This window comes from Paraburkholderia sediminicola, assembly GCF_046027825.1.
GTDB lineage: Bacteria > Pseudomonadota > Gammaproteobacteria > Burkholderiales > Burkholderiaceae > Paraburkholderia > Paraburkholderia sediminicola_D.
In genome coordinates this window covers 1-56,789 of record NZ_JAQQDU010000042.1, presented here as the reverse complement: position 1 = coordinate 56,789, position 56,789 = coordinate 1, and the positions used below count along the sequence as shown (strand labels likewise).

The window sequence follows — 56,789 nt, the reverse complement described above, 5'->3', positions numbered from 1 at the left end:
GCTATCGCGGCGAAACGCTCATCCTTGAAACTGATTTCGAAACGCCCGAAGGCGCGGTCACGCTGATCGATTTCATGCCGCCGGGCAACGGCTGGTCGGAGATGGTGCGGATCGTCGTCGGCAAACGCGGCACGGTGCGTATGCAGATGGAACTGGTGCTGCGCTTCGATTACGGGTTTTCGATTCCGTGGGTCGATCGCCTGAAGCACGACAGCGGCATCAAGGCGATCGTCGGCCCGGACACTGCGGTGCTGCGCACGCCGGTCGAGTTGCGCGGCGAGAACATGAAGACCGTCGCCGAGTTCACCGTGAGCGAAGGTGAGCGTGTGCCGTTTTCGCTGGCCTACGCGGCCTCGCATCTGCGCATTCCGCCGGGGCGTGATCCGCACACGTCGCTCGCCCGCACGGAGAACCATTGGCTCGAATGGTCGGCGCGCAGCACCGTCGAAGGCAAATGGGCCGCGCAGATCCGCCGTTCCCTGATTACGCTGAAGGCGCTGGCGTACGAGCCGACCGGCGGCATCGTCGCGGCACCCACCACGTCGCTTCCGGAACAGTTGGGCGGCACGCGCAACTGGGACTACCGTTACTGCTGGCTGCGCGACGCCACGATCACGCTGCTGGCGATGATGCGCGGCGGCTATTACGACGAAGCGCGTGCGTGGCGCACCTGGCTCGGCCGCGTGATGGCCGGCGCGCCGGATCAGTTGCAGATCATGTACGGGATCGCCGGCGAGCGGCGCCTGCCCGAGTTCGAAATCGACTGGCTGCCGGGCTATCAGGATGCCAAACCCGTACGGATCGGCAACAACGCGGTCGGCCAGCGCCAGCTCGACGTCTATGGCGAAGTGATGAACGCGCTGCATCTCGCGCGCGTCGGCGGCCTGCAGGCGGACGACACCGCGTGGAACGTGCAGCGCGCGTTGCTCGGCCACCTCGACACGATCTGGCAAGAGCCGGACGAAGGCATCTGGGAAACGCGCGGCGGCCGCCAGCACTTCACCTTCTCGAAGGTGATGGCGTGGGTCGCCTACGACCGCGCCATCCGGTCGGCCGACATGTTCAAGCTGGAGGGCCCGCTCGATGAATGGCGCGCCACCCGCGCGACAATCCACGCGGAAGTCTGCGCCAAGGCATGGAATCCCGCGCTCAACGCGTTCTCCCAGTCCTACGGCAGCGACCAGCTGGATGCGAGCGTGCTGCTGATACCGCTGGTCGGCTTTCTCCCACCGACGGATCCGCGCGTCAAGGGCACGGTGGCGGCAATCGAAAAGGACCTGATGCACGACGGTTTCGTGATGCGCTACCGCACCACAGAATATGACGACGGCCTGCCGCCTGGCGAGGGCACCTTCCTCGCGTGCTCGTTCTGGATGGTGGACAACCTGGCATTGCAGGGCCGCATGGATGAAGCCATCGCCATGTACGAACGGCTGCTCGGCCTCTGCAATGACGTCGGTCTGCTCGCGGAAGAGTACGACCCGGCCGCCAAGCGCCTGGTCGGCAACTTCCCGCAGGCGTTTTCACATGTGGCGCTGGTGCACACCGGTCTGAACCTGATGAAGCACGAACAGGCGATGGCCCAGGCAACCGGACAGCCGCCGCATAACGGCACCGCGGCACAAGAACTTGATGCTGCGGCAACCCCTGATAGCGGCACGGCAACATCGCCAGTACCATGATTTGATGACAGTTTGCGCGCAGCCCGCACGCAAATTGCTGCATTGCACAAGTACGCTTTGTTCAGTATGATCGAGCAGACTGTTGGCCGAAAATCAATGTGCCCACAACCAATACGGCCTGCCGCAACGCCACACGCGTGTTTGCCAAGCCCCATGCGAACCGCTTAAACGGAGCACCCATGCTCTACCAACTGCACGAATTCCAGCGGGCGATGTTGAGCCCCCTCACCGCCTGGGCCCAGGCCGCGTCGAAATCTTTCGCGAATCCCGCCAGCCCTTTGGCCTATGTGCCCGGTGCCACGCGCCTTTCAGCCGGTTACGAACTGCTCTACCGGCTCGGCAAAGATTACGAAAAGCCTGAGTTCAACCTTCATCAGATTGTCAAAGACGGTCATAACATTCCGATCATCGAACAAACGATTGTCGAGAAACCGTTTTGCCGCCTGATGCGCTTCAAGCGATTCGCCGACGACAGCGACGCTGTCACCCAATTGAAAGATGAGCCGATCGTGCTGGTGTGCGCGCCGTTGTCAGGCCACCACGCCACGCTGCTGCGCGATACCGTGCGCACGTTGCTGCAAGACCACAAGGTCTACCTGACCGACTGGATCGACGCACGCATGGTGCCGCTCGAAGCCGGCGAGTTTCATCTTGACGATTACATCGCCTACATCCAGGAATTCATCCGCCACATCGGCGCGAAGAATCTGCACGTGATCTCGGTATGCCAGCCCACCGTCCCGGTGCTCGCCGCCATTTCGCTGATGGCGAGCCGCGGCGAAGACACGCCGCGCACCATGACGATGATGGGCGGCCCGATCGACGCGCGCAAGAGTCCGACCTCGGTCAACTCGCTCGCCACGCAGCACTCGTATGAGTGGTTCGAAAATAACGTGATCTTCACGGTACCGCCGAACTATCCGGGCGTGGGCCGTAAGGTTTACCCGGGCTTCCTGCAACACACCGGCTTCGTCGCGATGAATCCGGAGCGGCACGCAGCCTCGCACTGGGACTACTACCAGAGCCTCCTGCGCGGTGACGAAGACGACGCGGAAGCCCATCGCCGCTTCTACGACGAGTACAACGCCGTGCTCGACATGGACGCGGACTATTACCTCGACACGATTCGCGTCGTGTTCCAGGAATTCCGTCTGGCCGAAGGCACGTGGGACGTCGCCGGCGAACGGGTGCGTCCGCAGGACATCAGGAAGACCGCGCTCTTCACGATCGAAGGCGAGCTGGACGATATCTCCGGCGACGGGCAGACGTTCGCTGCGCAAGAGTTGTGCAGCGGCATTCCGGAAGAGAACAAGCGCCACTTCACCGCGGAAAAATGCGGCCACTATGGCATTTTCTCGGGCCGCCGCTGGCGCACTATCATCTATCCGCAGCTGCGCGACTTCATCCTCGAGCACAATAAGGCGCCGAAGGTAACGAAGGAAAAAGTCGAAGCCTAAGCACCGCGCGCACAGATATATACAACGGCCTCTTCTTCAGAGGCCGTTGTCGTTTCTGACGCGTCTTATGACGCTTCGTATGCCGTAGAAGCGCTGCCGCCTACTTCCGCAACAGATACGCAAGCAGCAACTCGGTGTTCATCTGAATGACCTCGCTGCGCTCGCTCGCACTGCTGAAATCGCGACCGAGTGTCGCTTCAAGCGTGAAGCGGTTCGACACGATGTAGTAGCCCATGCCGGACAGCGTCACGTAAAAGCGCAGCGGATCGATGTTGGTGCGGAACAGCCCCGCGCGTTGACCCCGCTCAAGAATGCTGCCGAGTGTGGCAACGATCGGCGAGATCATTTCGCGGATGCGCGTCGACTTCTGCATGTAGCGTGCCTCATGCAGATTCTCGTTGTTAATGAGACGCAGCAACTCGGGATGATCGCGGTAGTAATCCCAAACAAAATGCGCGAGACGTGTCACCGCCTCGACCGGCGCAATGCCGTTCAGTTCGAGTGCGCGTTCCGCTTCATTGAGCGCGCTGAATGCGTGCTCGAGTACCGCAGTGAAAAGCTGCTCCTTGCTACCGAAGTAGTAATAGAGCATGCGTTCATTCGTCTCCGCGCGGCGGGCGATCTGATCGACGCGCGCGCCGAACAACCCTCCATTTGCAAACTCTTCGGCCGCCGCAAGCAGAATGCGGCGCCGCGTGCCTTCAGGATCTCTTTTGATTTTCGGCTGATTCATGGTGGCATCGTCTTCGTGAGCCGCGTTATCCGGATCGCGCCGCCGGCCTCTCCTCGGGCCTTGCACCGACAGCACTGAACGGGCTGGTTGGGGGAACACCCTTCTGCGGTCTTTCGAAAAAGCGCTTCGATTATGGCACATGGATTGCGGATGGCAATTGGGGAAATCGGCGATAATGTGCTATTTAGTTCAAGCTCAGCGCTTGCGCTTAGTTGCCGCCATTCACGCCTCTATTCGTGTCTGTATTTGCCTATATTGGCGCGTGTTTGCGTGCTTTCGCAGCGCTTTTGTGTTGCCCCGGCCTGCCGCGTGTTTTCCCTAGTCCACGCTCGGCAAGCTGTGCGGCCACGAGGCAAGCCCCAACGTCGTGACCGTGACCGATTCCAGAACACTCGCAGATCGCATCGAAGATCTGCTGCCCCAGACGCAATGCACGAAGTGCGGCTATCCCGCATGCCGTCCGTACGCCGAAGCCGTTGCCCTTGGCGAAGCGAACTACAACCAGTGCCCGCCGGGTGGTGCCGAAGGCATCGCGCGTCTCGCCGCCCTGCTCGGCAACCCGGTGATTCCGCTCAATTCCGCCAACGGGGTCGAACGGCCGCGCCCGTTGGCGGTTATCGACGAACAAGTTTGCATCGGCTGCACGTTGTGCATGCAAGCTTGTCCAGTCGATGCAATAGTTGGTGCACCGAAACAGATGCATACGGTCATCGTCGAGCTCTGTACCGGTTGCGAGCTGTGTGTGCCTCCCTGCCCGGTCGACTGCATCGCGATGCCCCCGCTCACGGGTGAAGCAACCGGTTGGGACGCGTGGAGCCAAAGCCAGGCCGACGCCGCGCGCGAGCGCCACAGCCGGCGTGAGGCCCGTCTCGCACGCGAACGCGAAGCTGCCGAGGCACGTGCTGCAGCGCGGCGAGCGGTCGGCAGCACGCCCGCGCAGGTGACAGAGATCGATGCCGCGGCAACCGTCACCGCGCCCGCGGCGGATGACGCCGAAGCGAAAAAACGCGCCATCATCCAGGCCGCGCTCGAGCGTGCCCGCCAGAAGAAAGAAGAGTTGACCGCCAAAGGCCAGGGTCCGCAGAACACCGAGCGCGTCAGCGCCGACGTGCAGGCGCAGATCGACGCCGCCGAAGCACGCCGCCGCCGTCTCGGGCTCGCCGCGGACAACACCGCGGGTAAAACTGATATTCCGCCAACGAAGCGCTAACCCTTAACTTTACGCTGCGCATGAACGCGAACAAACGCCGCGCCATCTACGAGACGCTTCAGAGTCTCAACCCGCATCCCACAACCGAGCTCGAGTACACCACTCCGTTCGAACTGCTGATTGCCGTGCTGCTGTCGGCACAAGCCACCGACGTGTCGGTGAACAAGGCGATGCGCAAGATGTTCCCGGTCGCGAACACGCCGCAGAAGGTGTTCGATCTCGGCGAAGAAGGGGTTGCCGGCTACATCAAGACGATTGGCCTGTATCGGACCAAGGCGAAGAATGTGATCGCAACCTGCCGCATTCTGCTCGACCAGTACGGCGGCGAAGTGCCGGAGGATCGCGAAGCGCTTGAAAGCTTGCCAGGGGTCGGCCGTAAAACGGCGAACGTGATCCTGAACACGGCGTTCGGTCATCCGACCATCGCCGTCGATACGCACATCTTTCGGGTTGCGAATCGAACCGGGCTCGCACCCGGCAAAGACGTCCGCGCGGTCGAAGCGGCGCTGGAGAAATTCACGCCCGCCGAGTTCAAGCAGGACGCGCACCACTGGCTGATCCTGCACGGCCGCTATGTCTGCAAAGCACGCCGGCCGGAATGCTGGCATTGCGTGATCGAGCCACTGTGCGAATTCCGGCCCAAGACGCCGCCACCAGATCTTTGAGGGTGGCGCGCCGCCAGCACGCTACGTGACCCCGGCGTAAAATGACGCCCTGCACGCACGCCTCAAGCGCCCCACACTAACCGCACCGTTCCCACGATGTTCAATCCTAGCCGCGACGAAGTCCGCCAATTTTTCACCGACACCTGGCGCAAGCAGCGTCAAGGCGAGATTCTGACGCCGCTCGAAGCGATCGCGGCCGACTGGATCGTCGAGCATCCGGAATATCACGCCGACCTGACCAACACGGAAGCCGCCCAGACTCAGGACTACTCGCCCGAACGTGGCCAGACCAACCCGTTCCTGCATCTGTCGATGCATCTGGCGATCACCGAACAGTTGTCGATCGATCAGCCACCGGGCATCCGCGCGGCGCATGAGCGGCTTGCCGCCCGGCTCGGCTCGACCCATGAGGCGCAGCACGCAATCATGGACTGCCTTGGCGAAACCATCTGGGAAGCGCAGCGCACCGGCACGCCGCCGGACACTGATGCCTATTTGCAGCGCATCGAGCAACGCGCCACCCGGGACTGAAAACACAACACCCCGCCGGAGCGGGGTGTTGTTCAATCTGAAAGCATCGTAAAAACAGCGCGACGCGATTACTTCTTCTGCACCAGCGCGCCGTCCAGCGATTCGATGTAGGCCGCGATGTCTTTCATATCGCTTGGCGACAGGCTTTGCACCTGCGCCTGCATGATCGCGTTGTTGCGACCGAGGTGCGGGTTGCCGTTGCCCATCTGATACTGGCGCAGCGCCCAGTAGACGTAGTCGGAATGCTGACCCGCGAGCTTCGGATATTCCGGGCTCACCGGATTATTCAGGTTGGCGCCGTGGCAAGCCGCGCAGTTGTGGTTGCTGGCCAGCACCTTGCCGTTGCCTGCGTCAGCGGCGTGCGCGACGTTCGCTGCAACCAGACCGATGACTGCCGCCGACGCGCATGCAGCCTTGAACACCGTGTGGAGTGCCTGTTGGGGCTTATTCATGAATTCTCCTATCCCGCGAATTTATTTAGCCGAGTGACCGGTTGGGTGACCGCAGCCGATCACTTGTCGGGATTGCTCTTCGAAGCGGCATTTTGCGCTGCGTAGTAGGCAGCGATATCGGCGATGTCCTGATCCGACAGCGACGCGGTGATCGCGCGCATCGTTTCGAAATGGCGGTCGCCCTTCTTGTAGGCATGCAAGGCGTTCTCGAGGTACGCCTGATTCTGGCCGCCGAGCATGGGCACGCGGTAGACCTCAGGGTAAGCCGTACGGTATTCAGGGATGCCGTGGCAGCCAATACACATCGCGACCTTGCCTTGGCCCGCCTTCGCGTTGCCGACGACATCCGCTGCCTGCGCACTGGCCGCATAGCCCGCTAGCACCGACAGCGCTGCGATCACGACGTGTTTGCTGACGAATTTATTCATAGCATGTAACCTGGCTTGAGGGGAAACGGGCGCCCGGAAAGGCAACGGCCCGCGCCGTTATTCTTATAGGGTAGCCACGCAGGCCAAAAAAATCGGGCTAATTGTACCGCGACGCCGCGCCGAACGTCCACCGACCGGGCCCAGCGGCGCATCCGGCCACCGCAAAGCCACGGCTAACGCCATTTTGCTCCACCGCGCCTGCTCCGCGGGTGACACCTTACGCGAGCCCGTTTCAGCGCAACAGGCCTTCTGACTTATACTGAGTTTTTTCCCAAAAAAGAGCATCTCGCCATGCGTTTTGAAGGCTCATCGCAGTACGTCGCCACTGACGACCTCAAGCTCGCGGTCAACGCCGCGATGACGCTGAAGCGCCCGTTGCTGATCAAGGGCGAACCCGGCACCGGCAAAACGATGCTCGCCGAAGAAGTCGCCGCCGCGCTCGGCATGCCGCTGTTGCAGTGGCACATCAAGTCCACCACCAAGGCCCAGCAAGGCCTGTACGAGTACGACGCGGTGTCGCGCCTGCGCGACTCGCAACTTGGCGACGAGCGCGTCAAGGACATTCGCAACTACATCGTGAAGGGCGTGTTGTGGCAGGCGTTCGAGTCGGAGGAGCAAACCGTGCTCCTGATCGACGAAATCGACAAGGCCGACATCGAATTCCCGAACGACCTGCTGCGCGAACTCGACCGCATGGAGTTCTACGTGTACGAGACCCACGAGCTGATCCGCGCCAAGAAACGCCCGCTCGTGATCATCACGTCGAACAATGAGAAGGAGTTGCCTGACGCATTCCTGCGCCGCTGCTTTTTCCACTACATCAAGTTCCCCGATCCGGTGACGATGCAGCAGATCGTCGAGGTGCACTACCCCGGCATCAAGAAAGAGCTGCTCGCCGCGGCGATGCAGAGCTTTTTCGAGCTGCGTAACGTCGCCGGCCTGAAGAAGAAGCCGTCCACGTCGGAACTGCTCGACTGGCTGAAGCTGCTGCTCGCCGAAGACATCCCGCCCGAAGCGCTGCGCTCGTCCGACCAGAAGCAGATCATCCCGCCGCTGCACGGCGCGCTTCTGAAGAACGAACAGGACGTGAGCCTGTTCGAGCGGCTGATCTTCATGAACCGCAACAACCGCTGATCGACCACTGAATAATCGCTAACACCCGTTGATGAAGGCGCCGCGCCGCACCCCCGCCGCCGAGGACACAGCATGCTGATCGACTTCTTCTACTCGCTGCGCGCCGCCAAACTGCCGGTGTCGGTGAAGGAATACCTGACGCTGCTCGAGGCGCTGAAAGCCAATGTGATCGCACCGTCGCTCGACGAGTTCTACTATCTCGCGCGCATCACGCTGGTCAAGGACGAGCAGTATTTCGACAAGTTCGACCAGGCGTTCGGCGCGTATTTCAACGGCGTCGCGCAAGCCTCGGAGTTGGCTTTCGACGTCCCGCTCGACTGGCTGAAGAAGAAGCTGCAGCGCGATCTCTCGCCGGAAGAAAAGGCACAGATCGAAGCGATGGGCGGCATCGACAAGCTGATGGAGCGCCTGAAAGAACTGTTCGACGAACAGAAAGAGCGCCACGAAGGCGGCAACAAATGGATCGGCACGGGCGGCACCTCGCCGTTCGGCAACGGCGGTTATAACCCTGAGGGCGTGCGCATCGGCGGCGACGCGGCGGGCAATCGCACCGCCGTGAAGGTGTGGGAAGCGCGCGCCTATCGCGATTACGACGACCAGGTCGAAATCGGCACGCGCAACATCAAGATCGCACTGCGCCGCTTGCGCCGTTTCGCTCGCGAAGGCGCCGCCGAAGAACTCGATCTGCCCGACACCATCCGCAGCACCGCCGCGAATGCCGGCTGGCTCGACCTGAAGATGGTGCCGGAGCGCCACAACAAGGTGAAAGTGCTGATGCTGCTCGACGTGGGCGGCTCGATGGACGATCACATCAAACGCACCGAAGAGCTCTTTTCCGCCGCCAAGGCCGAGTTCAAGCACCTCGAGTTTTATTACTTCCACAACTGCGTGTACGACTTCCTGTGGAAGAACAATCGCCGCCGTCATGCCGAGCGCATGCCGACGTGGGACCTGCTGCACAAGTTCACGCCCGACTACAAGCTGATCTTTGTCGGCGATGCGACCATGAGCCCGTACGAAGTACTGCAACCGGGCGGTTCGGTCGAATACAACAACGCCGAAGCCGGCGCCGTGTGGCTGCGGCGCCTCGCCGATCATTTCCCGCACTATGCGTGGCTGAATCCGGAGCCGGAGGGTTTGTGGGCCTACCGGCAGTCGGTCAGCGCGATCCGGGAAGTGCTCGGTCACCGCATGTATCCGCTCACCCTCGCCGGACTCGAAACGGCGATGCGCATGTTGAGCAAATAGTCAGCTCGCGTTTTCACTCCAACGATAAGAAAGTTTTCGCATGAATCCGTCTTCGTCGCCCGATTTGTCCCCTGCCAACGTACCCGCCGGGCGTCTCAGACCGTTTGCCGATACGTCGTTGTCCGCCGTCGTCGCCGGCTTCGTCGCGATGATGACGGGCTATACCAGCTCGCTCGTGCTGATGTTCCAGGCAGGCCAGGCCGCGCATCTCAGCGATGCGCAGATTTCGTCCTGGATCTGGGCGCTGTCGATCGGCATGGCCGTCTGCACGATCGGTCTCTCGCTGCGCTTTCGCGCGCCGATCGTGATTGCCTGGTCGACGCCCGGCGCGGCGCTGCTGGTCTCGTCGCTGCCGCATGTGGCTTATCCCGAGGCGATTGGCGCGTTTATCGTCTGTGCCGTGTTGCTGACGGTGGTCGGCCTGACCGGCTGGTTCGACACGCTGATGAAGAAAATCCCGGCAGGCATCGCCTCGGCCTTGCTGGCGGGCATTCTGTTCGAGATCGGCATCGAGATTTTCCGCGCCGCGCAGTTCCAGACCGCGCTCGTGCTGACGATGTTCTGCACCTATCTGATCGTCAAACGCCTCGCGCCGCGCTATGCGATCGTGACGACGCTGATCGTCGGCACGGCTGCCGCCGGCGGCCTCGGACTGCTCGACTTCAGTCGCTTTCACGTCGCGCTCGCGCATCCGGTGTTCACGATGCCGGCGTTTTCGGTTGCGGCGAGCATCAGCATCGGCATTCCCTTGTTTGTCGTCGCGATGGCCTCGCAGAACGTGCCGGGGATCGCCGTACTGCGCGCGGACGGCTACACCACGCCCTCCGCGCCGCTGATTTCGACGACCGGCATCGCCTCGCTGCTGCTCGCGCCGTTCGGCTCGCACGGCATCAATCTTGCGGCGATCACGGCGGCGATCTGTACCGGCCCCGAAGCGCACGAAAACCGCGACAAGCGCTACACCGCAGCGGTCTGGTGCGGCATTTTTTATCTGATCGCCGGGATCTTCGGTGCAACCATCGCGGCGCTGTTCGCCGCCTTGCCGAAGGCGCTGGTGGTCTCCGTCGCGGCGCTCGCGCTGTTCGGCTCGATCATGAGCGGCCTTGCCAACGCGATGCAGGACCTGAAACAGCGCGAGGCGGCCCTGGTCACGTTCATGGTGACGGCCTCGGGCCTCACCCTGCTGTCGATCGGCTCGGCGTTCTGGGGGCTGGTGGCGGGCGTGCTGACGCAACTGGTGCTGAACGCCCGGCGCGCCTGAATCGTCAGCGATAATTTGTAGGCGGCAATTCGTCGGCAGCAAGCCGGCACCGGCAGTCGGGGCCAGAGGCCGGCGCCGAAAATTGGCCAAAAAATCAGTCGCCCAAAATCCCCGTGAACGGATCGCCGGGGGCAAGTGTCAATACTGCATCAGGCGATCCGCCATAGAATAGAAGCATCCGGCAGCGCTTTCCGTCAAAATTCCCCGGCAACATGGCGGGCAGATGCTGCAGCGTGACCCGCGGCCACCGGAACTGTTTTGCCTGTTCCGTCCGGTGGCGACCTCATTTCTCCTGAACCACGGCGCACGCGCGCCATGAAGGCTCGAACATGACAACCGCACTCGACCAACTCAAGCAATACACCACTGTCGTGGCCGATACCGGCGACTTCCAGCAGCTTGCCCAGTACAAGCCGCAGGACGCGACCACCAATCCGTCGCTGATTCTGAAGGCTGTCCAGAAAGACGATTACAAGCCGCTGCTCGAGAAGACCGTGAAAGCCCACGCGTCGAAGCCGGTTGGCGCCATCATCGACCAGTTGCTGATCGCCTTCGGCACCGAAATTCTCAAGATCATCCCGGGTCGCGTGTCGACCGAAGTGGACGCGCGCCTGTCGTTCGACACCGAGGCGTCGATCGCCAAGGGCCGTGAACTGATCGCGCTGTACAAGGACCATGGCATCGGCCGCGAACGCGTGCTGATCAAGCTGGCCTCCACATGGGAAGGCGTCCGTGCTGCCGAAGTGCTGCAGAAGGAAGGCATCCACTGCAACATGACGCTGCTGTTTTCGCTCGCGCAGGCCGCTGCCTGTGCCGAAGCGGGTGCGCAACTGATCTCGCCGTTCGTCGGCCGGATCTACGACTGGTACAAGAAGAACGCCGGCAGCGCGTGGGACGAAGCGAAAGACGGCGGCGCCAACGATCCGGGCGTCAAATCGGTGCGTCGCATTTACGCGTACTACAAGAAGTTCGGCTACAAGACCGAGGTGATGGGCGCGAGCTTCCGCACCCCGGGTCAGATTCTGGAACTGGCCGGCTGCGACCTGCTGACCATCAGCCCGGATCTGCTGCAAAAGCTGCAGGAGAGCACCGACAAGGTCGAGCGCAAGCTGTCGCCTGACATGGGCGAGAGTGCGGACATCGAACGCGTGCCGGTCGACGAATCGTCGTTCCGTTTCCTGGTCAACGACGAAGCCATGGCAACCGAAAAGCTCGCTGAAGGCATCCGCGCGTTCGCTGCAGACGCTGTCAAGCTGGAAAAGCTGATCGAAGCGCTGCGTTAAGCGTAGCCTTCGCCGCCTGGTTGCGCGGCCGAGCACGCGGCCCTGAGCCTTCCGGTTCGGGGCCGCGTGCCGTTTACAGGCCCACGCTCGATACGCTCCCGGCCCGCAGCCCCTTACGAAATATTGTCACAATCGCTGCCCTGACAGACGACTACAATCGTCTGCACGCCGCGCCCTCATTACCGCTTACCCGAGGAATGCGGCGCCGCTGACCCCTATTCCGGGAGACGATTATGTACGTTCAGCCTTACGTATTTTTCAACGGCCGCTGTGAAGAAGCGCTCAAGTACTACACCGAGAAGCTCGGCGCTGAGGTGTTGTTAATGATGCGCTACAAGGACGCGCCGCCCGACCCGCAAAATCAGCCGCGTCCGGGTCTGGAAGAAAAGATCATGCACGCCACGATCAGAATCGGTTCGACCGACTGGATGGCCTCCGACGGCCACTGCGACCCTCAGGCCACGTTCAGCGGCTTCAGCCTCTCGCTGACGGCTGACGACGCCGCGTCGGGGGAAAAATATTTCAATGCGCTGGCCGACGGCGGTTCCGTGACGATGCCGTGGCAAGCCACCTTCTGGAGCAAGGGCTTCGGGATGCTGGTGGACCGCTTCGGTCTCGCGTGGATGGTGACGGTACCGGAGGCCTAAAAAGCTAAACCTGCAGCACATTGCGTGAATGCCGCTCGATATTCCAGTTCGGCTCAGTTTCCAACAATAGCGCGCGCAGCCGATCCACCTGTTCGGCTAATCGCTGGCCGAGCCAATACGGCCCCTGCAAGTCACGTGGCAATTCAAGCGTCACGTCGTCGCCGCATGCCTGGGTGAGCGGCGACGCGGCCGGAATGCCGAAGTGCGTCGCACGGCCAAACCGCAGGCCGCGCGCCATCGCCAGCAGAATGCCACGCACGGCATGCACCTCGACGCCACACGCCTGCGCATACGCAGCGCGCGCCGCGGCGTCGGCCTGCATCAGCGGACCGGTCGCCAGCAATTCCAATGAACTGAGCATCTGCCGATGCAGCCGCTGGATCTCTTCGAGCGTGGCCTGCGGCACATCGATCTCCTTCGCCACCGAAGGCATCAGCGAGCGCAACTGAACCAGCCGCTGGTTGATCGCGAGGAAGTGTTTGACTTGCTCATCTTCGTTGATCGTCGCTCCTGCCAGCAAACGGGTGTAGATCCGCGCGCATTCGCGCAGATTGTCGGCGATCCCGTAGCGCCACGAATAGGTCGCGTGCAACGGCAACGCGAACGAAAACGCCAGCGCGATGATGATGCCGATCAGCACATTCAGCGTGCGCCAAAGGCCGACGTCGATCAGATTGTCGCCATGACCCGCGACGATGCACATCGTGATCGCCGTCAGCAGACCGATATACCCCGACGAACCGATGGCGAACCAGGCGCAGATTGCCGCAACGATCGACATCAGCACATAGGTGAGCGGCAGCGAGCCGGTCAGGTTCTGCAACAGGATCAGCGCAAGACCGATCGCCGCGCCGAGCAGCGTCCCGGCCGCCCGGTCGGCGGCCTTCTTGCGAATATTGCCGTGATGCTGCAAGCCGCCGATCACCACCAGCAGCGTTACCGACGACCAGATGCCGTGAGGAATGTTGATACCGGTGGTCGCGAGAATCGACACCAGCATGGCGACGCCGACGCGCAGGCTATGCAGCATCTTCGCGTGACGATAGCGGTAGTACGGCGACGTGATCGTGCGCGCCATACGGCTTATGGCCGAGCGGCGGGCGATGACGCGGGGGGAATCGGCAGAAGCCATGGCTCGCGCGATGGACGCGTTGTAGGACGGTTCCGCTATCGTGCCCTGGAGTGCCCCGGAAAGACAAACGCCCGCAAACTTTTGTCTGCGGGCGTTGCTTTTCCGGCGAGATGGAACGGCTGACTTAGCCTTCGACCACGTCCAGATAGTCTTCCGGACGGGTACGGTCCTCGGCGCGCTGCATGCCCAACATCCGCACCAGCAGGCTCACCACCACCGACACCACCAGGTTGACGATCAGTGACCACACCGCCGCGTAGCCGGGGATCGCCATGCCGAACAGATGGATCGTGAAGATCGAACCCGCCAGCTTCAGCGAAATCGCCATCCACGTGCCGGTGGCAATGCCGACCGCCCAGCCGACCAGGAGGCCGCGGTAGTCGAGCACGCGCGTGTAGAGACCCAGCACGATTGCCGGCAGCGTCTGGATGATCCAGATGCCGCCCAGCAGTTGGAGCTGGATCGCGTACGTCAGCGGCAGACCGAGAATGAACGCGACCGCGCCGACCTTGACGATCAGCGACACCAGCTTCGCGACGTTGGTCTCCTGCTCATGCGACATGTTGCGGTTCACGAACTCCTTGTGGATGTTGCGCGTGTACAGGTTCGCAGCCGCAATCGACATGATCGCCGCCGGTACCAGCGCGCCGATACCGATCGCCGCGAACGCCACGCCCACGAACCACGACGGGAAGAAGTGCAGGAACAGCGCCGGCACCGCGAAGTTCGGGCCGAACGCCTTGAAGTACGGCGCGAATTCCGGCATGTCCTTCACGCCCGACGCCAGCGCCATGAAGCCCAGCAGCGCGAGCAGGCCAAGCACCAGCGAGTAAGCCGGCAGCATCGCCATGTTGCGGCGGATCGTGTTACCCGACTTCGACGACAGCACCGCGGTGATCGAGTGCGGATACAGGAACAGCGCGAGCGCCGAGCCCACCGCAAGCGTCGCGTACGCGCTGTAGCCGTTCAGGCTCGACACGTCCGGTGCCTTCAGCAGCAGCTTGGCCGGCGGCACCACGCTGAAGATATGGCCGAAGCCGCCCAGTTGCGGCGGAATCACGATGATCGCGGCAAAGATCACGATATAGATCAGCACGTCCTTGACAACCGCGATCATGGCCGGCGCGCGCAGGCCCGACGTGTACGTGTAAGCCGCCAGGATCGCGAAGGCGATGATCAGCGGCAGATCGCCGACGAAGCCCTTGGTGTCGAAACCCAACGCGCCGATCACCACTTCGATACCGACCAGTTGCAGCGCGATGTACGGCATCGTCGCGACGATACCCGTCACGGCGATCGCCAGCGCCAGCATACGGCTGCCATAGCGAGCCGAGACGAAGTCGGCCGATGTCACATAGCCCTGACGTTTGGCGATGCTCCACAGCTTCGGGAACACGACGAACGCGAACGGATAGATCAGGATCGTGTACGGCAGCGCGAAGAAACCGGTTGCGCCCGCACCGAACACCAGCGCCGGCACGGCGATGAAGGTGTAGGCGGTGTACAGGTCGCCACCCAGCAGGAACCACGTGACGATGGTGCCGAAGCGCCGGCCGCCGAGGCCCCACTCTTCCAGATGGGCCAGGTCGCCCTTACGCCAATGGGCCGCGATAAAACCGAGAATGGTGACGCCGATGAAAAACAGGACGAAGACGAAAGTTGCGGTGGCGTTCATTATTGCGCGCCCCCTTGCGAGCTGCCCGGGTTGCCCGACGAACGGGTCTTGGTCTTGAAGTACACGAGCGCCGTGATGACCGCGCTGATCAGCACCCACAGGAGCTGGTACCAGTAGAAGAACGGGAAATCGAACAACTGCGGTTCGACCTTGTTGTATGACGGCACCCAGATCATTGCGATCCAGGGCAACAGCAGCAACCAGAGCCAGTGCTTGCTGGCCTTGTTCGCGTCGGCGTCGTGAGCCATGACGTCTCCTCTTCCCTATTATTGAAATGTTGGCCCGTGTTTTGACGGGTGGTGGATCCCACAGCGGACGGCCGCCCTGCGAGGGATCGCCCCGCTGATGCCCACGGGCGCCCCGAAAGCTTCGAAAGAGTATAGGAGCGGTGAACGTCCGGTCAAGCAGGGACGACCCGATGCGGGACAGTGGTTTGGAGGCTGGCGGGACGGGGCTTTGACGCTGGCGGGGCACGGCTTCGAAAGAGGGGGCGTGAGGCTCGGTGCGCCGTAGGCCTGGATCAGGCTGGGCCGATGCCCGGCTCGCGCGTGAGCCCCTGAGCGAAACGCGGATCGGCTCTGCGATGCGCGATGGGTTGTGGCTTTGAAGACCGTCGCGTGGACGCAACGGCGTAGGCAAGACTAGACCGATGTACTGCTTTGGGTCTGACCCGGCGGAAGAAGTGGCTGATGCACAGCACTGAACGGCTGCGATGCCACCGGATAGATACGGCTGATTCCGTTGGAGTGCCAGCCTTGCCGCTGAGGCTTCCGGCTGCGCTCGCCCAGCGCCGACGCTTACAGCACGGCGGCAGCGGGCTTTTCGGTCTTGCCGCAGTCGAGCCGGCTTGCCCGGCCCGACCGCTCCAGTCATCAGATCGTGAACGAGCCGCCGTTCTGCCCTGTCGATTCTTGCAGGCCCTTGATCCACTTGCGCGCCGGCAAACCGAGTTCAGCTTCGATCAGCTTCGCGCGAGCTTGCAGTGCCGTGAACGGCACGTCGAGCGCCGGGCCCGAGAAGGCGATCGCGATGCGGTTGCCGTCATGCACTTCCGGCAGCGCGACCACGCGACCATCGAACGCTTCATTGAGGCGCTTCATGTTGCGCACGAAGCTCGGATGATCGCCGAACAGGTTGATCGTCACCACACCCGCGTCGGTCAGACAGGCGCGCACCGCACGGTAAAAGCCAACGCTGTCGAGCACCGGGCCACGCGCGGTCGCGTCGTAGACGTCGATTTGCAGCGCGCCGATCGTGCCGTGATTGGCGCGGTCGTTGACGAAGTCCCACGCATCCATTTCGTGCACGGTCAGGCGTGCGTCGTCGTGCGGCAGTTCGAACATCGTGCGCGCGGCCACGACCACCGCCGGGTTCACTTCGACCGCCTCGACCTTCGCGCGCTTCAGGAAGCGGTACGCAAATTTGGTCAGTGCCGCGGCGCCCAGGCCGAGCTGCACGATACGCTTGGGCGTTTCGATGAACAGCAGCCAGGCCATCATCTGCTGCGCGTATTCGAGTTCGACGTGATCCGGTTTGCGCAGACGCATCGCGCCTTGCACCCATTCCGTGCCGAAATGCAGGAAACGTACGCCGCCCTCTTCCGAGAACGTCACCGGTGCGAAACGCGGCTTGCGCGGTGCTTCGATCTGCGGCGCATCGTGCAGGTCATCGTCATGCAGCGCGCGCTTTTTGCTGCGCACTGCTTTCTGTTTGTTCAGCGTGCTGTCGCCGGCGTCAGCATCTTTGTTGCGGAAAGCACGGGCTTCAGCCGAGGCGCGCTTGATCAGTTTCGTCATGTAAGGATGTCGCGCCAGAGACGCAATTTTTGGTCGAACGAGAGCATAGCATTCGCCGGACTCGACGAAGGCAAAACGAGGGTGGCGCAGCTGGCGTTGTGTTCGCACCGGCCATGGACTGGCCTCCGTCATTGATGACGCACACGCATCGTGTCGAATTCGCTTGCTCGCGCGTTCTGGCTGTTCGTGGAAATGTGAACAGAGCCTGATTCGCTTATTGGTGTTCGCGCTCGATGGGCTTCTACCCAGAGCGCAAAGTCTCCCGGTCGCAATGGCGGCGAGAAAAGATATCCTTGATACAAATGGCAGCCATGCTTGGCTAGAAAATCGCGCTGCGCTTGCGTTTCCACGCCTTCAGCGGTGACGGTCAGCTTCAGGACGGTGCCAATGTTCAATACAGTCTGTGTCAAGGATTCTGCCATTGCGTCGCCGCCGATTCCCTGCACGAAGCTCTTGTCAATCTTCAGTTCCCTGACGGGGAATCGGTGGAGGTAGCTCAGGGACGAGTAACCCGTACCGAAGTCATCTATCGACAGCGCTATGCCAAGAGCATGAATCGCATCGAGCGACGTTCGAATGTCATCGGCCGACTCGTCAAACATGACTCGCTCGGTCATTTCCAGAATCAGGTCTTCAGGATCCAGGCCATGAGTCTGCAGGGTGTGCGCGATAAAGCCGGGGTAATCTGGACGCTTGAAGTCTGCAGCACTGACATTCACCGATACGCTCGGCACATCGATGCCCGCGGCCCGCCACTCGGCAAGTTGGCGGCAAGCCTCGCCGAGCACCCATGCATCCATCTCCGCAATCAGGCCGCTTTCTTCCGCGATGGCGATGAAGCGATCCGGCTGAATAAACCCCTGCTTATCGTTGTACCAACGGACCAGTGCCTCGGCACCACGCAGCGCTCCCGTCACATCGATCTTGGGCTGGTAAACGACACTCAGCGCATTCGCTTTCAAGGCTCGTTGCAGCGCGATTTCCAACTCGAGATGCTCTCTGGCTTGACGCTCATACTCAGGCGCGTAGAAGTGCACCTGGTTACGTCCCGCGTTCTTCGCCCGGTACATCGCCATATCCGCATTTCGCAGCAGGGTATCGGCATCCTGTCCGTCGTGCGGATAGAGCGAGATGCCGATGCTGGCACTGATCGTGATGCTGGTGCCATGCTTCGAGTCGATGACGATGGGCTGATACACCGCCTGCAGAATGCGTCCGGCGACGTGGGTGGCCCTCAGCACGTCACAGTTTTGCAAGATGGCGAGAAACTCGTCTCCGCCGAGGCGGCCGATCAGGTCCTCACCTCGAACATGATCCCGGAGGCGTTTTGCGATTTCGCTCAACACAACGTCGCCGGCGACATGCCCCTGTGTGTCATTGACGCGCTTGAAACGATCCAGATCGATAAAAAGTGTCGCGAAACTCGACGCATTCCGGCTGGCGTCCGTCAGGATGCGGAGCGCCTCTCTTTGCAGTTGCACCCGGTTAGGCAAGCCCGTTAGCGAGTCGAACCACGCCAGTCTTTGCAATTGCTGTTCCATCGCCAGTCTCGTGCGCAATTGTCCGCTGAACATCAGGGACAACATGATGAAGAGCGCATCGAGAATGACAGTGACAATGCCAATGGCAATCGCTCGCTTGTGCCAACCCGCGTAGATATCCTCAGTCGCGAAGCCAACGACAATGATCAATGGGTAGCTGCCGACCCGTCTGAAGCTGTACAGCCGCTCAATATGATCGAGCACCGCCATGCCGACATAGGTTCCGTGATCCGATTGCACGAGGGGCGGAAACGACTGACCGCCAGCGAGCGAGCTGCCGATATCGTCCTTGCGATACGGTTGCCGCATCAGAACCGTCCCGTCTGTGCGCAACAGCGTAATTGTCCCGTGCTGGCCGAGTATCGAGTCTTCGAACAGCTGACGGAAATAGCTTAGCCGAAGCGTACCGGCAACAATGCCTGCAAATCGACCGTCTTTGTCCTCAAGTCGCCGACTCAACGCGATCTGCGGCTGTTCCAGATCGCCTGCGTGCGGCAGAAAGGGTTTGCTGAGATACAAGCCAGCATCTTTTGCCTGTTGCTGAATCTGAAAATAATCGCGATCACTTACATTGAGCTTGCGTGGCGGAACCGCTTTGGAGTCGAGAACAAAATTCCCTGTCGCATCTGTCGCGAACAATATGCCCAGTTCCTTTGCATTGCTCGCCGTACTGAAGGCGACGCGCTGCCGGATTTCTGGGGAGAGCCGAAAGATGTCAGGCGTCTCGATACTTGTCACGACATCACGCATGGCAAGTTGATAGATGTCGAGATTACGCTCAGTCTCGTCCTGCAGGGAAGTCACGAGGTTTTGTGCGGCATCGCGCGCCTGCGCCATCGCATCCAGTCTCATTTGGTACAACGAAACTGCAGTGACGCCTGTGGTGGCGAGCGTAATGGCTATTCCAGCGAAAATAAACAGGGCCGGCTTGGTGAGAAAGGAGCACGCGATTCGATTCATAGTCTTCTGGAATGCTCGTGGCAGCCTGACGTACCTGCGAAGGCAAACAGCGCGTCGTTAGCAGGGACTCACCCATTCGACCGAATGACATGTTGAACTGGTGTACCCGACCCTGCATGTGACACTGCATGTATTAGCGGGAAGCCGAGCGTCATGTCAATACAGGTGAACGAGGAACCTGTCATGCTTTCGGGCGACGCCCCAGGCAGTATATCGACACGCATGGAAAAATCTTTATTCCCGCCCGGTCAACAATTTCGCGCTGCGCAACGGCGTTGTCAGGATATTGACAGGTCGAAAAGCGTATCTACAATCCTTGGCAGAATCGATGGCATCACTCAAGTATGTCTCGCCAACGGAGCAGTTTTTGATCTAACGAGAGCATGGCGTTCGCGGGACTCGACGAAGGCAATACGAGGGTGTCGTAACCGGCCGCGCCGATCACCGGCGCGAAGCGGCCGGCCGTCTTGCCGTTGAAGCAGACCTTACGCAGATTCGGTGCATGCTCACGCAGCGACGCAAAGTCATTGGGCTGAGCATGACGGATCGCTGCGTCGAGACTTCCCTCGCGATGGCACGCAGCCAGCACGTCCCAGATGCCGAATCCATACGAAAGTACGCATTCGAGCCGCGCATCATAAGGCAATTCGTGAAGCAAAGGCTCACCGAGGACTGCCCCCAAAAGCCGCCAGAACTGGTTGCGCGGATGGGCGTAATACTGCGTCGCCACAAGCGATGCCTCGCCGGGAAAGCTACCGAGAATCAGCGTATGCGTATGCGTCGCGACGACGGGAGGAAAGCCGCGCAGCATCAGCGCTTCACCTTGCTGTCGGATGCCGGCGCGTGCCCGGATTCACGCGCGTCCCGTCCGGAATGATTTTCGTGCTCCGCACGCGGCACACCATGGGCGCGCGACGCCGTATGCTCGAGCGGCCGGCCATGTTCGCGCACATGAGTGCGCTGCGGCGCGTGCGCGGACGCTGGGTGCGAGGACGGTGTGTGCGCCGAAGACGCCAGATGCGCCCACAGCGCTGGCAACATGCATTCAGTCACCATCAGCGGTGCACCGTGACGCTCGAACACCGAGCGGCGTGCAACCAGCACGTGCGGCGGCATGCCATCGATTTCACGCATCGCCAGCCGGTACAGCGGATGACGTGCAGTCAACCTGCGGCTGACCAGCGACGATCGCGCGACGCTGCTATCGCTGTAGAGCAACTCGGCGAGCGGCCGTGTGCGCAACCGGCGCGTCGCCTGCCAGACACCGACGCTCGCCGCCAGCGGCGCCACGCTATGCGCGGCGACAAACGGCACGCCGTCGACCGACAACACCACCTCCCGAACCCACACCGGCGCACGCGGCACAAGGCCAAGCGCGGCGTGTTCGTCGGCCCACGGCAGCGCGACGGTTTCGCGCGTCACACGCACGGCAACCGCGCCGAGCGTGCGCAGATGCGCGGTCAGTGAGCCGCCGCGGGTCAACCAGTCTTTCTGGGCGGCGCTCAAACCGGGTAAGGGCGTGACGCGCCAGTGGGCGTCGGCGGAATCGAAACGGATAGGCATGGTGTCGGATTATAACGGCGCAGTTGTCAGAGGATCGCGAGTCCGTCATCGGCCATCCCGTCGGAAACGTCAGTCGACCGCCATGCCAGACGGAACCGACTCAATCAGCGTATTGATTTCAGACAGTTCCGATTCTCCTCGTCCAGCGATGCGCGATACAACCTTCGTGCTTTAACAAGTCGACGGCCCGCCTGCGATCGAAGGGCGTGCCATGTGATCGGATATTGAAGGAGAAAAACGAAACATGAGAACGTTCCTGGGCGCTACCGTAGGCGCAATGTCTGTCGTGCTGATGGCGGGTTGCCCAGCCCCGCTGAACCGCGATACCGAAACATCGCTGAACAAGGCTGTCGGCATCGAAGTGACGCCAGTTGCTAACGGTGTCTCGGTCAAGCTGCCCGAAGCCGCACTGTTCGAGTTCGGCAAATCCGAAGTGCGCGGAGATGCGGCGGCAGTCGTCAATCGTTCCGCCGTTCTGCTCAAGCGCAGCAAGAAGCCGGTGCTGGTCGAGGGCTACACCGACAATGTCGGCACGCTCGACTATAACCAGCAGCTTTCCGAAGCACGCGCCACCGCGGTAGGGTATGCGCTCGTGGCGCGTGGCGTGGCGCTGGACCGGATCCGGACCAAGGGCTACGCCTATAACAACCCCGTCGCGAGTAACGATACAGCCGAAGGGCGCGCGTTGAACCGGCGCACCGAGATCGTGGTGCGCGGTGAAACGATGGATACGCTGATGGGAAAGCAGTAAGGTAGTCAGGAGTCGGCGCTAGCTACTGCCGCAATCTCAAGTGACAAAACGGGCGCTCCGCGCGCCCGCTTTCAGCCTGCCACGTAGTCGCGCAGCGCGGTCTGCACGTCGTCAAGCACCGTGTCCCATCGATCCAGTTCCCGCTGCCTGAACAAGCGCGCTGACGGGTACCACGGGCTATCGTCACGATCGGCCATCCAGCGCCAATCCGTGCAGGTGGGCAACAGGATCCAGACAGGGCGCCCAGCGGCACCGGCCAGATGCGCGACAGATGTGTCGACGGTAATCACCAGATCGAGCGATTGAAGAATAGCCAGGGTGTCGGAAAAATTGCTGATCTCCGGGCCCAGCATCTGCATGTCGATATTCGCCGGCAACGCTGCGGCCTCATCTTGTGCTTGCCCCATCTGCAGCGAGATCCACTGCACCACATGTTGCGCAAGGATGGGCAGCAAGCGGCTTAACTCAACCGAACGGCAACGGTCGAGTCCATAGGCCGGATTGCCTGCCCATACGAGCCCTATGCGCTTTTTTCGCGTGGGATGCGTTTCGGCGCTATCGGTAGCGCCAATGCGCTGCTGCCAGCGGCGCGCCAACGCCTGCTCCGCTGCCAGATACGGCATCGCGACAGGAAGCATCGGCAACGTCAGCTTCATATGCTCCGGCATCCTGAACATTCGACACCAGAAGTCGTACGACCCCGGCGGCGGTTCGGTCCATGCCCCGTGGACACCGCTTGCACCGCACGCCAACTCGGCCAGCGGAGCCGAGACCCACACATCGACTAAGGCACCCTGCCGGTTCAACCACTCAGCCAACCGGAGGAACTGGATCTGATCGCCCAGCCCTTGCTCGCCAATGAGCAGAAACCTGCGGCCCGCCACCGGCTCGCCTTGCCATTCAGGAAAATTGGGGCGGAACAGATCGTGGTTTCCCGGCAGTGCTTCATGCCAGCGATATAGTTTCCAGCCGTGTTCAAAATCGCCGGAACGCAACTGTGCCGCCGCGAGATTGAATTGAATATGCGCGTTATCGGGCAACAGCCTGGCAGCCTCGGCGGCGTGCAAGCGCATTTGGGAGAAATCACCCAGCATGTTGCACACGTACGATGCATTGTGATGCAGCCCGGCACGCTGCGAGTCAAGCGCCAGCGCCCCGGCGATGACATCGGCGGCTTCCTGGAAACGATGCACGTTGTTCAATGTAAAGGCGACTTGTTCAAGCGCGGCGGCGTCAGTGGAAAAGCGCGTGCGTAGTTGGGCAAGCACCGCATCGATCTGCGTGTCGCGTCCGGCTTTCCACAATGCAGCGATCAATTCGAGCCCATCGTGCAAGCGGGACGATTCGAGCGCCCACACGCGCACCCAGAGATCCGCAGCCGCAGCGAACCGTTCGCATTCCGTGCTGATTCGGGCCAAAGCGCGCACGGCATGTTGTAATCCCGGATCGAGTTCGAGGGCCTTTTCGTAGTGCATTCTGGCTTCAGCCAGACGGCCAGAGAGCTTCAGACAATCGGCAAGATTCCGATGCAGGCTCGCCGTATCGCCGCTCAGATCGAGCGCGCGATGGTAGAACGCTTCGGCCGCCACGGGCTCACCCTGGAGCGCCGCAAGTAATCCACGATGCTCCCAGATGTCCGCGCGTTCAGGCGCAACCGTCAACGCCTCGTCCAGGTACTGCCGTGACAGTTCGACCTGATCCTCCCGAAAACAGGCGAGTCCCATGCGGTGCAGCGCGTGCACATGCTGCGGATGTTGTTCCAGTGCCCGTTCGTATTCGAGCATCGCTTCCTGCGTGCGCCCCGCGGCGAAGTGGGCGTCGGCGCTTGCGACCAGGGTATTAACCGATTCCCCGCCGCTGGGAAGGTCCGATGAGCGGGTCATATTGCGAATCGACATGTTTAAAGCCCGTTTCCGTCAGATAGCGCCGGTGTGTTCTCCGGAACCGGCTCGCGGGAATGCATCATCGCCTGCAATCTGTCAGTCACCCGCGTAACCACAGGGGCCCAATCGCCCGGCTGCGGTTGCCGGAACAACGCGACCGAGTCGTACCATGGTTGCGCCTCCTCATTGCCCCACGCCCAGTGCGACACGTGATCGAGCATCGCCAGCACCGGGCGCCCCAGCGCGCCGCCCAGATGCAAAGGTGCGCTGTCGATGGTCACCACGGCATCGAGCGCGCTCACGTGCGCGGCCACGTCGTCGAAACCGGCCTGGTAGTGCGCAGTCAGATCGCAAATGCGATACCCTTGCGTGCGCAAAGCCGCCACGTCGGCATGACGGCCCGGCGTCAGCGGATGGAACACCACATTGGGTACCGTGAACATTGGCGCCAGCGCCGCAAGCGGAATCGACCGCTTCGCATCGCGACGATGCGTCGGGCTGCCCGACCATACGAGGCCGACATGCAACCGCGCCGCCTCTCCGTCACCTGCGCTGACCCGCTCGCGCCATGCGGTCACGCGGCTTGCATCGGCGCACAGATAGGCCGCGCCGCGCACATGGTCCGGCAGTAAGCCAAGCACCGACGGCACGCTCATCATCGGCAGACCAAAGTGCGGCTTGCCGAGCGAACCCTCCTCGATGGACACGCAATCCGCGTAAAAGCGCGCGAACAGCGGCTGTAACGGCCGTCGCACCGCAAGCACCAGGCGGCCGCCCTCGTCGCGTACGCGCGCTGCCAACTCGGGCACAAAGCGCACCATCTGGATATCGTCGCCGTTGCCCTGTTCGCTGTGCACGATCAAGGTCTTGCCGGCGAACGGTTCACCCTGCCATCGCGGACACAACCGCTCCATCACCGTCACGACGTTGTTCGGCTCCCGGTCGTCGCGCGTCAGACGCGCGGCGAAGTGCGGCCATGCGCTCGGCCAGTCGCCGCGCCGCAACTTCAGATCGGCCAGATCGACGGCCGCCTGCGGCGCGGACGGGTCGAGCTTGAGGGCTGCATGCAGCGCCGTTTCGCTGTCGGCAAAATGCGCCTGCTCGGCGAGATACATACCGATTGCGGCCAGCACGTGGGCATTGCCGGGCGTGGCGGCATCGACAGCGCGCATGGTCGCCTCTGCCGCGGCGGCGTCGTTGCACTGCCATTGCGCGTGGCTCAGTTGCCAGGCGATCTCGGCGTCGGCGGGATGGCGCGCCAGCACCTCGCGGCAAACGCGTTCAACCGTGGGCCAATCACGAATCTCCCGGAATGCCAGCACGAGCTGCAATGGCAACGCGGGATGGATCGCCGGATCGAGCGCATAGGCCCGCAACAGCGCTGCGCGCCGCTCGGCCCGCGCATTCGCATCCGTTAACGCCGCAAGCGAGATCGCCAGCCACCATGACGCCCGCGCGTCCAGCGGCGCGTACGCTTCATACGCGCGCAACATGTGCGCCGCTGCCGAAGGCGCACCGCAGCGGTTGATAAGCCAGACGATCCATTCAACCGTCGCCGCTAGCGGCTGCCTACCCACCGCCAGTTCACTGTTGCGCTGCGCCGCCTCGATATTGCCGAGCGCGTCGGCGAAAAGCGCCATTCGTGCATGACGCGCACCGTTCACTTCGGCTTGTGCCTGGGACGCACTGTGATAGGCCGCTTCGAAACGTCCCGCGCTCGCGCACAGGCCGGCGTGCAACTGTGGCGTGACGCCTTCTGCGGTTAGCTGGACGGCTCGCCGCGCGGCAGCATCGAAGCCTTGCTCACGCAAGGTGACCCACAGGAGATGCACGGGATCTGCAAGAGTTAGCAGTGTGGAATCGGACATGGAAATACAGAGAGTTATCGCAACGCGTGAATGCGCAATCGCAGAATTAGGATCGGATGCGTAAACGGCTTAGATATTGCAAAGAATCCCTTCCAACATCCGAATTTCGAACACGAGAGCATAAGACAAAACTGCGCTTTTACATCTCATAAACCAATCTCAATTTGCAGCCGTTGAATAATTTTAATTAGTTAACCATAATTATTTTCCAGGCGACTTTCGCGGACCCGAATATCGTCTGGATCAACAACAAACTTCAAAGGAGCTTAGGCTTGAATACTACAAACTCGAAGGAAACATCTGACCGAATTGCACATCTGGCCGCCGTCGTATTGCGACGGCCGGGCGCTTTGTATCAGGAGAAGGAACTGGCCGGCTCCGTGCTATCGCAAGTGCGTCATTTGCATGGGCAAGCGCCCGCGCACTAAGCGCTCACCGACGCCCAGCTAAAGAAGCCGGCGCGAATCCCCGTGCCGGGAAAGTCAGTGGCCGGGAAAACGTACAACCGGCCCCCAAAAAAAATGCGCTGCCAAGGCAGCGCATTTTTCAACCACAGGCGTCAAAACGACGCCGGTCCGAGCTCAATTCAAACTCGCAAACTCAACCCGCACGCGCCAACAACAACGCGTTAGTCCGCTTCACGAAACTCGCCGGATCTTCCAGCGCGCCGCCTTCAGCAAGCAACGCCTGATCGAACAGCAGATGGCACCAGTCGTCGAAACTCGCGTTGTCCGCGTGCAAGCCCTTCACCAGCGCATGCTCCGGATTCACTTCGAGAATCGGGTGGAACGACGGCGCGTCCTGGCCAGCGGCCTTCAGCATACGTTGCAGATAGCCGCTCATTTCGCCATCGTCAGCCACGAGGCAGGACGGCGAGTCGGTCAGACGGAACGTCAGGCGCACGTCCTTGGCCTTGTCCTTCAGCGCTTCCTTCATCTTCTCGACGAGCGGCTTGAACTCTTCGCCGACCTTCTCCTGAGCCTGCTTTTCTTCGTCATTCAACGCGCCCAGATCGAGGTCGCCACGCGCGACGCTTTGCAGCGGCTTACCGTCAAATTCGTTCAGGAACGACAGCATCCATTCATCGACGCGATCGGTCAGCAGCAGTACTTCCACGCCCTTCTTGCGGAACACTTCGAGATGCGGGCTGTGGGTCGCGGCCTGCCAGGTGTCGGCGGTCACGTAGTAAATCTTGGTCTGCTCGGGCTTCATCCGTGCGACGTAATCGGCCAGCGACACGGTCTGCTCCGGCGACTCCGTATGCGTCGACGCAAAACGCACCAGCTTCGCAATACGCTCGCGATTGGCGAAGTCTTCGCCGATGCCTTCCTTCAGCACCTGACCGAATTCCTTCCAGAAACCGGCGTACTTTTCCTTGTCGGCTTCGTTCTCCGAGTTCGCCAGTTCTTCGAGCATCGACAGCGAACGCTTGGTCACGCCTTCGCGGATCGCCTTCACATCGCGGCTTTCCTGCAGGATTTCGCGCGACACGTTCAACGGCAGATCAGCCGAATCGACCACACCCTTCACGAAGCGCAGATACGCCGGCAGGAGTTGTTCGGCGTCGTCCATGATGAACACACGCTTCACATACAGCTTCAGCCCGCCGCGATGATCGCGGTTGAACATGTCGAACGGCGCATGCGTCGGCACGTACAGCAGTTGCGTGTATTCGCTGCGGCCTTCGACGCGGTTATGCGTCCATGTCAGCGGATCCTGATGATCGTGCGAGAGGTGCTGGTAGAACTGCTTGTACTGCTCTTCGGTGATGTCGTTCTTCGAACGGGTCCACAGCGCGCTCGCCTGGTTGACGGTCTCGTCCTCGTCCTTCGTGACCATCTCGCTCTTTTCAGCGTCCCACTCTTCCTTCGCCATCAGGATGGGCAGCGCGACGTGGTCCGAGTACTTCTGGATGATCGACTTCAGACGATGCGACGACAGCAGTTCGTCCTCATCGGCACGCAGATGCAGCGTGATGGTCGTGCCGCGCGCGGCGCGTTCGATCTGCTCCACCGCGAAATCGCCCTCGCCCGCGCTTTCCCAGCGCACGCCTTCCGAGGCCGGCAAGCCGGCACGGCGCGTTTCGACCGTGATCTTGTCCGCGACGATAAAGCCCGAGTAAAAGCCCACGCCAAACTGGCCGATCAACGCCGCATCTTTCTGCTGGTCGCCGGAGAGCTTGCCGAAGAATTCCTTGGTGCCCGAGCGCGCGATCGTGCCGAGGTTGGCGATCGCTTCGTCGCGGCTCATGCCGATGCCGTTGTCGTCGAGCGTAATGGTGCGCGCAGCCTTGTCGTACGAGACGCGAATCCGCAGGTTCGGATCGTTTTCGTACAGCGCGCTGTTTTCGATCGCTTCGAAACGCAGCTTGTCGGCAGCGTCGGACGCATTCGAAATCAGCTCGCGCAGAAAGATTTCCTTGTTGCTGTACAGCGAATGGATCATCAGGTGCAGAAGTTGTTTAACTTCTGCCTGAAAGCTCATGGTTTCTTGTGCCATGGTCGGACTTCCTCTCTGTTACGAATTGGGGTTCTAGTCAGGCGTGGCGCACGGCCGCGGGCCACGTGGGCCGCCGAGACCGTGTCGCTGGATCGCCGGACTGCTGGATCGTCCGCCTAAATTGGGGCAAGCCAGCGCAGTTTCAAGAGGCGCGCCGCGCGACGCTGTCCAGATAGCGGCACAGAAACGTCGATAGCTCGGGATCGCCGCAGTTGGCGATATTGAAACGCATCCACGTGGTCGGCGACTGCTGGGGAGAGAACAGACTCCCTGGCGTCAGCAGAAAGCCTTCTTCGTGCCCGGCGGCCGCGAGCGCGCTCGCATCGACGCCGGTATCGGCCCACAGGAACATGCCCGCCGCGGGCGTCAGGAACAGCTTCAGGCCGGTCTTTTCGAGCATCCGCACGGACTTTTCGCGCACGCCGTCGAGCCGCGCGCGCAGCCGCTCGACATGCCGGCGGTAATGGCCTTCGGTAAGAATCTTGTAGAGCACGCGCTCATTCAGCTCGGGGCTCGTCATACCGACCAGCATTTTCTGATCGCTGACGGCTCTCGCCACTTCCGGCGCGCAGGCGATAAAACCCACGCGGAGATTGGGCGCGAGCGTCTTCGAAAAACTGCCCAGGTAGATCACCCGCTTCAACTGGTCGAGGCTCGCGAGCCGCGTGCCGGGATGGCTCGGCGGGCAAAGATCGCCGTAAATATCATCTTCGACGAGGATGAAGTCGTACGCTTCGGCGAGACGCAAAATGCGGAACGCCTGCGCGGCCGTGAGTGATGTGCCGGTCGGATTCTGCAGCACCGAATTGATCACCAGCATTTTCGGCCGCCACGTCTCTACCAGCGACTCGAGCGCGTCGAGGTCCGGCCCATCGGGCGTGTACGGCATGCCGACCAGCCGCGCGCCTTGCGACGCGAAGCGCCCGAACATCTGAAACCAGGCCGGATCGCCGACGATCACCGCATCGCCCGGCTTCACGTAAATCCGCGAAATCAGGTCAATCGCCTGGGTAATGCCAGAGGTCATCACGATCTGATCCGGCGAAGCGCCGATTTCCAGCTCCTCCAGCCGCGTCTGCAACTGCTGGCGCAGCGGCAAAAAACCCTGCGGCGTGCCGATGCCGAGCATCTGCGCCCCGCTTTGCCGGCCGAGCGTGCGCAGCGCATTGGTGATCAGATCGCCGTCGAGCCAGCGCGCCGGCAGGTAGCCCAGGCCCGGGCTGCGCTCGGGGCGCGCGCCCGTATGCAGCATATTGCGCAGCAGCCAGACGACGTCAATCATGGCCGGCGCGGGCGCCGCTGCGGCGATTGTGCGGATCTCAGCCGTCGGCGCGCCGCCCAATCGTTCCCGCACATAGAAACCCGAACCGCGCCGCGACTCCAGGTAGCCCTGCGCCACCAGCCGCTCATAAGCCTCGACCACAGTGAAGCGCGACACGCCCTTGTCCAGCGCCAGCTTGCGGATCGACGGCATACGCATGCCGGGACGGAATACGCGCTCCTCGATGCGGCGGCGCGCCCACTGGACGAGTTGCTCGACCAGCGTCAGCGACGCCGTATCGTGCGGAGTGGGAATCTGGGCAAGCGGGACGGACATAACGGGCTCCAACTGTACCGAACGGTATCGAGTCGATTGTACCGTTACTGTGCCGGTCACCACCGCTACATTTAAGGCTACATTTAAGATAAGCAACGGATGATGAAGCGGCTCGGGTTACACCATGCCGCTCACGAGCGACCTCGGGCAAGACCAGCCCAAACGCCATCCGTCTGGCCCGCCGACCCGGCAAACGGTTATGCTTACGACCCCGGCAACGCTGCTGCCGCATCCGGCACGCGTTCCGGCTTACCGCAGAAACCGCTTTCCCGATCCGCCATGACCGCCCATTCGCTCCATCTCGATCACCTCGTGATTTCCGCCCGCACCCTCGACGAGGGCACGCAGTACGTCGCCGACACACTCGGCGTCGCACCGGCCGGCGGTGGCGCGCATCCGCTGATGCGCACGCACAATCGCCTGCTGAACCTGTGGGGCGGTGTGTATCTGGAGGTGATCGCGGTCGATCCTCAGGCCGCGGAACCCGCGGAGGGTGCCGCGCCTCGTGCCCGCCTGTTCGCCCTCGACGACCCGGCGACGCGCGCGCGGCTCGAAAAAGGACCGTACCTGGCGCACTGGGTCGCCCGGGTCGACCGCCCGAAGCGGCTCGCAGCGTGGCAGACGCAGTATCCGCAGCGCATCGCACCGATCGTGCCGATGACACGAGGTGATTTCAGCTGGGCGCTGTCGGTACCTGACGATGGCGCATTCCCCGCGTGGCAAGGCGCCGGCGACGGCGTGCTGCCGTCGCTAATCCAGTGGGACACGCCGCGGCATCCGTCGACCGCCTTGCCGGAAACGGACATTGCACTGAAAGCTTTGAAAGCAACACATCCGCAAGCCGACACAATTGCCGCGCAATTGCACTGGCTGGGCGCGGCGCACCTGATCGCGCTAGAGCCCACGGAAGGCGCAGCGGTGCTCGTCGCCGAGTTTGAAACACCCGAGGGTCTACGGACCCTTAAATAAGCAGCGCGCGCGGGTCGCCAACTCGCGCGATAATTGAAGTTTTGACCGGTTCCAGACATACCAGCAGAGGAGACCATGGACCAAAGCGACTTGAAAGCCCCCACGTGGCAACTGTCCGAACGCGCGCGCAAGCTCACTAGCTCGGCGATCCGCGAGATCCTGAAGGTCACGGAACGGCCCGAAGTCATTTCGTTCGCGGGCGGCCTGCCCTCGCCGGCTACTTTCCCGGCCGAACGTATGCGCGAAGCATCCGACCGCATTTTGCGCGACGCGCCCGCCGCGGCTTTGCAATACAGCGCGACTGAAGGCTACCTGCCGCTGCGCGAATGGATCGCCAAGCGCTACTCGGTGAATGGCGCGCAGATTCGCCCTTCGCAGGTACTGATCACGACCGGTTCACAACAAGCACTCGACCTGCTCGGCAAAGTGCTGGTGTGCCCGGACAGCCCCGTGCTGGTCGAAACGCCGACCTACCTCGGTGCGCTGCAATCGTTCTCGATGTACGAACCGCGCTACGTGCAGGTGCCGACCGACGAGCAAGGCCTGATTCCCGAGGCGCTCACGCCCGAGCTGACGGCCGGCGCGCGCCTCCTGTACGCACAACCGAACTTCCAGAATCCGACGGGCCGACGCCTGCCGCTCGAACGCCGCCGTGCGTTGGCAGCGTTTGCGAAGACCGCACCGTTCCCGGTGATCGAAGACGATCCCTACGGCGCGCTCGACTACGCAGGTGAGCCGCTGCCCACCATGCTGTCCATGGCGCCGGACCACATCGTCCATCTCGGCTCGTTCTCGAAAGTGCTGGCGCCGGGCCTGCGGGTCGGCTACATCATTGCGCCCGAAGAGTTGATCTTCAAGCTCGTGCAGGCCAAGCAAGCCACCGATCTGCACACGCCGAGCTTCACGCAACGCATCGTGTACGAAGTGATCAAGGACGGTTTCCTCGACACGCACGTGCCGACCATTCGCGAGCTGTACCGCGATCAATGCGCGGCGATGCTCGCTTCGCTCGAACGCTACATGCCGGAAGGCGTCACCTGGAACCGTCCGGAAGGCGGCATGTTCGTGTGGGTGAATCTGCCCGCGCAGATCGACAGCATGAAGCTGCTCGAAGAAGCCGTCGCACAGAATGTCGCGTTCGTGCCGGGTGGTCCGTTCTTCGCGAGCGAAGCCCAGCACAACACGCTGCGCCTGTCGTTCGTCACGGTGCCGCCGGCGAAGATCGACGAAGGCGTGTCGCGTCTCGCAGCGCTGATCCGCACGAAGATCTAAGCGATCCCGGCCGCCCGCCGGGTTACCGAATTTCACTACTGACCAAGGACACACCATGGCTCAAACAAATGTGTACGACAAGCTCAAGGAACTGGGTATCGAACTGCCGAGCGCAGGCGCGCCGGCAGCCGCCTATGTGATGAGCGCGCAAAGCGGCAACACGGTGTACCTGTCGGGCCACATCGCGAAGAAGGACGGCAAGGTGTGGGCCGGCAAGCTCGGCGCCACCGTCACCACCGAAGAAGGCAAGCTCGCCGCGCGCTCGATCGCGATCGATCTGCTCGCCACGCTGCATACGCATGTGGGCGATCTGAACCGTGTCACGCGCATCGTCAAGTTGATGAGCCTCGTCAACTCGACACTCGAGTTCACCGAGCAGCATCTGGTCACCAACGGTGCCTCCGAACTGATCGCGGACGTGTTCGGCGAGCGCGGCAAGCATGCGCGCTCGGCGTTCGGCGTGGCGCAGATTCCGCTCGGCGCATGCGTCGAGATCGAGATGATCGCCGAAGTCGAATAACGAACTCAAACAGAACGAACTGCCGGTAGGCCCGGCTAGTCGTCCTGAACGGTCTGAACGCGTCGCGAGGTGTCTGCCACCCGCGGCGCGCTTTGCTTTTGTGGCGAGGTAGATCGTTCCGTTGTCACCAGGTAGAATCCCTGAACCATACCCATCTGCTGGATTCGCCGGACCGCGCCCGATGCCCGCCAACACCGTTCGTTTTAAACAGGTCGACGTATTCACGTCGGTGCCGTTCAAAGGCAATCCGCTTGCAGTCGTGTTCGATGCCGATGCACTTGATGCGAATCAGATGCAGGCCATCGCGCATTGGACCAATCTGTCCGAAACAACCTTCCTGCTAAAGCCGACCGACCAGGCGGCCGACTATCGCGTGCGCATCTTCACGACGCACGGCGAATTGCCGTTTGCCGGTCATCCAACGCTCGGCACCGCCCATGCATTGCTCGAAAGCGGCTATCAGCCGAAGCAGGCTGGCAAGCTGGTGCAGCAGTGCGGCGTAGGTCTCGTCGAATTGAAGGCGCTGAAGGCGCCGGCTGAATCGAACGGCGAGGCCCCAGACACATGGGCATTCGCCGCACCGCCCGCGCGCGTCACAGCGCTTCCCCAAGATCGGTACGCGGCACTTACTACGGCATTACGTAGTGATGCAATCGATTTCAACGCGCCACCCTGCGCGGTCGACAATGGGGCGCCATGGCTCGTGGTGCGCGTCAATTCGGCGCGCGACTGCCTCGCGCTCGAACCCGATGCCGCTGCACTCGCCGATATCGTGCATGCGATGGATACCCATGGTCTCGCCGTCTACGGTCCGCACGACAGCGATGGCCCCGCCACTTTTGAAGTGCGCTGCCTGATGGCAGGCGGCCGCTTCGGCGTCGGCGAAGATCCGGTCACGGGTAGCGCGAACGCCGCGCTCGCGGGTCTCCTGAGCGCCCAGCAGTTGCGCCCCGGCTCACACTACACAGCTCGCCAGGGCACCGTGCTGGGCCGCGCCGGCAACGTTTCGGTGCACTACGACGACGCAGCCGGCAAGACCTGGATCGGTGGGCCGTCGGTAACGATTATCGACGGCACGTTCCGGTTGCCATGAGGGCAAGGATCCCGGTTGCAGGCCGGCCGTGTCTCGCCGCTTCCGGCCTCGCTTGAGCACAAAACGCCGCACCGTTAGCGTGATTAATGCGCCATGCATGACGAGAGGCCTGGTACACCTGAATTCCGGATCCCGATGAAATATTCGAAAACAACTGCCGGGTCATGGCCCCACGGCTGGCCGCGCCGGCTGCGAACCCAGCCGGCTGGGACGGTATGTTGCGCCCGCGTATACCCGATGCGCGGACGCTTCCTTAATCCAGTGGCATTCAGTAATATCGAAATGTACCCGGTGACCTGCGGACGATCACGCACGACGCCACGCTCCCTTCCCCTGCGCAGTAGTTGCGGCACCTTGGTCACCATGCAGCCACCCATGAAATTAGCGCAGTCAATGCTCGCGCAGTTGCAAATGGCCGGCGCCAGGGAACGGGCTACCCAATGAGTCAGCCCCGCTTCTCCGACCCGCGCGAAGCCAAACCCCGCCGCGCTTCCGCCCTGCCGCGCCGCCGCGCTTTGCTCGCCATTCCCGCGCTCGGCGTGCTGGTCCTGATCCTGCTTTGGACCGTTATCTTCGCGCGCCTGTCGGTTGAGAAAGAAGCCACTAATCGTGAAGCCATGGCCTCTGCCGCGATACTCTCCGCGGCGCTGGAGCAGCACACGGTCAAGGCGATTCACCAGGTCGACCAGATCACCCGCTTCGTCAAATACGAGTTCGAGAAAACGCCGAATCATTTCGATCTCGCCAGCACGGTGGAAAAAGGCGTGGTGCAAAGCGAAACGCTGGTACAGGTGTCGCTGATCGACGAGCACGGCACGCTGATCGCCAATACGGCCGAGCTCAATCCCAAACACATCGACCTGTCGGACCGTGAACACTTCAAGGTCCACGAACACGAAAACGACGACCAGTTGTATATCAGCAAGCCGGTGCTCGGCCGCGTATCCGGCCACTGGACCTTGCAGATGACGCGGCGTTTGAATCATCCCGACGGCTCGTTCGCGGGCGTCGTGGTGGTCTCCGAAGACCCGAGCTATTTCACCAGCGACTTCTATAACAACGCGGCCATCGGCCGCGAAGGCGTGATCGCGGTAATCTCGGACAACGGCACGGTATTGGCGCGCCGCACGGGCAGCGTCGACAGTGCCAACGGCTCATTCTCGGCGAGCGGCTCGTATCCGACCTCGGAGCATGTGTCGGGCACCTACGTCGACTCGATCGACAACGTCACGCGCATCGTCTCGTACCGGCATATTGACGGCTATCCGCTCGGTGTGCTGGTGGGCCTCTCGCAAGCCGAAGAATTCGCCGACTACAACCACACGCGCAACGTCTACCTGCTGATGGCGGGTTTTATCTCGCTCGCGATGCTGAGCTTCTTCGCGGTGGCCACCGGGTTGATCGGCAAGCTGCTCGGGCGCGAACGGGAGATGACGCATCTGGTCGAGTACGATCTGCTGACCGGGTTGCGCAATCGCTACGCGACGCTGCAAACACTACGGCATGACGTGGCGCAGCCTACCAATCTCGGGCGCCTCGCGATTCTCTTCATCGACCTCGACAACTTCAAGACCGTCAACGACACGCTCGGCCACAACGCCGGCGACATCGTGCTGCAAATGACGGCCTCGCGTCTCGCCACCGCGGTTGGCGACGGCGGTTCGTTGAGCCGCATCGGTGGCGACGAGTTCGTCGTGGTGATCAAGGGCGACGACGTCGAGAAGCGCGCGGTCACACTCGCCGAAGCGGCGGCCGACGCGTTCTCCAAGCCTTTCGAAGTGCGCGGCAGTTCGTTCGTGTTGCATGCGAGCATCGGCATCGCGCTCTACTCGGTCGCCAACGAGAACGAGATCGACCTGCTGAAAAAAGCCGACCTCGCCATGTACAGCGCGAAGGACGCGGGCAAGAACTGCTACCAGTTCTATTCGCCGCAGTTGTCGCACCGCGCGGACCATTTGATGAAATGGGAGCAGCAGTTGCGCGTCGCGCTCGCCGAAGGTCAACTGTTTCTCACCTATCAGCCGAAGATCGATCTGACGCGCCGTTGTATCACCGGCTTTGAAGCGCTGGTGCGCTGGAATCATCCGCAACACGGTCTGATTCCGGCCAACGAATTCATTCCCGTCGCCGAATCCACCGGACTGATCGTGCCGATCGGCGACTTCGTGATCGAGACCGCCTGCCGTCAACTGGCGTTGTGGCAGCAACAGGGTTACGACACGCTGTCGCTCGCGGTGAACATCTCCGCGGTGCAGTTCTGGCGCGGCGATCTGTACGAAACCATCTCCCACGCGATCGAGGAAAGCGGCATCTCCGCGCGCCGTCTCGAACTCGAAATCACCGAGACGGCGATGATGGAATATCCCGAACTCGTCTCGGAGAAGATCTTCGCGTTGAAGCGCCTCGGCGTGCGGATCGCGCTCGACGATTTCGGCACAGGCTATTCCTCGCTCTCCTACCTGAACCGTTTCTCCGTCGACACGCTGAAGGTGGACCGTTCGTTCATCCAGGCGATTCCCGGCGACCGCAGCGTGTGCGTGATGGTTACCGCAATTGTGAATCTGGCGCGCTCGCTCGGACTCACGGTGGTGGTCGAAGGCACCGAGACTGAAGAGCAGATTGCATGGCTCGCCGCGCTCGGCCATATCGAGGCGCAGGGTTTCCTGTTCTCGCGCCCGGTGCCGGTCGAGGCGATTCCGGCGCTTCTCGAACGCTTCGGCGTCTGCGGCATGAAGGGTCACCGCACCGCGCGTGAACCCGACAGCACCCGCAGTGTGTCAAGCGCCAGCACGAGCGCCGATAGCTGATCGCGATCCGGCGGCGGTGGCGCGTGTGTCACCCACATGCGCGCCGCGCGCGGCCGCTAAGCGTATACGTAGCGCGCCGCGCATATCCCACCGCAGCATCACAAAACCGGCTACATTCACGCTGTACTGCATCACAGCACGATGCCGGCTGCCGGCCGCGCGAATACACACAATGATGATCTCAGAGGGCGGGCCGCCTGCATGCGGGGGCCCGCGGCACCATGCAGACGATCACGAGCCACGATGCCGCCAGGCGAGGAAAACGGGAACCACTATGGACGTTGTTCAGGGTCGTGTTCGGCCTGTCGGCGCTGTCGTGGGGCGGCCTCGCGCTGATGGCGCAACTTGAAAACCACTATGTAGAACGCGAGGGACGGCTCTCGCGCGTGGCCTTTTCCGATCTGATCGCGCTGGCCTGGATGGTGCCCGGGCCGGTGGGCTGCAATGTCGCCGTACAACTGGGACATGCGCTGCGCGGACGCGCTGGCGCCTGGGTCGCGGGCATTGCGAGTGTGCTGCCCTTTTTCACGCTGATGACGCTGTTCGCGATCTTCTATCGCACGCCGCTCGTGCGCGCCGCCGCCTCTCAAACCTTGCTCAATCACTTCAGTGTGGTGCTGGCTACGCTGATCGCGATCACCTGGTACAAACAGACGCGCGCGCTGGTGCGCGGCAAGCTCGAATGGATCGCGGCGGTGCTCGGTTGCGTGGCGCTCTTCTATGCGCACAGTCCCGCGGCTTACGTGGTCATGCTCGGCGCGGCCTTCGGCACCGGCTGGCTGGTCAGTCCGGTTCGCGATTCGCGCATCGTCGTGACGATCGGCCGGGGCGACTGGCAGTTGCTGACTGGATTATGTGTGTTGCTGGTGTTGTTCGCCATGCCGTTGCCGCATCGCTATGAACTGGCGCTGCTATGGCCGCGGCTGGCCGGTGCAGGCATGACGTTGTTCGGTGGCGGTTTCTCGGCGTTGCCGGTACTCAAGACGCTGTTCGTTACGCCGGCGATCGGTGTGTCGGATAACGACTTCACCCTGGCGTTTTCGCTATCCCCGCTGTCGCCCGGACCGCTGCTGAATGTGGTGCCGTTCTTCGGCTATCTGGTGGATGGCTGGGTCGGCGCGCTGATCGCGACGCTCGCGCTTTTCGTGCCGTCAGGCTGCCTGGTGGTGCTGGCGCAGCGGCATCTGCATCAGTTGAAGGCCAATCCGCGTTTCGAGCATGGCATGCGGATCTTGCGCGCGGTCACCACCGCTTTTCTTGCGGTGGCCGTGCTGCGCATTGCAGGGCATGTGCCGTTCAAACCGGTGTATCTGGTGACGGCACTGTTCTCCGGCATGTGCTTCGCGAAGCTCAAGCTGCCGGTGTATGTGGTGTACGGGACCGTGGCGGTCGTGTGTGGGCTGTGGCTGGCCTACGGCGCTATGCCGTAGGCAGGTGGGGTGGCCGCGCTTCAGAACCCGCGTGACAGCACTGCCACACCGATCGTCACCACGCCCAGCACGATATTCACCAGCACCAGACGCCGGATCGTGCCGACCGCCTGCGCGCCGTCCGGCCACTTCTGCGCCTGCACCGCGCGGCGAATACGCGGGAACACGGCGAAGCGAATGTGCCCGAAGATCAGCATCATCACGATGCCGAGGCCGGCCATGGCATGCAACGGCCACGTGGCGTGACCGCCGCCGAATTGCATCAGCAGGAAGCCGCCGGTGATGAGAATCACCAGCACGGCTGCGGCGACCCAATTGAAGAAGCGGCCGAACACCGATTCCCACAAGGGCAAGCGCAGTTGCGGCGAAAGATCGGCAATCGCTGGGCGCAGGCAGAAATGCGCAAACACCATCCCACCGACCCAAACCGCGACGGCGAGCAGATGTAAAAAGAGCGCGAGTTCGATAGCTTTGTTCATGTTGTTTTCCTCTCCCGACGATGCCACACCGCTTATGACGAGTGATATTTGTAGCGGCTATTGAGCGCATTCGACCGCGCGCTATGCGTGCAGTTCCATGTGCCGGCAGTGTCTTAACATTCTTTGTAGTTGTTATTGCAGCGCGCCCGATATCGCGACGGTGCTGCACCCCGGATTTTTGCTACGCGCGGCGCGCGCTTTAAAGCGCGCGATGTTGCTGTTTGCGCTTCGACGCACACGCCGCGTTCATGCCTGACTCTACCCTGCTTCCAACTACTTCTAGCTACTGCTTCTGCTGCTTCTACTGCTTCTTCTATTAAGCAGCGGGCACCGGACGCATACCGTCGAGCTTCATCTTGCTCTCCGGCGCACGCCCCTTGCGCGCCCGCTTGCCAATATGCGGCGTGAGTGTGGCACCGCTCACCTTCTCTTCGTCGACACGACCGCCGCGGCGCGTGCCGATCAACACCACGCCCGCCTTGTTGATGGACAGCGCCTGCACCAACGTTTCGTTATCGTCGAGCGCCATCAGCGTGACGCCGCGTCCGCCGCCCGAGAGCGTCTTCATCTCGTCGAGGCCGAACACCAGCAGGCGTCCACCCGAAGACAAACAGGCGATATGCGTCGCATCCGGCAACATCGGCATGGGTGCAAGCGGCGCGGCGCCCGCGTCGATCGTCATGAACGACTTGCCGGCCTTCACGCGGCTCACCATATCACCGACTTTGGCGATAAAGCCGAAACCGTTGCTCGATGCGAGCAGCAACGCCTGATCCGCGGAAGCCGCGTAGTAATGCATCAGATGGCTGCCCGACTCAAGTTCGATCAGCGACGTGACCGGCACGCCATCGCCCCGCCCGCCGGGCAGCAAGGCCACCGCCACCGAATAGACGCGACCATTGCTACCCCACGCGACCAGCGTATCCGGCGTGCGGCACTGGAACGCTGCATAGAGCCCGTCGCCGGCCTTGAACGTGAAGCCGGCCACATCCAGACCGTGGCCCTTCAGCGCGCGTACCCAGCCCTTCTGTGACACCACCACCGTAACCGGCTCGTCGACCACCCGTGCTTCGAACGTGGCGCGCTTTTCCTGCTGGATTAGCGTGCGACGCTCGTCGCCGTATTGCTTCGCGTCGCCTTCAATTTCCTTGATGAGCAGACGCTTCATCGCGGATTCGCTGCCGAGCAGTTCTTCGAGCTTGGCCTTCTCGTCGCGCAGTTCGGACAGTTCCTTCTCGATCTTGATCTTCTCGAGTCGCGCCAACTGACGCAAGCGGATTTCGAGAATGTCTTCGGTCTGGCGATCCGACAAGCCGAACGCCGCCATCAGCGCGGCCTTCGGTTCGTCCGATTCGCGGATGATGCGGATCACCTCGTCGATATTCAGGAAGACGATCATCCGGCCTTCGAGGATATGGATCCGGTCGTCGACCTTGCTCAACCGATGACGCGTACGGCGCGTGACCGTCGCGAAACGGAACGCGATCCACTCGTGGATGATTTCGCTCAAGCCCTTCTGACGCGGCCGGCCATCGCCGCCCACCATCACCATATTGAGCGACGCGTTCGATTCGAGGCTTGTATGCGCGAGCAACGTGTTGACGAAATCGGTCTGATCGATGCGGCTCGACTTCGGCTCGAACACGAGACGCACCGGTGCGTCCCTGCCCGACTCGTCGCGCACCGCGTCGAGTAGCGCGAGCATGGTCTGCTTGGTCTGCAACTGTTCGGGCGTGAGCGCCTTCTTGCCGAGCTTGATTTTCGGGTTGGTCTGCTCTTCGATTTCTTCAAGCACCTTCTGAGCGGCGGTGTTCGGCGGCAGTTCGGTGATCACCAGTTGCCACTGGCCACGCGCGAGCTCTTCGATCTTCCAGCGGGCGCGTACCTTCAGACTGCCGCGGCCACTTTCATAGGCCGCGGAAATCTCGGCGTCGCTCGAAATGATCTGGCCGCCGCCCGGGAAGTCCGGCCCGGCGATGTGTTGCATCAACTCGGCGTGCTCGATCTTCGGATTACGGATCGTCGCGACTGCCGCGGCCGCCACTTCGCGCAGGTTGTGCGACGGGATTTCCGTGGCCAATCCCACCGCAATGCCGGATGCGCCGTTCAACAAGACGAACGGCAAGCGCCCAGGCAACAGCCTCGGTTCTTCGAACTCGCCGTCGTAGTTCTTCATGAAATCGACCGTGCCCTGGTCAATCTCATCGAGCAGCAGCTTCGCGATCGGCGTCAGACGCGCTTCGGTGTACCGCATCGCCGCTGCGCCGTCGCCGTCGCGCGAACCGAAGTTGCCCTGGCCGTCGATCAGCGGATAGCGCATCGAGAAGTCTTGCGCGAGACGCACCAACGCGTCGTACGCTGACTGGTCGCCGTGCGGGTGGTACTTACCCAACACGTCGCCGACCACGCGCGCCGACTTCACGGGCTTGGCGTTGTCGCCGAGGCCCATGTCGTTCATGGCGTACAGGATCCGGCGCTGCACCGGCTTCTGGCCGTCGCATACATCCGGCAACGCGCGGCCCTTGACCACGCTCACGGCGTAGTCAAGGTACTGGCGTTCCGCATAATTGCCGAGCGTCAGGAAGTCGCCTTCCGGGGGCGGCGGCTCGGTGAAAAGGTCGAGAGTGTTATCGTCGTCCATCTAGATTCCGTATCCGTGTTTGGCGTGATGTGAGTGGTTCAACTAAGGCGCTGTTAGCGCGCTCAGATATCCGCTTCCACGTCGTTGCCCTTTTCTTCCAGCCAGCTGCGCCGCGACGCCGCTTCGCCCTTGCCCATCAGCATCGTCATACGCGCCACCGTGGCGTCGTAGTCGAGTTCGCCGAGTGCCACCGGCGTCAGGCGCCGCGTGTCGGGGTTCATCGTCGTGTCCCACAACTGCTCGGCGCTCATTTCGCCGAGGCCTTTGAAGCGGCTGATAGACCACTGCGTCTCGCGCACACCGTCCTTGCGCAGCTTGTCGAGAATCGCCTCGAGTTCGCCTTCATCGAGTGCGTAGAGTTTTTGGGCCGGCTTCTTGCCGCGCGCGGGTGCGTCGACCCGGAACAGCGGCGGACGCGCCACGCACACATGGCCGCGCTCGATCAGTTGCGGGAAATGCTTGAAGAACAGCGTGAGCAGCAGCACCTGGATGTGCGAACCGTCGACGTCAGCGTCCGACAAGATACAGATCTTGCCGTAACGCAGATTCGACAGATCGACTTTATCGTCCGGGCTATGCGGATCGACGCCGATCGCCACCGAAATGTCGTGCACTTCGTTGTTGGCGAACAGCCGGTCGCGCTCGGTTTCCCACGTGTTCAGCACCTTGCCGCGCAGCGGCAGGATCGCCTGATATTCCTTGTCGCGGCCCATCTTTGCCGAACCACCCGCCGAGTCACCCTCGACCAGGAACAGCTCGTTGCGGCCGATTTCCGTCGATTCGCAATCGGTCAGCTTGCCCGGCAGAACGGCCACGCCCGAGCTCTTGCGCTTTTCAACCTTCTGGCCGGCACGCGTACGCGCCTGCGCCTGCTTGATGACGAGGTCGGCGAGTTTCTTGCCGTGCTCGACGTGCTGATTCAGCCACAGCTCCAAAGCCGGCCGCGAGAACGACGACACCAGTTTCACCGCATCGCGGCTATTCAGGCGCTCCTTGATCTGCCCTTGGAATTGCGGATCGAGCACCTTCGCCGACAGCACGAACGACACGCGCGCGAACACGTCTTCCGCCAGCAGTTTGACGCCCTTCGGCTGCAGGTTATGCAACTCGACAAAGCTCTTCACCGCCTGGAACAGACCGTCACGCAAACCCGATTCGTGCGTACCGCCCGCGGGCGTCGGAATCAGATTGACGTACGACTCGCGCATGAGCGGACCTTCTTCGCTCCACGCGACGACCCACGTGGCGCCCTCACCTTCAGCAAACGTCTCTTCGCTGGTGCGCGAGTTTTCGACAAAGCGCTCGCCTTCGAACAGCGGGATCAGCAGATCGCTGCCGTTCATGCCTTCGAGCAGGTAGCCGCGCAAACCGTCTTCGTATTTCCAGGTTTGCGTTTCGCCGGTTTTCTCGTTGATCAGCGTGACTTCGACGCCCGGCAGCAGCACCGCTTTCGAGCGCAGCAGACGTTGCAGCTCGCCGAGCGGCAGGTTCGGCGAATCGAAGTACTTCGGATTGGCCCACGCCGTGACACGCGTGCCGGACTTCTTGTCGCCTTTGGTCGCGGGGCGTACTTCAAGCTGCTTCGCGACGTCGCCGTTGGCAAAGCTCAATTCGGCGATTTTGCCGTCGCGCCACACGGTGACGTCGAGGCGGGTGGACAGCGCGTTGGTGACCGACACGCCGACGCCGTGCAGGCCGCCCGAGAACGTGTAGGCGCCGCCGGCGGCTTTATCGAACTTACCGCCTGCGTGCAGGCGCGTGAAAACGATTTCGACAACCGGCACGCCTTCTTCCGGATGCAGGCCGAACGGAATGCCACGGCCATCGTCTTCGACCGAGACCGAATGGTCCGCGTGCAGCGTGACCGTGATTTGCCGGCCGTGGCCGCCAAGGGCCTCGTCCGACGCGTTGTCGATAACTTCCTGAATGATGTGCAGCGGATTTTCGGTGCGGGTGTACATCCCGGGCCGTTGCTTGACCGGCTCCAGGCCCTTCAACACCTTGATCGACGCTTCGCTATACGCGGCGTTTGGCTTTTTCGTAGACATGGTTGACTCGGGTGCGTCGGTTCATCGTTGTCCACAGGTCCTGTGGACAGGTCCGTGGACAATGCGTTGAGTTTTCAAAAAAAGCGAAACGAAACAACGGGGTTAGATGGGGTGCCCGCAGTGCGGGCAAGCTGTTTTGTCGCCTGGCTTCCCATGGGCGCGCTCGACGGTGGCTCGATGCCGGCTCAACTGCGCGGCAACGGCCAGCCGGTGCGAACGCCGGGGGAAGCCTGTTCGCGGGGTATTTTACTGATTTCGATACGGGCGGCAATTCACGACGTGCGGAACTGGCCGTTTGGATAAGGGACGGCGCTCGCGTGCGGCCTATTATGAGACCGCTACGAGACTGCCGCGCAGCCCCGGCCCCTGACATGGACGTGACGTCGGCGCAACCTCGGATCGCGCCGCCCCCGCGCCTCACTTGCGCTTGTTTTCCAGCTCGTCCCAGCGTTCCAGCGCGATCAGCAATTCTTCGTCGATAGCGGCGTAGCGCTCGGTCAGACGCGTACCTTCCTGAGCGTCTTTCGCGAAAACCGAACCGTCTTCGAGTTGAGCGCCGATGGTTTTCTGCTCAGCTTCGAGCGCGGCAATTTTCGCCGGCAATGCCTCGAGTTCGCGCTGGTCCTTGAACGACAGCTTGGCGGCGCGCTGCGTATTGCGGCCCGCGCCACCGTCTTTCGCCGCCACTTCTTTGGCCGCTTCTTTCTGCGCTTCCTGCGCCATCTGCTGCGAGCGGTCGCGCTGAATCTGCCAGTCGGTAAAGCCGCCGACATACTCGCGCCACTTGCCCGCGCCTTCCGAAGCGATCACCGAGGTCGCGACGTTATCCAGAAACGCACGATCGTGGCTGACCAGCAGCACGGTGCCGTCATACTCGGTGAGCAGCTCTTCGAGCAATTCGAGCGTCGGGATGTCAAGGTCGTTGGTCGGTTCGTCGAGCACCAGCACGTTGGCCGGCCGCGCGAACAGACGCGCCAGCAGCAGGCGATTGCGCTCGCCGCCCGACAACGACTTGACCGGCGAACGCGCGCGTTCCGGCGCGAACAGGAAGTCGCCCAGATAGCTCATCACGTGCTTCTTCTGGCCGTTGACTTCGACCCACTCGCTGCCCGGGCTGATCGTATCGGCGAGACTCTTATCCAGATCGAGTTGCGCGCGCATCTGGTCGAAGTAGGCGACCTGCAGATTGGTGCCGACACGCACCGTGCCTTCATCCGGCGCCAATTCGGCGAGGATCATCTTCAGCAGCGTCGTCTTGCCCGCACCGTTCGGACCGACGAAACCGATCTTGTCGCCGCGCATCACCGTGGCTGTGAAGTTGTAGACCACCGTGCGCGAACCGTAGCGCTTGGTGACGTCGGTCAGTTCGGCGACGATCTTGCCGGACTTCTCACCTTGACCCACGTCGAGCTTGACGTTGCCCTGCACGTTGCGGCGCTCGGCACGCTCGTTGCGCATCTCCACGAGCCGCGCGATCCGGCCGACGCTGCGCGTACGGCGCGCTTCCACGCCCTTGCGAATCCAAACTTCTTCCTGCGCGAGCAGCTTGTCGAACTTGGCTGCTTCGACTTGCTCGATTTCAAGCTGCTGCGCCTTGCGGGTCTGGTAAGCGCTGAAATTGCCCGGATACGACAGCAGACGCCCGCGATCCAGTTCGACGATGCGGGTAGCGACACGGTCGAGAAACGCGCGATCATGGGTGATGAAGAGCAGACCCGCGCGCAGCGAGACCAACAGTTCCTCGAGCCAGCGGATGCCGTCGAAGTCGAGGTGATTGGTTGGTTCGTCGAGCAGCAGCACGTCCGGCTGCACGACCAGCGCGCGCGCCAGCGCGACGCGCTTTTGCATCCCGCCCGACAGTGAGCCGACGCGCGCCTCGCCGTTCAGACCGATCTGCTGCAGCGTGGTGGCCACGCGCGTGCTCCAGTTCCAGGCGTCCGAATGATCGAGCGCCGATTGCAGCGTATTCATGCGCGACATCAGCGCGTCGTGCTCCGGGCCTTCCGGCTCGTCGGCAAGCTGATTGGCGACCACATCGTATTGATCCAGCAGCTCGCGGGCGTGAGTCAAGCCGGCAGCGACCGCTTCGAACACCGTGTCGTCCGTATCGAACTCCGGCTCCTGCGGCACATAGACCGAAGTCAGGCCCTGCTGACGCGTGACGAGACCATCGTCAGGCTTGGTCAGATCGGCGACGATTTTCAGCAGCGACGACTTGCCCGCGCCGTTACGGCCGATCAGCCCAACGCGCTCGCCCGCTTCGAGAGAGAAATCCGCGTGATCGAGCAACGCGACGTGACCGAACGCCAGTTGGGCCCCGGTAATGGTGTAAAGCGACATGGAGAATTGGAGAAGACAGCGATGAGTCGGAACTGCTCATTGTACCGGGCGCACGGGCGGGTGCCTGTATGCCGGAAGAGATAGGCCAAATGGCCGGCTTGCAAAACGGATTCTGAGCGGGAAAACGCGGCCGGGCGGTGCGTGCACACGCCCGGTCCGCTTGGACGTCCAGCTTACTTCACGTGCACCGTGATGGTCTTGCTCATCTCCGGGCCGTACGAACGATGTGCGCCGTCGCCGAATTGCAACGTCAGCGTATGGTCACCCGGCGGCAGCGTCAGGTCGGTTTCGGTCTGGCCTTTGCCGAAGTGGAGCGATTTGTCGTTAGCGGGGATCACTTGGCCCTTTGGGAGCGGCTGACCGTCGATCAGCAGATGATGGTGGCCCGTGCCTTCCGTCATCGTGCCGGCCGGCGCGATCGTCATTCCTTCGACGCCGAATACCACGTGCACCGGATTGGTGACGGTTGCGCCGTCCGCCGGCCGCACGAAAGACACACTAGCGGCCTGCGCCGCGCTCGCTACGGCGACCAACCCGGCCAGTACCGTACCGGCCAACCATTTGTTCTTAAACATTGTTTTTCTCCTTTTTTGGGAAACGAGAGTCATGCGCGGGCCATCCAGGCGTCGATTGTGGCTCGGGTTGCCTGAGGCCGATCGTCGCAACGCATGCCAGGCGCCCGGCGCGCCTGTCCAAAAGATGGGCGACGGATCAAAGCATACACGCTGTGTATGACGGGGTCCGTCACGCGGGCCCGCACACGTCTCAGGCACTTTGCGGCGATGCCGCATGGGTAATTAGCGGTCCGTTTGTCAAATTCCGGTAATATTGCGGGTCGCCGCCGTGCCCAAAAAAGGGGCAGACTGGGCGGATCAATGCACTGAACCAAAGAAGAGTACGTCGTGAGCGAAGTAATTGAAGTGACTGAATATAAGAGCTGGGTCTGCCTGATTTGCGGCTGGATCTACAACGAAGAAGAAGGTATTCCCGAAGAAGGTATCGCCCCGGGCACGCGCTTCGCCGCGATTCCGGACGACTGGCGCTGCCCGCTGTGCGATGTAGGCAAGGCGGAGTTTGCGGTGGTGGAATTCTGAGTTAGCTCGATTGAGCCGGGGGTGCGCTGCTTGACGTAGTGCGCCGGGCGGTTCGCGCGGCCCAGTGGGTGATGCCTGCTGGGCCGTTTGCTTTGTGGGACGGGCTTTGCAGCCCTCCTCGCGGCTGAGCGTGTTTGATATACTCTGCGCTCGCTGGCGAATTTGGACTCGCCGGATCCTGCCTGGGGTTGTGAGTCGGCGGGATTGCAGCGATTATTTGGGTTCGGTCCTCTCCCCGTAGTTCAATGGATAGAACAAGTGCCTCCTAAGCGCTAGATACAGGTTCGATTCCTGTCGGGGGGACCAATCAGCGCCCAGCGTCTCCCATATTTTGCCCAAAAGCCCCGTATAGCCTTGCGCTGCGGGGCTTTTTGCTGTCGTCATGGCCCACAGTTGCGAAACGTACCAATCTATTCGTGTGCGCAGTCGGTCTACTTGAAGGCATCTGCATACCGAACATCCTTCCGGACAACCCGTGCAGCCCGGCTTTCCATACCGTTCATACCGTTGCGACTTACACGAGCGCCTCTAAAGTATTCTCGGTGCATGCCGAAAATCAGGCATGGAAAACGACGACCGCCTCCGCCCCGGCCACCCTCTATATGAGGAAGCGATGGCTCTCGAATTGACCGTGCGCACGCTGCGTCACGCACGGGGCAAGAAGAATCCCGAAGACGTTCTCTATGCGTCACCTGAGTGGGACGTTGTCAGCGAGGAGTTTGTGCGCGACCTTTTTCGAGCGATGGGTGGCAATCCGGCCGAGTTGCCTTGATCGAACCTAGGCCTCGCTCGTCATCGACGTACAAACCGCCCTCACCCCATCACGAAGGCCGCTTCGGAATCTCCAATCCCCTCGCCACGGCCGGACGCGCAACGAACGCAGCCAGCACCCGCTTCACATTCGAAAACTCGTCAATCCCGACCAGATCCCCTGCTTCGTAGAAACCAATCAGATTACGCACCCACGGAAAAGTCGCGATATCAGCAATCGAGTAAGCATCGCCCAAAATCCAGTTGCGCCCTGCGAGCTGCTGATCCAGCACTCCAAGCAGCCGCTTCGACTCGGCGATATAACGATCGCGCGGGCGTTTGTCTTCGTATTCCTTGCCCGCGAACTTGTGGAAGAAACCGACCTGCCCGAACATCGGGCCGATGCCGCCCATCTGGAACATCACCCACTGGATCGCTTCATAACGGCCAGCGGCATCCTGCGGCATCAATTTGCCGCTCTTGTCCGCGAGGTAAATCAGAATCGCGCCGGATTCGAACAACGGAAGCGGTTTGCCGTCAGGGCCGTTCGGATCGATGATCGCCGGAATCTTGTTGTTCGGATTCAGCGACAAAAACTCAGCAGACATCTGATCGTTGGTATCGAAGCGCACGAGATGCGGCTCATACGGCAAACCGGTCTCTTCGAGCATGATCGACACCTTCACGCCATTGGGCGTCGGCAGCGAATACAGCTGAATCCGGTCCGGATGCTCGGCAGGCCATTTCTTCGTGATCGGGAAGGCGGAGAGATCGGTCATGGTAACGGTGTAACCCTTGTGCGAGAGCTGCGGCTGGAAATCGGAACGGGGAATCAGCAATCGGCCAGAAGACCGAAAAGCAAGACCCGAACGCGCGACCGCCAAATATAAACCGACTCAGCACAACGCGTGCGCGGCCGCCTCAGTTCACCCCAACGCGAATGGGGCCACTCGACACTCATCCCTACCGCATAGCCTCACGAAGGCACCCTTCACCACAAATCTTTGGTCGCCGCACCGGCGCGCAGGTCATACCCTTCGCGCCACAAGGCCGCACCGACCGTCAACAGCAGCGTCCTCTGCTCGCCGTCGAGTTGCTCCCACGTCGCCGCCAGCCAACTGGCAAAACTCGCACAGGTGGGTTCGAGGTCGACAGGCGTTTTGCCCTCCAGGTACTGCCGCTCAAACATCGAAAGCACTTTTCCGGGTGTCATGCGCGCCTCCTCCCTGTTGGATGCGCCAAGTCTAAAGGCGACGCACGGTGTGTGGAGCATCCACAGCGCCGAACCCGGGTTACTCCCAGGCGAAAACCGCGCGGCGCCCGGCAGCCGATTCCTGACGCCTGACACCCCCTAAAACCCGGCCCCCGAAGCCCTGCAAAAACAAAAAAGGCGCCGAAGCGCCTTTTCCCGGCAAGCGACACCGCAAACCAAATTACGGCGCCTTGTGCTTTGCATTGTCTTTGGCTTGTTCCTTGGCGTCGCCATAAGCCTTTTGCACTTTGCCGGCGCCTTGCTGAAGGTCGCCCTTAAGCTCCTTCCCCGGGTTGTTGGTGGCCTTACCCACTACTTCGTTGACCTTGCCCTTGATCTGCTCGCCTACACCCTTTACCTGGTCCTTGTTCATGTTCGGCTCCGATATTGGAAATGCCAGCGCGACGTTACGCCAGTATCTCTATTCAGCAACGGGTGTGCCCGCGCCTCGCGCCAGCCCGTTTTTCCCTATGAAGCCAATGGCAATAAATATTTTAAAAAGACCCTAAAGTCCCGTCGCAGCTTGCCGTAAAGGTGCCATGGAGGGGCTATGGAACGCACACTCATTGCACTGAACGGGTCATCCCAGGCGGCGCTGATCGATCAGGATATCGCGCACATCCGGCGCGTCATGCGGCCGTCTTTACACGGCGACCTGGGCGGACCGATTCTGCCGGCCACCTATTGGCGCAAACGTCTGCACCAGTTGCTCGACGCCGGCAGCCTGTCCCACGCGCAACTGTGCGCAGTGGACAGCCTCCTGCTGCAACTCGACCAGTTCGACGCCGAACCCCCGCCGGCATGGGATGGGCTGGCTCCGGCAGCCGCCGCGCCGTTCCAGCCGCTACGCCCTGTGCCCGTCAGCCGTCATATCTGACGCGCTGCAAGCCTTGATGGCCCGGCCTTCCGCGCCGGCCAGCCCGACTACTCCCCGCTAAAAAGAGGCCGCGAACGATGTCGCGGCCGGAACACGTCGCAACGCGGGGAATTCGCGTCACACCACAAGCCTACACGTCCAACTGTGACACTCGCATTTAGGCCGGGACAGTCTTTGAGTAAGCAGAAATTTTCTGCTCGCGGTCAGTGAAAATAGGGAAAAGGGACGACCTTAGGTCATAATGTCCGCAAAAATTCCCAGCAAGGACATCCGTGACCCTCGCCGCACCGCTCGACCTGCTTAAACAGGCGCGCGCCCGCTTCACTCAACGCGAAATCGCCGCGCACGTCGGTAAGGACATCAAGACGGTACGCCGCTGGGAAAAAGGCGAAACACCGTGTCCGTCGATGCTCGAACCGGCGCTGCGCGACCTGCTGCACAGTAGCGGTCGTGCCAAAGCCGGTGCGGCGACGGGCGACGCCCAGTTCCGCTTCGTCGATCTGTTTGCGGGCATCGGCGGCATTCGCATGGGTTTCGAGGCGCACGGCGGCGACTGCGTCTTTACAAGCGAGTGGAACGATTTCTCCACCAAGACCTATCGCGAGAACTACCCTGCCGGCGGCGAACACGCGCTGATCGGCGATATCGTCTCGTTTCCCGCGGAAGAGGTGCCGAGCCACGACGTGCTGCTCGGCGGCTTTCCGTGCCAGCCGTTCTCGATTGCCGGCGTCAGCAAGAAAAACGCGATGGGCCGGCCGCACGGTTTCGAGTGCACGACGCAGGGCACCCTGTTTTTCGATGTCGCGCGAATCATCGCGGCAAAGCGCCCCGCCGCGTTCCTGCTGGAGAACGTGAAGAATCTGCTCTCGCACGATAAAGGCCGAACCTTCGACGTCATCCTGCAGACCTTGCGCGACGAGCTCGGCTACGAAGTGCACTACCGCGTGGTCGACGGCCAGCATTTCACGCCGCAGCATCGGGAGCGCATCATCATTGTCGGTTTTCGCGGCAAGACGTCGTTCTCCTGGGACGATCTGCGTCTGCCGGAAAGCGGCCCGCGCCTAGGCTCGATCCTGCATCGTACGGATGGCAGCGAACCGGTGCTGCCGTGGGATCACGATCGCTTCTTCGACCACGCCGGCAAACGCGTGCAACCGAAGTACACGCTCACGCCCAATCTCTGGACCTATCTGCAAAACTACGCGGCAAAGCATCGCGCAGCGGGGAACGGCTTTGGCTTCGGCATGGCTTATCCCGACAGCGTCACGCGCACACTCTCCGCGCGGTATCACAAGGACGGCTCGGAGATTCTGGTCTATCAGGGCGAGCAGTTGCGGCCGCGGCGCCTCACGCCGCGCGAATGCGCCCGGCTGATGGGTTTTCCCGACACCTTCAGGATTCCGGTCAGCGATACGCAGGCTTACCGGCAATTCGGCAACAGTGTCGTGATGCCGGTGATGCGCGAAGTGGCGCGCATCATGCTGCCGCATGTGCAAACCCTGCTCGCCGAGGAAACGCGCCATGGTTCGAAGCAAACCCTTTCGCTCTATTCCTGAGCGGCCTGATCCGTTACCCAGGCGCTGACGATGGTCGATATCGTCGACAGCGCCACGCGCAGCCGGATGATGTCCGGCATACGCGGCCGCAACACGAAACCGGAAATCCTGATCCGCAGCCTGCTGCATGGCCAGGGCTTTCGTTTCCGGCTGGACGCGCGCGATCTGCCGGGACGCCCGGACATCGTGCTGCCGCGCTACCGCGCCGTCGTGCTGGTGCACGGCTGCTTCTGGCACGGCCACGACTGTCATCTTTTCAAATGGCCGCAAACGCGGCCTGAGTTCTGGCGCGACAAGATCGGCCGTAATCGCAGCAACGACGACAAGGTTCAGGCGGCGCTGCTCGCAGGCGGGTGGCGCGTCGGCGTGGTGTGGGAATGTGCTTTGCGTGGCGCGAATCGCGATATCGAGGGCGTGTTGCAGCGGCTCGTCGAGTGGTTGAAGAGCGACGCGCCGCGTTTCGAGGAGCGCGGCTGAAAGCTGCCTGTAGCCTGCCCGGCTCGAGCGAATCTTGACGCCGCTGGTGATACACTCGATTGGCTAACTCGGGGTATTTTTTGCGTGCCGGCGCGGCCATCATCCGCCAGCAATCCCGCAACAGTCCAGTTGCAGGCCTGCAGCAAAAAGACACGCCCCCGACTATCCCAGAACCACTCAAGAAGGGAGGCACACAATGGCTGATTTCCGTCTCTGGTCCGACGATTTCCCCACCAACGGCTTTATGCCGAAAGCCCACGAATACCACGACAAGGCCTTCGGTGTGGACGGCGAGAACATCTCGCCCACGTTGCAGTGGGATGCGCCGCCGGCCGACACCCAAAGCTTCGCACTCACCGTTCACGATCCCGACGCGCCCACCGGCAGCGGCTTCTGGCACTGGGTCGTCGTCAACATTCCGGCTGACGTCCGCTCACTACCGCGCAACGCCGGCAAGGCCGATGGCTCGCTGCTGCCGCAAGGCGCGCTGCAGTTGCGCAACGACTACGGCACGGTCGGCTTCGGCGGCGCCGCGCCGCCGCGTGGCGACAGGACGCATCGCTACATCTTCCGCCTGCACGCGCTGAAGGTGCCGCATCTGCCGATCAACGCGGACACCACCAATGCGGTCGCGCGCTTCATGACGCATCTCAACGAACTCGACTCGACCACGCACACCGGTCTGTACGAACTCAAGTAACGCGTGAGATGCGATGCCGGTGTGCTGTCGCAGCGCCGGTATCGTCGCTGCTTGCCGTCCTGCTTTTCCAGGACGGTAAGCAGCGCGCGTGGCTCATCGCAGAAACGATGAGCCACCGCACGCCAAATCAAAAGAACGATGCACGCACAACCATCGCGCAAGGACAGTCCGATGCCGGCTGATGCCGCCCCTGTTGCTCCAGCCGCCGCCGGCACCCAGTTCGCGGACAGCACCGAACAAGGCTTGCCGATTCCGCAACGCTACTGGGCGATGCTGGTTATCGCCCTCGCCCTCACACTCGCAGTGCTCGACAGCGCGATCGCCAACGTGGCGCTGCCGACCATCGCGCGCAATCTGCATGCGAGCGCAGCCGGCTCGATCTGGGTCGTCAACGCTTACCAGCTCGCCATCACCATTTCACTGCTGCCGCTCGCGTCGCTCGGCGATCGCATCGGCTACCGGCGGATTTACCTGGGCGGGCTGATCCTGTTCACCGTGTCGTCGTTCGGTTGCGCGTTATCCACCTCGCTGCCGACGCTCGCACTCGCCCGCGTGGTCCAGGGCTTCGGCGCGGCGGGGATCATGAGCGTAAACACCGCGCTCGTGCGCATGATCTATCCGCCCGCGCAGCTCGGCCGCGGCGTTGCAATCAACGCGATGGTGGTCGCGGTGTCGTCCGCGGTCGGGCCGACAGTCGCTTCCGGCGTGCTCGCCGTCGCCTCGTGGCCGTGGCTGTTCGCGATCAATGTGCCGATCGGGATCGCGGCGATCGTCGGCGGCTTCAAGGCGCTGCCGATGAATCCCGGCCACGATTCGCCCTATGACTATCTGAGCGCGGTGATGAACGCGTTCGTGTTCGGTCTGCTGATTTTCGCCGTCGACGGTCTCGGCCACGGCGAGCGCTTCGGCTGGGTTGTCGCGCAGGCACTCGGCGCGGTGGTGATCGGTTACTTCTTCGTGCGCCGTCAGTTGACCCAGTCCGCGCCCTTGCTGCCAATCGATTTGCTGAAAATTCCGGTGTTCGCCCTGTCGGTCGGCACCTCGATCTGTTCGTTCTGCGCGCAGATGCTGGCCTTCGTGTCGTTGCCGTTTCTGCTGCAGGACACGCTGGGTTTTTCGCAGGTAGACACGGGTTTGCTGATGACGCCGTGGCCGGCGGTGATTATCATCGCCGCACCGATTGCCGGTATGCTGTCGGACAAGGTGTCGTCCGGATGGCTGGGCGGCGTCGGACTCGTTGCGATGACGGCGGGCCTGCTGCTGCTCGCCACCCTCGGCGCGCATCCTGAGCCCATGCAGATCGCGTGGCGCATGGCGCTGTGCGGTGCGGGGTTCGGCATCTTCCAGTCGCCCAACAACCGGACCATGTTATCCGCCGCGCCGCGTGAGCGCAGCGGCGGCGCGAGCGGCATGCTCGGCACCGCGCGCCTGACCGGACAGACGCTGGGCGCAGCGCTGGTCGCGCTGATCTTCGGCATCGCACCGCAGCATGGGCCGACTATCGTGCTGTATGTGGCCGCGTGCTTTTCAGCGGTCGCTGCCGTGGTCAGCACGCTGCGCGTGATCCAGCCTGTCACCGTGCAAGCGGCGTGAGCGGCGTGAGCGGCGTGAGCGGCGTAAGCGGCGTAAGCGCATGGCAGGCTTCACCGCTCGCCGATCTGAATGCGTGGCTGCCAGAATACGTTTCAAGCCTACGCGCATAATCGGTCTGAGCAGGTTATCCGCCTGAACCCCGATACAACAAGGGCGCGAATCGCACGCTGCGGTCCGCGCCCTTTTTAATGCTTCAGTCGTTCTTTTCCAAACAGTTCGACGTGATCAGCGCGCGCGGCCCTTGAAGGCATCCACGCCGCCGTCGATGATGCGGCTACGACGACGATGCCGTCACGTCAGCGAGCTTTACCGCTTTGGCCGTCACCGAAGCGGCAGTCGTGACGTTGCGCAGATCGCCCAGGAACGTATCGCGCCAGACCGACAGATTGTTCTCACGCATCGGTGCCATCATGTCCGCATGACGCGCCTGACGCTCGGCGAGCGACATCGACAGCGCGCGCTCCAGCGCCTCGGCCATCTGCGACAGATCGAACGGATTGACGACCAGCGCCCCCGGCAGTTGCTCGGCCGCGCCGGCAAATTGCGACAACACGAGTACGCCCGGATCGGCCGGATCCTGCGATGCAACGTACTCCTTGGCAACCAGGTTCATGCCGTCGCGCAGCGGCGTCACATAGCCGACCTGCGATTGACGGAACAGCGCCATCAGCAGATTGCGCTCGTACTTGCGGTTCAGATACTGGATCGGCGTCCAGTCGAGTTGCGCGAACCGGCCGTTGATGCGGCCGGCTTCGCCCTCTAGCGTCTGACGAATGCGCTGGTAGGTCGCCACGTCAGCGCGTGTCGGAGGCGCGATCTGCACCAGCGAAACGCGCCCGTGCCACCCTGGTGCATTCAGCAGCAGCCGTTCGAACGCCTGAAAGCGCTCCACCAGACCCTTCGAATAATCGAGCCGGTCGACGCTCATGATCAGCTTGCGCCCGCGCATGCCGTCACGCAGGCTGCGCACCGGCTTACGGTCGGTGAATTGCTCGGCGGCCTTGGCGATTGCATCGGGATAGATACCGATCGGGTACGCGCCCACTTTCAGGAAACGGTTGTAGGCGTGCACCATGCCGTCTTCGCTCGAGGTGCCGTGCTGGCCGCGCTCGATAAAGTCGACGAACGACTGGCGGTCCGCTTCGGTCTGGAAACCGACCACGTCATAGCTGCACATTGCCTTGACCAGTTCGTCGTGCGGCGGAATCGTGCGGAGTACTTCCGGAACCGGAAACGGAATATGCAGGAAGAAGCCGATCGGATTCTTCACACCTAGCTCACGCAGACAGCGCGCGAACGGCAGCAGATGATAGTCGTGCACCCAGATGATGTCATCGGGTTTGAGCAGCTCTTTGAGCTGTTTGGCGAGCGTCGCGTTGACGCGCTGATAGCCCGCGTATTCCTGCCGGTCGTAGCGCGACAGATCGTTGCGATAGTGGAACGTCGGCCACAGTGTCGCGTTGGAAAAGCCGCGATAGTACTGGTCATAGTCGCGCTTGGTGAGTCCCACCGTCGCGTACGTCACATTGCCCTGCTTCTCAATCACTGGCGAGGACGGCTCGCTCACCGTCTCACCGCTCCAGCCGAACCAGACTCCGCCGGTTTCCTTCAACGCGTCCAGCACGCCGATCGCGAGGCCACCTGCCGCGGGACGGCCTTCCTGGATCGGCGCCACACGATTCGATACCACGATCAGTCTGCTCATTGATACTCCACCTGGTCAGTTGTTTCGTTGCATACGGATATGTGCCAAAAAGGTGCATGCAAGTCGCGTGCCGTTTTTTGAGATGCCAGAAATAAAAATGTGTGCAAATGTGACGGACGAGCAGAAACGCGCGACATCGAAGCACCGCGAAGAATTTTTTTCCGCTTTGTATGACGAAACCGGGACCCTTCTTACCGGCCGTCAGACGGGTTCAGGCGTCCTGCTCCGAGCCGAGATCGCGCTGGTACTCCAGCCCTTCCTGACGCACGCCGCCCTGGTTGTGCTCGCCGTCTGGCGGCGCATTGGGCGCGACGCGGTTCTGTGCTGCCGGGTCTGGCGATTCCGGCGGACTGCTGTTGCTGGTGCCTGGCCGGGCATCGCGCTTCGAGTGGCGCGCGGAACGTCGCAGTGCTGGATGTCTCATGATCGATGCCTCTTGGGGAAGCCCGCCGCCATCGGGAGCGGCATCAATACAGTCTAGGGGTCACGACGGCAAATTGCCGGTAAAAGATGCGCCGGTTTTGTAACAAGTACATAAATTCGATGTGTCGGACTGTGGCTCAGCGTACTGAACATGTCAGAGTTGCATGCGTGCGGTCTGTGACGGCTGGCGGCGACTGGCTTGGGGCGTTTGCGTGGGCTGGGGGGGCGGATCGCCGATTGGTGGAGCGACTGGTTCCATCGGGTCTGGTGTTGGACTTGGGTTCGGAGTCGTGTCGGGTTCGGCAGGATCCGGCGTCGGCGGCTCGATTGGCTCCGGACGGTGAGCGTGTTTCGGGAGAGCGCTCGCGGGCGCGTTGGTGGCAGCGTGTTCCGGCATGACGGTTGTCCTCGTGTTTGCGTTCCTGTGAATCGCAGCAAGGCCTATGCCGGGGAGGGGCCGCCGTGGGCGGGGTTTGTTACCTACGGCGTATGTGGTTGTGCCTGGTTCTCGTTTGGCCTTTTCTTATTTTCGCCTCTTTGGACTTTTTTGAGCTGTTTGCCTGCTCGGCGCTCGTGGTTGGTTGCCTGCGGCGTTGGGCTTTGCTTGTTCTTTTTGCCTTCGCGGCGCTTATTGTCTGTTTGCCTGTGGCGTTGGCCTTTCCTTGTTTTGTTAGTGGTCTATTAGCGTCGCCCCTGTGCGGGGCAGGCACCTACTTCTCTTTGCCGCCGCAAAGAGAAGTAGGCAAGAGAAAGCGGCTCAAACCGCC

General features: G+C 62.0%; 52 protein-coding genes, 1 tRNA gene and 1 pseudogene (1 of these 54 running past the window's edge). 28 read left to right on the top strand and 26 right to left on the bottom strand.

Translation table 11 applies throughout. The features are described from left to right. Both PQQ96_RS22600 and PQQ96_RS22595 read left to right on the top strand, forming a co-directional pair. On the top strand, window positions 1–1,682 hold the 3' portion of the coding sequence (locus tag PQQ96_RS22600; protein ID WP_408296792.1) for a glycoside hydrolase family 15 protein. Its footprint begins 199 nt before the window's first position; 1,682 of the gene's 1,881 nt are visible here — the last part of the coding sequence; its start codon lies beyond the left edge, outside the window; the stop codon is at window positions 1,680–1,682. A 179-nt stretch (window positions 1,683–1,861) separates the two neighbouring features. Then, entirely contained in the window at window positions 1,862–3,139 is a 1,278-nt protein-coding gene (locus PQQ96_RS22595; RefSeq protein WP_408296789.1) for a polyhydroxyalkanoate depolymerase, read from the top strand. Window positions 3,140–3,239: 100 nt separating this feature from the next. Here PQQ96_RS22595 and PQQ96_RS22590 read toward each other — a convergent pair whose 3' ends face one another. Beyond that, complete coding sequence (locus PQQ96_RS22590; protein ID WP_408296786.1) at window positions 3,240–3,872, bottom strand: TetR/AcrR family transcriptional regulator; 633 nt, start codon at window positions 3,870–3,872, stop codon at window positions 3,240–3,242. A gap of 373 nt (window positions 3,873–4,245) precedes the next feature. On the opposite strand from PQQ96_RS22590, the gene rsxB reads away from it, so the two are divergent. From rsxB to PQQ96_RS22575, 3 genes are all read left to right on the top strand, one after another. Then, window positions 4,246–5,082, top strand: coding sequence for an electron transport complex subunit RsxB (gene rsxB / locus PQQ96_RS22585; RefSeq protein WP_408296783.1), 837 nt, complete (start codon window positions 4,246–4,248; stop codon window positions 5,080–5,082). A 20-nt stretch (window positions 5,083–5,102) separates the two neighbouring features. After that, entirely contained in the window at window positions 5,103–5,747 is a 645-nt protein-coding gene (nth, locus tag PQQ96_RS22580; protein ID WP_074285000.1) for an endonuclease III, read from the top strand. Window positions 5,748–5,843: 96 nt separating this feature from the next. Then, complete coding sequence (locus PQQ96_RS22575) at window positions 5,844–6,278, top strand: DUF1841 family protein (protein WP_408296780.1); 435 nt, start codon at window positions 5,844–5,846, stop codon at window positions 6,276–6,278. A 68-nt stretch (window positions 6,279–6,346) separates the two neighbouring features. Here PQQ96_RS22575 and PQQ96_RS22570 read toward each other — a convergent pair whose 3' ends face one another. Together PQQ96_RS22570 and PQQ96_RS22565 are read right to left on the bottom strand one after the other, a co-directional pair. Next, window positions 6,347–6,730, bottom strand: coding sequence for a c-type cytochrome (locus tag PQQ96_RS22570; RefSeq protein WP_408296777.1), 384 nt, complete (start codon window positions 6,728–6,730; stop codon window positions 6,347–6,349). Between the two features lie 59 nt (window positions 6,731–6,789). Further along, window positions 6,790–7,158: a c-type cytochrome gene (locus tag PQQ96_RS22565; protein WP_408296774.1), complete on the bottom strand. Its 369-nt coding sequence runs from the start codon at window positions 7,156–7,158 to the stop codon at window positions 6,790–6,792. 291 nt (window positions 7,159–7,449) lie between these two features. Between PQQ96_RS22565 and PQQ96_RS22560 the strand changes: the two genes are divergently transcribed. The 5 genes from PQQ96_RS22560 (at window position 7,450) to PQQ96_RS22540 (ending at window position 12,731) form a co-directional block, all read left to right on the top strand. Then, entirely contained in the window at window positions 7,450–8,292 is an 843-nt protein-coding gene (locus PQQ96_RS22560; protein WP_054035023.1) for an AAA family ATPase, read from the top strand. 72 nt (window positions 8,293–8,364) lie between these two features. Beyond that, window positions 8,365–9,540, top strand: coding sequence for a vWA domain-containing protein (locus PQQ96_RS22555; protein ID WP_408296770.1), 1,176 nt, complete (start codon window positions 8,365–8,367; stop codon window positions 9,538–9,540). 40 nt (window positions 9,541–9,580) lie between these two features. Further along, window positions 9,581–10,801, top strand: a complete 1,221-nt coding sequence (locus tag PQQ96_RS22550) for a benzoate/H(+) symporter BenE family transporter (RefSeq protein ID WP_408296767.1) — start codon at window positions 9,581–9,583, stop codon at window positions 10,799–10,801. 329 nt (window positions 10,802–11,130) lie between these two features. Next, window positions 11,131–12,084, top strand: coding sequence for a transaldolase (tal, locus tag PQQ96_RS22545; protein ID WP_408296764.1), 954 nt, complete (start codon window positions 11,131–11,133; stop codon window positions 12,082–12,084). A gap of 233 nt (window positions 12,085–12,317) precedes the next feature. Further along, window positions 12,318–12,731, top strand: a complete 414-nt coding sequence (locus tag PQQ96_RS22540) for a VOC family protein (RefSeq protein WP_408296762.1) — start codon at window positions 12,318–12,320, stop codon at window positions 12,729–12,731. 4 nt (window positions 12,732–12,735) lie between these two features. On the opposite strand, the gene PQQ96_RS22535 is transcribed toward PQQ96_RS22540, so the two are convergent. The 8 genes and pseudogenes from PQQ96_RS22535 to PQQ96_RS22500 all read right to left on the bottom strand — a co-directional run bounded on the left by PQQ96_RS22535 (window position 12,736) and on the right by PQQ96_RS22500 (window position 21,398). Beyond that, window positions 12,736–13,863, bottom strand: a complete 1,128-nt coding sequence (locus PQQ96_RS22535; protein WP_408296759.1) for an FUSC family protein — start codon at window positions 13,861–13,863, stop codon at window positions 12,736–12,738. A gap of 124 nt (window positions 13,864–13,987) precedes the next feature. After that, window positions 13,988–15,538, bottom strand: coding sequence for a monocarboxylate uptake permease MctP (gene mctP / locus PQQ96_RS22530; protein ID WP_408296756.1), 1,551 nt, complete (start codon window positions 15,536–15,538; stop codon window positions 13,988–13,990). Then, window positions 15,538–15,786, bottom strand: a complete 249-nt coding sequence (locus PQQ96_RS22525; RefSeq protein ID WP_408296753.1) for a DUF3311 domain-containing protein — start codon at window positions 15,784–15,786, stop codon at window positions 15,538–15,540. Before PQQ96_RS22525 ends, mctP begins: the two co-directional genes overlap by 1 nt. Window positions 15,787–16,410: 624 nt before the next feature. Further along, window positions 16,411–17,334 carry a class I SAM-dependent methyltransferase gene (locus PQQ96_RS22520; protein WP_408296750.1) on the bottom strand — a complete coding sequence of 308 codons (924 nt, stop codon included), beginning with the start codon at window positions 17,332–17,334 and terminating at the stop codon, window positions 16,411–16,413. Next, window positions 17,331–17,429: pseudogene (locus PQQ96_RS22515) on the bottom strand (DNA-deoxyinosine glycosylase); the annotation flags it as partial. The gene PQQ96_RS22520 and the pseudogene PQQ96_RS22515, both read right to left, overlap by 4 nt. Window positions 17,430–17,462: 33 nt before the next feature. Beyond that, entirely contained in the window at window positions 17,463–19,835 is a 2,373-nt protein-coding gene (locus PQQ96_RS22510; protein WP_408296747.1) for a bifunctional diguanylate cyclase/phosphodiesterase, read from the bottom strand. A 334-nt stretch (window positions 19,836–20,169) separates the two neighbouring features. After that, window positions 20,170–20,646, bottom strand: a complete 477-nt coding sequence (locus PQQ96_RS22505) for a DNA-deoxyinosine glycosylase (protein ID WP_408296744.1) — start codon at window positions 20,644–20,646, stop codon at window positions 20,170–20,172. Beyond that, complete coding sequence (locus tag PQQ96_RS22500; RefSeq protein WP_408296742.1) at window positions 20,646–21,398, bottom strand: chorismate--pyruvate lyase family protein; 753 nt, start codon at window positions 21,396–21,398, stop codon at window positions 20,646–20,648. Before PQQ96_RS22500 ends, PQQ96_RS22505 begins: the two co-directional genes overlap by 1 nt. 244 nt (window positions 21,399–21,642) lie before the next feature. Here PQQ96_RS22500 and PQQ96_RS22495 point away from each other — a divergent pair, with 244 nt between their 5' ends. Further along, complete coding sequence (locus PQQ96_RS22495) at window positions 21,643–22,149, top strand: OmpA family protein (RefSeq protein ID WP_408296739.1); 507 nt, start codon at window positions 21,643–21,645, stop codon at window positions 22,147–22,149. A 71-nt stretch (window positions 22,150–22,220) separates the two neighbouring features. Here the strand turns inward: PQQ96_RS22495 and PQQ96_RS22490 are convergent, their stop codons facing one another. Further along, window positions 22,221–24,047: a tetratricopeptide repeat-containing glycosyltransferase family protein gene (locus PQQ96_RS22490; protein WP_408296736.1), complete on the bottom strand. Its 1,827-nt coding sequence runs from the start codon at window positions 24,045–24,047 to the stop codon at window positions 22,221–22,223. 2 nt (window positions 24,048–24,049) lie between these two features. Next, on the bottom strand, window positions 24,050–25,900 hold the full coding sequence (locus PQQ96_RS22485) for a tetratricopeptide repeat protein (protein WP_408296733.1): 1,851 nt from the start codon (window positions 25,898–25,900) through the stop codon (window positions 24,050–24,052). A gap of 272 nt (window positions 25,901–26,172) precedes the next feature. On the opposite strand from PQQ96_RS22485, the gene PQQ96_RS22480 reads away from it, so the two are divergent. Next, the gene (locus PQQ96_RS22480; protein ID WP_408296823.1) at window positions 26,173–26,328 is read left to right on the top strand and encodes a hypothetical protein; all 156 of its coding nucleotides are present in this window, start codon (window positions 26,173–26,175) and stop codon (window positions 26,326–26,328) included. A gap of 172 nt (window positions 26,329–26,500) precedes the next feature. Here the strand turns inward: PQQ96_RS22480 and htpG are convergent, their stop codons facing one another. Both htpG and PQQ96_RS22470 read right to left on the bottom strand, forming a co-directional pair. Further along, the gene (htpG, locus tag PQQ96_RS22475; RefSeq protein WP_408296730.1) at window positions 26,501–28,399 is read right to left on the bottom strand and encodes a molecular chaperone HtpG; all 1,899 of its coding nucleotides are present in this window, start codon (window positions 28,397–28,399) and stop codon (window positions 26,501–26,503) included. A gap of 142 nt (window positions 28,400–28,541) precedes the next feature. Further along, the gene (locus PQQ96_RS22470) at window positions 28,542–29,996 is read right to left on the bottom strand and encodes an aminotransferase-like domain-containing protein (RefSeq protein ID WP_408296727.1); all 1,455 of its coding nucleotides are present in this window, start codon (window positions 29,994–29,996) and stop codon (window positions 28,542–28,544) included. A gap of 279 nt (window positions 29,997–30,275) precedes the next feature. Here PQQ96_RS22470 and PQQ96_RS22465 point away from each other — a divergent pair, with 279 nt between their 5' ends. From PQQ96_RS22465 to PQQ96_RS22440, 6 genes are all read left to right on the top strand, one after another. Continuing rightward, window positions 30,276–30,965 carry a VOC family protein gene (locus PQQ96_RS22465; RefSeq protein ID WP_408296724.1) on the top strand — a complete coding sequence of 230 codons (690 nt, stop codon included), beginning with the start codon at window positions 30,276–30,278 and terminating at the stop codon, window positions 30,963–30,965. 75 nt (window positions 30,966–31,040) lie between these two features. Next, window positions 31,041–32,237 carry an aminotransferase-like domain-containing protein gene (locus tag PQQ96_RS22460; RefSeq protein ID WP_408296721.1) on the top strand — a complete coding sequence of 399 codons (1,197 nt, stop codon included), beginning with the start codon at window positions 31,041–31,043 and terminating at the stop codon, window positions 32,235–32,237. A 55-nt stretch (window positions 32,238–32,292) separates the two neighbouring features. Next, window positions 32,293–32,757, top strand: a complete 465-nt coding sequence (locus tag PQQ96_RS22455; RefSeq protein ID WP_408296718.1) for a RidA family protein — start codon at window positions 32,293–32,295, stop codon at window positions 32,755–32,757. Window positions 32,758–32,938: 181 nt separating this feature from the next. Then, window positions 32,939–33,850: a PhzF family phenazine biosynthesis protein gene (locus tag PQQ96_RS22450; protein ID WP_408296715.1), complete on the top strand. Its 912-nt coding sequence runs from the start codon at window positions 32,939–32,941 to the stop codon at window positions 33,848–33,850. A 440-nt stretch (window positions 33,851–34,290) separates the two neighbouring features. Then, window positions 34,291–36,657 carry a bifunctional diguanylate cyclase/phosphodiesterase gene (locus tag PQQ96_RS22445; RefSeq protein ID WP_408296713.1) on the top strand — a complete coding sequence of 789 codons (2,367 nt, stop codon included), beginning with the start codon at window positions 34,291–34,293 and terminating at the stop codon, window positions 36,655–36,657. A gap of 221 nt (window positions 36,658–36,878) precedes the next feature. After that, window positions 36,879–38,087, top strand: a complete 1,209-nt coding sequence (locus PQQ96_RS22440) for a chromate transporter (protein ID WP_408296710.1) — start codon at window positions 36,879–36,881, stop codon at window positions 38,085–38,087. A 20-nt stretch (window positions 38,088–38,107) separates the two neighbouring features. Here the strand turns inward: PQQ96_RS22440 and PQQ96_RS22435 are convergent, their stop codons facing one another. The 3 genes from PQQ96_RS22435 to PQQ96_RS22425 all read right to left on the bottom strand — a co-directional run bounded on the left by PQQ96_RS22435 (window position 38,108) and on the right by PQQ96_RS22425 (window position 43,255). Next, a complete protein-coding gene (locus PQQ96_RS22435) occupies window positions 38,108–38,566 on the bottom strand; it encodes a CopD family protein (RefSeq protein WP_120303622.1) in 459 nt (152 codons plus the stop codon). Between the two features lie 316 nt (window positions 38,567–38,882). Continuing rightward, window positions 38,883–41,207 carry a DNA topoisomerase IV subunit A gene (gene parC, locus PQQ96_RS22430; protein ID WP_408296707.1) on the bottom strand — a complete coding sequence of 775 codons (2,325 nt, stop codon included), beginning with the start codon at window positions 41,205–41,207 and terminating at the stop codon, window positions 38,883–38,885. Window positions 41,208–41,269: 62 nt separating this feature from the next. Then, on the bottom strand, window positions 41,270–43,255 hold the full coding sequence (locus tag PQQ96_RS22425) for a DNA topoisomerase IV subunit B (RefSeq protein ID WP_408296704.1): 1,986 nt from the start codon (window positions 43,253–43,255) through the stop codon (window positions 41,270–41,272). 54 nt (window positions 43,256–43,309) lie between these two features. Between PQQ96_RS22425 and PQQ96_RS22420 the strand changes: the two genes are divergently transcribed. Then, window positions 43,310–43,558 (top strand): hypothetical protein, encoded by a 249-nt coding sequence (locus tag PQQ96_RS22420; protein ID WP_408296701.1) that lies wholly within the window; start codon window positions 43,310–43,312, stop codon window positions 43,556–43,558. A gap of 114 nt (window positions 43,559–43,672) precedes the next feature. Here the strand turns inward: PQQ96_RS22420 and PQQ96_RS22415 are convergent, their stop codons facing one another. Together PQQ96_RS22415 and PQQ96_RS22410 are read right to left on the bottom strand one after the other, a co-directional pair. Further along, window positions 43,673–45,595, bottom strand: coding sequence for an ATP-binding cassette domain-containing protein (locus PQQ96_RS22415; RefSeq protein ID WP_408296698.1), 1,923 nt, complete (start codon window positions 45,593–45,595; stop codon window positions 43,673–43,675). Between the two features lie 173 nt (window positions 45,596–45,768). After that, a complete protein-coding gene (locus PQQ96_RS22410; protein WP_408296695.1) occupies window positions 45,769–46,170 on the bottom strand; it encodes a DUF4399 domain-containing protein in 402 nt (133 codons plus the stop codon). Between the two features lie 327 nt (window positions 46,171–46,497). Between PQQ96_RS22410 and PQQ96_RS22405 the strand changes: the two genes are divergently transcribed. From PQQ96_RS22405 to PQQ96_RS22395, 3 genes are all read left to right on the top strand, one after another. Next, entirely contained in the window at window positions 46,498–46,689 is a 192-nt protein-coding gene (locus PQQ96_RS22405) for a rubredoxin (RefSeq protein ID WP_408296692.1), read from the top strand. Window positions 46,690–46,920: 231 nt separating this feature from the next. Then, window positions 46,921–46,995, top strand: a tRNA-Arg gene (locus PQQ96_RS22400). Between the two features lie 307 nt (window positions 46,996–47,302). Beyond that, window positions 47,303–47,461: a hypothetical protein gene (locus PQQ96_RS22395; RefSeq protein WP_408296689.1), complete on the top strand. Its 159-nt coding sequence runs from the start codon at window positions 47,303–47,305 to the stop codon at window positions 47,459–47,461. Window positions 47,462–47,510: 49 nt separating this feature from the next. Here the strand turns inward: PQQ96_RS22395 and PQQ96_RS22390 are convergent, their stop codons facing one another. From PQQ96_RS22390 to PQQ96_RS22380, 3 genes are all read right to left on the bottom strand, one after another. Next, window positions 47,511–48,218 (bottom strand): glutathione S-transferase N-terminal domain-containing protein, encoded by a 708-nt coding sequence (locus tag PQQ96_RS22390; RefSeq protein WP_408296687.1) that lies wholly within the window; start codon window positions 48,216–48,218, stop codon window positions 47,511–47,513. A 212-nt stretch (window positions 48,219–48,430) separates the two neighbouring features. After that, window positions 48,431–48,652 (bottom strand): hypothetical protein, encoded by a 222-nt coding sequence (locus tag PQQ96_RS22385; protein WP_408296684.1) that lies wholly within the window; start codon window positions 48,650–48,652, stop codon window positions 48,431–48,433. Between the two features lie 220 nt (window positions 48,653–48,872). Then, window positions 48,873–49,064, bottom strand: coding sequence for a CsbD family protein (locus tag PQQ96_RS22380; RefSeq protein WP_408296682.1), 192 nt, complete (start codon window positions 49,062–49,064; stop codon window positions 48,873–48,875). Window positions 49,065–49,241: 177 nt separating this feature from the next. Here PQQ96_RS22380 and PQQ96_RS22375 point away from each other — a divergent pair, with 177 nt between their 5' ends. The 5 genes from PQQ96_RS22375 (at window position 49,242) to PQQ96_RS22355 (ending at window position 53,894) form a co-directional block, all read left to right on the top strand. Beyond that, the gene (locus tag PQQ96_RS22375; RefSeq protein WP_408296679.1) at window positions 49,242–49,568 is read left to right on the top strand and encodes a hypothetical protein; all 327 of its coding nucleotides are present in this window, start codon (window positions 49,242–49,244) and stop codon (window positions 49,566–49,568) included. Window positions 49,569–49,840: 272 nt separating this feature from the next. Beyond that, window positions 49,841–51,124, top strand: a complete 1,284-nt coding sequence (gene dcm, locus PQQ96_RS22370) for a DNA (cytosine-5-)-methyltransferase (protein ID WP_408296676.1) — start codon at window positions 49,841–49,843, stop codon at window positions 51,122–51,124. A 30-nt stretch (window positions 51,125–51,154) separates the two neighbouring features. Then, window positions 51,155–51,601, top strand: coding sequence for a very short patch repair endonuclease (locus PQQ96_RS22365; protein WP_408296673.1), 447 nt, complete (start codon window positions 51,155–51,157; stop codon window positions 51,599–51,601). A gap of 196 nt (window positions 51,602–51,797) precedes the next feature. After that, window positions 51,798–52,301, top strand: coding sequence for a YbhB/YbcL family Raf kinase inhibitor-like protein (locus PQQ96_RS22360; RefSeq protein ID WP_121109584.1), 504 nt, complete (start codon window positions 51,798–51,800; stop codon window positions 52,299–52,301). A 171-nt stretch (window positions 52,302–52,472) separates the two neighbouring features. After that, on the top strand, window positions 52,473–53,894 hold the full coding sequence (locus PQQ96_RS22355; RefSeq protein WP_408296670.1) for an MFS transporter: 1,422 nt from the start codon (window positions 52,473–52,475) through the stop codon (window positions 53,892–53,894). A 274-nt stretch (window positions 53,895–54,168) separates the two neighbouring features. Here PQQ96_RS22355 and otsA read toward each other — a convergent pair whose 3' ends face one another. The 3 genes from otsA to PQQ96_RS22340 all read right to left on the bottom strand — a co-directional run bounded on the left by otsA (window position 54,169) and on the right by PQQ96_RS22340 (window position 56,419). After that, window positions 54,169–55,599 carry an alpha,alpha-trehalose-phosphate synthase (UDP-forming) gene (gene otsA / locus PQQ96_RS22350; protein ID WP_408296667.1) on the bottom strand — a complete coding sequence of 477 codons (1,431 nt, stop codon included), beginning with the start codon at window positions 55,597–55,599 and terminating at the stop codon, window positions 54,169–54,171. Between the two features lie 211 nt (window positions 55,600–55,810). Beyond that, the gene (locus PQQ96_RS22345) at window positions 55,811–56,023 is read right to left on the bottom strand and encodes a hypothetical protein (RefSeq protein ID WP_408296664.1); all 213 of its coding nucleotides are present in this window, start codon (window positions 56,021–56,023) and stop codon (window positions 55,811–55,813) included. 153 nt (window positions 56,024–56,176) lie between these two features. Then, window positions 56,177–56,419: a hypothetical protein gene (locus PQQ96_RS22340; protein ID WP_408296661.1), complete on the bottom strand. Its 243-nt coding sequence runs from the start codon at window positions 56,417–56,419 to the stop codon at window positions 56,177–56,179. Between the two features lie 98 nt (window positions 56,420–56,517). On the opposite strand from PQQ96_RS22340, the gene PQQ96_RS22335 reads away from it, so the two are divergent. Further along, on the top strand, window positions 56,518–56,789 hold a 272-nt coding region (locus PQQ96_RS22335), incomplete at its 3' end, for a hypothetical protein (RefSeq protein WP_408296658.1).

Excerpts from the sequence above, each read along its gene's own strand:
- PQQ96_RS22595 (WP_408296789.1), top strand. The coding sequence starts at position 1,862 with ATGCTCTACCAACTGCACGAATTCCAGCGGGCGATGTTGAGCCCCCTC.
- PQQ96_RS22590 (WP_408296786.1), bottom strand. The coding sequence starts at position 3,872 with ATGAATCAGCCGAAAATCAAAAGAGATCCTGAAGGCACGCGGCGCCGC.
- nth (WP_074285000.1), top strand. The coding sequence starts at position 5,103 with ATGAACGCGAACAAACGCCGCGCCATCTACGAGACGCTTCAGAGTCTC.
- PQQ96_RS22575 (WP_408296780.1), top strand. The coding sequence starts at position 5,844 with ATGTTCAATCCTAGCCGCGACGAAGTCCGCCAATTTTTCACCGACACC.
- PQQ96_RS22570 (WP_408296777.1), bottom strand. The coding sequence starts at position 6,730 with ATGAATAAGCCCCAACAGGCACTCCACACGGTGTTCAAGGCTGCATGC.
- PQQ96_RS22565 (WP_408296774.1), bottom strand. The coding sequence starts at position 7,158 with ATGAATAAATTCGTCAGCAAACACGTCGTGATCGCAGCGCTGTCGGTG.
- PQQ96_RS22560 (WP_054035023.1), top strand. The coding sequence starts at position 7,450 with ATGCGTTTTGAAGGCTCATCGCAGTACGTCGCCACTGACGACCTCAAG.
- PQQ96_RS22555 (WP_408296770.1), top strand. The coding sequence starts at position 8,365 with ATGCTGATCGACTTCTTCTACTCGCTGCGCGCCGCCAAACTGCCGGTG.
- PQQ96_RS22550 (WP_408296767.1), top strand. The coding sequence starts at position 9,581 with ATGAATCCGTCTTCGTCGCCCGATTTGTCCCCTGCCAACGTACCCGCC.
- tal (WP_408296764.1), top strand. The coding sequence starts at position 11,131 with ATGACAACCGCACTCGACCAACTCAAGCAATACACCACTGTCGTGGCC.
- PQQ96_RS22540 (WP_408296762.1), top strand. The coding sequence starts at position 12,318 with ATGTACGTTCAGCCTTACGTATTTTTCAACGGCCGCTGTGAAGAAGCG.
- PQQ96_RS22535 (WP_408296759.1), bottom strand. The coding sequence starts at position 13,863 with ATGGCTTCTGCCGATTCCCCCCGCGTCATCGCCCGCCGCTCGGCCATA.
- mctP (WP_408296756.1), bottom strand. The coding sequence starts at position 15,538 with ATGAACGCCACCGCAACTTTCGTCTTCGTCCTGTTTTTCATCGGCGTC.
- PQQ96_RS22525 (WP_408296753.1), bottom strand. The coding sequence starts at position 15,786 with ATGGCTCACGACGCCGACGCGAACAAGGCCAGCAAGCACTGGCTCTGG.
- PQQ96_RS22520 (WP_408296750.1), bottom strand. The coding sequence starts at position 17,334 with ATGACGAAACTGATCAAGCGCGCCTCGGCTGAAGCCCGTGCTTTCCGC.
- PQQ96_RS22510 (WP_408296747.1), bottom strand. The coding sequence starts at position 19,835 with ATGAATCGAATCGCGTGCTCCTTTCTCACCAAGCCGGCCCTGTTTATT.
- PQQ96_RS22505 (WP_408296744.1), bottom strand. The coding sequence starts at position 20,646 with ATGCTGCGCGGCTTTCCTCCCGTCGTCGCGACGCATACGCATACGCTG.
- PQQ96_RS22500 (WP_408296742.1), bottom strand. The coding sequence starts at position 21,398 with ATGCCTATCCGTTTCGATTCCGCCGACGCCCACTGGCGCGTCACGCCC.
- PQQ96_RS22495 (WP_408296739.1), top strand. The coding sequence starts at position 21,643 with ATGAGAACGTTCCTGGGCGCTACCGTAGGCGCAATGTCTGTCGTGCTG.
- PQQ96_RS22490 (WP_408296736.1), bottom strand. The coding sequence starts at position 24,047 with ATGTCGATTCGCAATATGACCCGCTCATCGGACCTTCCCAGCGGCGGG.
- PQQ96_RS22485 (WP_408296733.1), bottom strand. The coding sequence starts at position 25,900 with ATGTCCGATTCCACACTGCTAACTCTTGCAGATCCCGTGCATCTCCTG.
- htpG (WP_408296730.1), bottom strand. The coding sequence starts at position 28,399 with ATGGCACAAGAAACCATGAGCTTTCAGGCAGAAGTTAAACAACTTCTG.
- PQQ96_RS22470 (WP_408296727.1), bottom strand. The coding sequence starts at position 29,996 with ATGTCCGTCCCGCTTGCCCAGATTCCCACTCCGCACGATACGGCGTCG.
- PQQ96_RS22465 (WP_408296724.1), top strand. The coding sequence starts at position 30,276 with ATGACCGCCCATTCGCTCCATCTCGATCACCTCGTGATTTCCGCCCGC.
- PQQ96_RS22460 (WP_408296721.1), top strand. The coding sequence starts at position 31,041 with ATGGACCAAAGCGACTTGAAAGCCCCCACGTGGCAACTGTCCGAACGC.
- PQQ96_RS22455 (WP_408296718.1), top strand. The coding sequence starts at position 32,293 with ATGGCTCAAACAAATGTGTACGACAAGCTCAAGGAACTGGGTATCGAA.
- PQQ96_RS22450 (WP_408296715.1), top strand. The coding sequence starts at position 32,939 with ATGCCCGCCAACACCGTTCGTTTTAAACAGGTCGACGTATTCACGTCG.
- PQQ96_RS22445 (WP_408296713.1), top strand. The coding sequence starts at position 34,291 with ATGAGTCAGCCCCGCTTCTCCGACCCGCGCGAAGCCAAACCCCGCCGC.
- PQQ96_RS22440 (WP_408296710.1), top strand. The coding sequence starts at position 36,879 with ATGCAGACGATCACGAGCCACGATGCCGCCAGGCGAGGAAAACGGGAA.
- PQQ96_RS22435 (WP_120303622.1), bottom strand. The coding sequence starts at position 38,566 with ATGAACAAAGCTATCGAACTCGCGCTCTTTTTACATCTGCTCGCCGTC.
- parC (WP_408296707.1), bottom strand. The coding sequence starts at position 41,207 with ATGGACGACGATAACACTCTCGACCTTTTCACCGAGCCGCCGCCCCCG.
- PQQ96_RS22425 (WP_408296704.1), bottom strand. The coding sequence starts at position 43,255 with ATGTCTACGAAAAAGCCAAACGCCGCGTATAGCGAAGCGTCGATCAAG.
- PQQ96_RS22415 (WP_408296698.1), bottom strand. The coding sequence starts at position 45,595 with ATGTCGCTTTACACCATTACCGGGGCCCAACTGGCGTTCGGTCACGTC.
- PQQ96_RS22410 (WP_408296695.1), bottom strand. The coding sequence starts at position 46,170 with ATGTTTAAGAACAAATGGTTGGCCGGTACGGTACTGGCCGGGTTGGTC.
- PQQ96_RS22395 (WP_408296689.1), top strand. The coding sequence starts at position 47,303 with ATGGCTCTCGAATTGACCGTGCGCACGCTGCGTCACGCACGGGGCAAG.
- PQQ96_RS22390 (WP_408296687.1), bottom strand. The coding sequence starts at position 48,218 with ATGACCGATCTCTCCGCCTTCCCGATCACGAAGAAATGGCCTGCCGAG.
- PQQ96_RS22385 (WP_408296684.1), bottom strand. The coding sequence starts at position 48,652 with ATGACACCCGGAAAAGTGCTTTCGATGTTTGAGCGGCAGTACCTGGAG.
- PQQ96_RS22380 (WP_408296682.1), bottom strand. The coding sequence starts at position 49,064 with ATGAACAAGGACCAGGTAAAGGGTGTAGGCGAGCAGATCAAGGGCAAG.
- PQQ96_RS22375 (WP_408296679.1), top strand. The coding sequence starts at position 49,242 with ATGGAACGCACACTCATTGCACTGAACGGGTCATCCCAGGCGGCGCTG.
- PQQ96_RS22365 (WP_408296673.1), top strand. The coding sequence starts at position 51,155 with ATGGTCGATATCGTCGACAGCGCCACGCGCAGCCGGATGATGTCCGGC.
- PQQ96_RS22360 (WP_121109584.1), top strand. The coding sequence starts at position 51,798 with ATGGCTGATTTCCGTCTCTGGTCCGACGATTTCCCCACCAACGGCTTT.
- PQQ96_RS22355 (WP_408296670.1), top strand. The coding sequence starts at position 52,473 with ATGCCGGCTGATGCCGCCCCTGTTGCTCCAGCCGCCGCCGGCACCCAG.
- otsA (WP_408296667.1), bottom strand. The coding sequence starts at position 55,599 with ATGAGCAGACTGATCGTGGTATCGAATCGTGTGGCGCCGATCCAGGAA.
- PQQ96_RS22345 (WP_408296664.1), bottom strand. The coding sequence starts at position 56,023 with ATGAGACATCCAGCACTGCGACGTTCCGCGCGCCACTCGAAGCGCGAT.
- PQQ96_RS22340 (WP_408296661.1), bottom strand. The coding sequence starts at position 56,419 with ATGCCGGAACACGCTGCCACCAACGCGCCCGCGAGCGCTCTCCCGAAA.